The 57,671-nt window shown below is 60.7% G+C and carries 51 protein-coding genes and 1 pseudogene (1 of these 52 running past the window's edge); 40 read left to right on the top strand and 12 right to left on the bottom strand.

Annotated elements, in window-relative coordinates; genetic code table 11:
• Nucleotides 1-721, bottom strand: partial view of an acetate--CoA ligase gene (acs, locus tag GX444_21105; GenBank protein NLH51083.1) — the 5' portion only. 1,319 nt of this gene lie to the left of the window's left edge; only the first 721 of its 2,040 coding nucleotides appear in the window; the start codon lies at nucleotides 719-721; its stop codon lies beyond the left edge, outside the window.
• Between the two features lie 20 nt (nucleotides 722-741).
• On the opposite strand from acs, the gene GX444_21100 reads away from it, so the two are divergent.
• The 24 genes from GX444_21100 to GX444_20985 all read left to right on the top strand — a co-directional run bounded on the left by GX444_21100 (nucleotide 742) and on the right by GX444_20985 (nucleotide 21,417).
• Entirely contained in the window at nucleotides 742-1,311 is a 570-nt protein-coding gene (locus GX444_21100) for a hypothetical protein (GenBank protein ID NLH51082.1), read from the top strand.
• Nucleotides 1,308-1,823 (top strand): hypothetical protein, encoded by a 516-nt coding sequence (locus GX444_21095; GenBank protein ID NLH51081.1) that lies wholly within the window; start codon nucleotides 1,308-1,310, stop codon nucleotides 1,821-1,823. The genes GX444_21100 and GX444_21095 overlap by 4 nt, the downstream gene beginning before the upstream one ends.
• Before the next feature lie 29 nt (nucleotides 1,824-1,852).
• Complete coding sequence (locus GX444_21090) at nucleotides 1,853-2,725, top strand: carbohydrate kinase (GenBank protein ID NLH51080.1); 873 nt, start codon at nucleotides 1,853-1,855, stop codon at nucleotides 2,723-2,725.
• Nucleotides 2,722-3,654 carry an alpha/beta hydrolase gene (locus tag GX444_21085; GenBank protein NLH51079.1) on the top strand — a complete coding sequence of 311 codons (933 nt, stop codon included), beginning with the start codon at nucleotides 2,722-2,724 and terminating at the stop codon, nucleotides 3,652-3,654. The genes GX444_21090 and GX444_21085 overlap by 4 nt, the downstream gene beginning before the upstream one ends.
• 111 nt (nucleotides 3,655-3,765) lie before the next feature.
• Nucleotides 3,766-5,388, top strand: coding sequence for an alpha-glucosidase (locus tag GX444_21080; GenBank protein NLH51078.1), 1,623 nt, complete (start codon nucleotides 3,766-3,768; stop codon nucleotides 5,386-5,388).
• A gap of 13 nt (nucleotides 5,389-5,401) precedes the next feature.
• Entirely contained in the window at nucleotides 5,402-6,142 is a 741-nt protein-coding gene (locus GX444_21075) for an amino acid ABC transporter ATP-binding protein (GenBank protein NLH51077.1), read from the top strand.
• Between the two features lie 7 nt (nucleotides 6,143-6,149).
• Nucleotides 6,150-6,926 (top strand): iron export ABC transporter permease subunit FetB, encoded by a 777-nt coding sequence (gene fetB, locus GX444_21070; GenBank protein NLH51076.1) that lies wholly within the window; start codon nucleotides 6,150-6,152, stop codon nucleotides 6,924-6,926.
• Between the two features lie 88 nt (nucleotides 6,927-7,014).
• Nucleotides 7,015-7,758 (top strand): 5'/3'-nucleotidase SurE, encoded by a 744-nt coding sequence (gene surE / locus GX444_21065; protein NLH51075.1) that lies wholly within the window; start codon nucleotides 7,015-7,017, stop codon nucleotides 7,756-7,758.
• A 23-nt stretch (nucleotides 7,759-7,781) separates the two neighbouring features.
• Entirely contained in the window at nucleotides 7,782-8,417 is a 636-nt protein-coding gene (locus tag GX444_21060) for a protein-L-isoaspartate(D-aspartate) O-methyltransferase (protein NLH51074.1), read from the top strand.
• Nucleotides 8,418-8,424: 7 nt separating this feature from the next.
• Nucleotides 8,425-8,928 carry a TIGR00725 family protein gene (locus GX444_21055; GenBank protein ID NLH51073.1) on the top strand — a complete coding sequence of 168 codons (504 nt, stop codon included), beginning with the start codon at nucleotides 8,425-8,427 and terminating at the stop codon, nucleotides 8,926-8,928.
• Nucleotides 8,925-9,710 (top strand): M23 family metallopeptidase, encoded by a 786-nt coding sequence (locus tag GX444_21050; protein ID NLH51072.1) that lies wholly within the window; start codon nucleotides 8,925-8,927, stop codon nucleotides 9,708-9,710. Before GX444_21055 ends, GX444_21050 begins: the two co-directional genes overlap by 4 nt.
• Nucleotides 9,711-9,737: 27 nt before the next feature.
• Complete coding sequence (locus GX444_21045; protein ID NLH51071.1) at nucleotides 9,738-10,259, top strand: adenine phosphoribosyltransferase; 522 nt, start codon at nucleotides 9,738-9,740, stop codon at nucleotides 10,257-10,259.
• A complete protein-coding gene (locus GX444_21040) occupies nucleotides 10,246-11,217 on the top strand; it encodes a radical SAM protein (GenBank protein NLH51070.1) in 972 nt (323 codons plus the stop codon). The genes GX444_21045 and GX444_21040 overlap by 14 nt, the downstream gene beginning before the upstream one ends.
• Nucleotides 11,135-11,572, top strand: coding sequence for a ribose 5-phosphate isomerase B (rpiB, locus tag GX444_21035; GenBank protein ID NLH51069.1), 438 nt, complete (start codon nucleotides 11,135-11,137; stop codon nucleotides 11,570-11,572). The genes GX444_21040 and rpiB overlap by 83 nt, the downstream gene beginning before the upstream one ends.
• 57 nt (nucleotides 11,573-11,629) lie before the next feature.
• Nucleotides 11,630-12,100 carry a transcriptional repressor NrdR gene (gene nrdR, locus GX444_21030; protein ID NLH51068.1) on the top strand — a complete coding sequence of 157 codons (471 nt, stop codon included), beginning with the start codon at nucleotides 11,630-11,632 and terminating at the stop codon, nucleotides 12,098-12,100.
• A 22-nt stretch (nucleotides 12,101-12,122) separates the two neighbouring features.
• Entirely contained in the window at nucleotides 12,123-13,238 is a 1,116-nt protein-coding gene (gene ribD / locus GX444_21025) for a bifunctional diaminohydroxyphosphoribosylaminopyrimidine deaminase/5-amino-6-(5-phosphoribosylamino)uracil reductase RibD (GenBank protein ID NLH51067.1), read from the top strand.
• Nucleotides 13,223-13,894 carry a riboflavin synthase gene (locus tag GX444_21020; GenBank protein ID NLH51066.1) on the top strand — a complete coding sequence of 224 codons (672 nt, stop codon included), beginning with the start codon at nucleotides 13,223-13,225 and terminating at the stop codon, nucleotides 13,892-13,894. The genes ribD and GX444_21020 overlap by 16 nt, the downstream gene beginning before the upstream one ends.
• A gap of 6 nt (nucleotides 13,895-13,900) precedes the next feature.
• A complete protein-coding gene (locus GX444_21015) occupies nucleotides 13,901-15,148 on the top strand; it encodes a bifunctional 3,4-dihydroxy-2-butanone-4-phosphate synthase/GTP cyclohydrolase II (GenBank protein ID NLH51065.1) in 1,248 nt (415 codons plus the stop codon).
• The gene (locus GX444_21010) at nucleotides 15,135-15,599 is read left to right on the top strand and encodes a 6,7-dimethyl-8-ribityllumazine synthase (protein ID NLH51064.1); all 465 of its coding nucleotides are present in this window, start codon (nucleotides 15,135-15,137) and stop codon (nucleotides 15,597-15,599) included. The genes GX444_21015 and GX444_21010 overlap by 14 nt, the downstream gene beginning before the upstream one ends.
• A 6-nt stretch (nucleotides 15,600-15,605) precedes the next feature.
• Entirely contained in the window at nucleotides 15,606-16,034 is a 429-nt protein-coding gene (gene nusB / locus GX444_21005; GenBank protein NLH51063.1) for a transcription antitermination factor NusB, read from the top strand.
• Nucleotides 16,031-16,555, top strand: coding sequence for a hypothetical protein (locus GX444_21000; GenBank protein ID NLH51062.1), 525 nt, complete (start codon nucleotides 16,031-16,033; stop codon nucleotides 16,553-16,555). The genes nusB and GX444_21000 overlap by 4 nt, the downstream gene beginning before the upstream one ends.
• Before the next feature lie 9 nt (nucleotides 16,556-16,564).
• Nucleotides 16,565-17,305, top strand: coding sequence for an HAD hydrolase-like protein (locus GX444_20995; GenBank protein NLH51061.1), 741 nt, complete (start codon nucleotides 16,565-16,567; stop codon nucleotides 17,303-17,305).
• Complete coding sequence (locus GX444_20990; protein NLH51060.1) at nucleotides 17,256-19,070, top strand: phospho-sugar mutase; 1,815 nt, start codon at nucleotides 17,256-17,258, stop codon at nucleotides 19,068-19,070. Before GX444_20995 ends, GX444_20990 begins: the two co-directional genes overlap by 50 nt.
• Before the next feature lie 166 nt (nucleotides 19,071-19,236).
• Complete coding sequence (locus GX444_20985; protein ID NLH51059.1) at nucleotides 19,237-21,417, top strand: hypothetical protein; 2,181 nt, start codon at nucleotides 19,237-19,239, stop codon at nucleotides 21,415-21,417.
• A 9-nt stretch (nucleotides 21,418-21,426) separates the two neighbouring features.
• Here the strand turns inward: GX444_20985 and GX444_20980 are convergent, their stop codons facing one another.
• Complete coding sequence (locus GX444_20980; protein NLH51058.1) at nucleotides 21,427-23,238, bottom strand: short-chain dehydrogenase; 1,812 nt, start codon at nucleotides 23,236-23,238, stop codon at nucleotides 21,427-21,429.
• Nucleotides 23,239-23,424: 186 nt separating this feature from the next.
• On the opposite strand from GX444_20980, the gene iorA reads away from it, so the two are divergent.
• The 8 genes and pseudogenes from iorA (at nucleotide 23,425) to holA (ending at nucleotide 32,027) form a co-directional block, all read left to right on the top strand.
• Nucleotides 23,425-26,853, top strand: coding sequence for an indolepyruvate ferredoxin oxidoreductase subunit alpha (gene iorA, locus GX444_20975; protein NLH51057.1), 3,429 nt, complete (start codon nucleotides 23,425-23,427; stop codon nucleotides 26,851-26,853).
• A complete protein-coding gene (gene iorB, locus GX444_20970) occupies nucleotides 26,850-27,449 on the top strand; it encodes an indolepyruvate ferredoxin oxidoreductase subunit beta (protein ID NLH51056.1) in 600 nt (199 codons plus the stop codon). The genes iorA and iorB overlap by 4 nt, the downstream gene beginning before the upstream one ends.
• 141 nt (nucleotides 27,450-27,590) lie before the next feature.
• A pseudogene (locus tag GX444_20965) lies at nucleotides 27,591-27,785 on the top strand (hypothetical protein).
• A gap of 424 nt (nucleotides 27,786-28,209) precedes the next feature.
• The gene (locus GX444_20960; protein NLH51055.1) at nucleotides 28,210-28,881 is read left to right on the top strand and encodes a hypothetical protein; all 672 of its coding nucleotides are present in this window, start codon (nucleotides 28,210-28,212) and stop codon (nucleotides 28,879-28,881) included.
• Complete coding sequence (locus GX444_20955; protein NLH51054.1) at nucleotides 28,878-29,885, top strand: hypothetical protein; 1,008 nt, start codon at nucleotides 28,878-28,880, stop codon at nucleotides 29,883-29,885. The genes GX444_20960 and GX444_20955 overlap by 4 nt, the downstream gene beginning before the upstream one ends.
• Nucleotides 29,886-29,962: 77 nt before the next feature.
• Nucleotides 29,963-30,466, top strand: a complete 504-nt coding sequence (locus tag GX444_20950) for a hypothetical protein (protein NLH51053.1) — start codon at nucleotides 29,963-29,965, stop codon at nucleotides 30,464-30,466.
• Nucleotides 30,467-30,606: 140 nt separating this feature from the next.
• A complete protein-coding gene (locus tag GX444_20945) occupies nucleotides 30,607-31,035 on the top strand; it encodes an LptE family protein (GenBank protein ID NLH51052.1) in 429 nt (142 codons plus the stop codon).
• Nucleotides 31,032-32,027: a DNA polymerase III subunit delta gene (gene holA, locus GX444_20940; GenBank protein NLH51051.1), complete on the top strand. Its 996-nt coding sequence runs from the start codon at nucleotides 31,032-31,034 to the stop codon at nucleotides 32,025-32,027. The genes GX444_20945 and holA overlap by 4 nt, the downstream gene beginning before the upstream one ends.
• On the opposite strand, the gene rpsT is transcribed toward holA, so the two are convergent.
• Nucleotides 32,010-32,285 (bottom strand): 30S ribosomal protein S20, encoded by a 276-nt coding sequence (gene rpsT / locus GX444_20935; protein NLH51050.1) that lies wholly within the window; start codon nucleotides 32,283-32,285, stop codon nucleotides 32,010-32,012. The two genes, holA and rpsT, sit on opposite strands and share 18 nt — an antisense overlap.
• A gap of 276 nt (nucleotides 32,286-32,561) precedes the next feature.
• Between rpsT and GX444_20930 the strand changes: the two genes are divergently transcribed.
• The 4 genes from GX444_20930 to lpdA all read left to right on the top strand — a co-directional run bounded on the left by GX444_20930 (nucleotide 32,562) and on the right by lpdA (nucleotide 38,282).
• A complete protein-coding gene (locus GX444_20930) occupies nucleotides 32,562-34,421 on the top strand; it encodes an acyl-CoA dehydrogenase (GenBank protein ID NLH51049.1) in 1,860 nt (619 codons plus the stop codon).
• 162 nt (nucleotides 34,422-34,583) lie between these two features.
• Entirely contained in the window at nucleotides 34,584-35,780 is a 1,197-nt protein-coding gene (locus GX444_20925; GenBank protein NLH51048.1) for a zinc ribbon domain-containing protein, read from the top strand.
• Between the two features lie 59 nt (nucleotides 35,781-35,839).
• Nucleotides 35,840-36,886: a hypothetical protein gene (locus GX444_20920; protein ID NLH51047.1), complete on the top strand. Its 1,047-nt coding sequence runs from the start codon at nucleotides 35,840-35,842 to the stop codon at nucleotides 36,884-36,886.
• On the top strand, nucleotides 36,876-38,282 hold the full coding sequence (gene lpdA, locus GX444_20915; protein NLH51046.1) for a dihydrolipoyl dehydrogenase: 1,407 nt from the start codon (nucleotides 36,876-36,878) through the stop codon (nucleotides 38,280-38,282). Before GX444_20920 ends, lpdA begins: the two co-directional genes overlap by 11 nt.
• 47 nt (nucleotides 38,283-38,329) lie before the next feature.
• Here lpdA and GX444_20910 read toward each other — a convergent pair whose 3' ends face one another.
• The 3 genes from GX444_20910 to GX444_20900 all read right to left on the bottom strand — a co-directional run bounded on the left by GX444_20910 (nucleotide 38,330) and on the right by GX444_20900 (nucleotide 44,046).
• Nucleotides 38,330-41,101: an Ig-like domain-containing protein gene (locus tag GX444_20910; GenBank protein NLH51045.1), complete on the bottom strand. Its 2,772-nt coding sequence runs from the start codon at nucleotides 41,099-41,101 to the stop codon at nucleotides 38,330-38,332.
• A gap of 15 nt (nucleotides 41,102-41,116) precedes the next feature.
• The gene (locus GX444_20905) at nucleotides 41,117-42,373 is read right to left on the bottom strand and encodes a hypothetical protein (GenBank protein NLH51044.1); all 1,257 of its coding nucleotides are present in this window, start codon (nucleotides 42,371-42,373) and stop codon (nucleotides 41,117-41,119) included.
• Between the two features lie 245 nt (nucleotides 42,374-42,618).
• The gene (locus tag GX444_20900) at nucleotides 42,619-44,046 is read right to left on the bottom strand and encodes a hypothetical protein (GenBank protein ID NLH51043.1); all 1,428 of its coding nucleotides are present in this window, start codon (nucleotides 44,044-44,046) and stop codon (nucleotides 42,619-42,621) included.
• A 94-nt stretch (nucleotides 44,047-44,140) separates the two neighbouring features.
• Between GX444_20900 and GX444_20895 the strand changes: the two genes are divergently transcribed.
• Together GX444_20895 and GX444_20890 are read left to right on the top strand one after the other, a co-directional pair.
• Complete coding sequence (locus GX444_20895; protein NLH51042.1) at nucleotides 44,141-44,464, top strand: hypothetical protein; 324 nt, start codon at nucleotides 44,141-44,143, stop codon at nucleotides 44,462-44,464.
• A 78-nt stretch (nucleotides 44,465-44,542) separates the two neighbouring features.
• Nucleotides 44,543-46,420, top strand: coding sequence for a hypothetical protein (locus GX444_20890; GenBank protein NLH51041.1), 1,878 nt, complete (start codon nucleotides 44,543-44,545; stop codon nucleotides 46,418-46,420).
• A 79-nt stretch (nucleotides 46,421-46,499) separates the two neighbouring features.
• Here the strand turns inward: GX444_20890 and GX444_20885 are convergent, their stop codons facing one another.
• The 4 genes from GX444_20885 to mutY form a co-directional block, all read right to left on the bottom strand.
• The gene (locus GX444_20885) at nucleotides 46,500-47,666 is read right to left on the bottom strand and encodes a hypothetical protein (protein NLH51040.1); all 1,167 of its coding nucleotides are present in this window, start codon (nucleotides 47,664-47,666) and stop codon (nucleotides 46,500-46,502) included.
• A 139-nt stretch (nucleotides 47,667-47,805) separates the two neighbouring features.
• Complete coding sequence (gene tkt / locus GX444_20880; GenBank protein ID NLH51039.1) at nucleotides 47,806-49,809, bottom strand: transketolase; 2,004 nt, start codon at nucleotides 49,807-49,809, stop codon at nucleotides 47,806-47,808.
• 145 nt (nucleotides 49,810-49,954) lie between these two features.
• Nucleotides 49,955-50,692, bottom strand: a complete 738-nt coding sequence (locus tag GX444_20875) for an NAD-dependent deacylase (GenBank protein NLH51038.1) — start codon at nucleotides 50,690-50,692, stop codon at nucleotides 49,955-49,957.
• A 5-nt stretch (nucleotides 50,693-50,697) separates the two neighbouring features.
• Nucleotides 50,698-51,753 carry an A/G-specific adenine glycosylase gene (mutY, locus tag GX444_20870; protein NLH51037.1) on the bottom strand — a complete coding sequence of 352 codons (1,056 nt, stop codon included), beginning with the start codon at nucleotides 51,751-51,753 and terminating at the stop codon, nucleotides 50,698-50,700.
• A 195-nt stretch (nucleotides 51,754-51,948) separates the two neighbouring features.
• Between mutY and GX444_20865 the strand changes: the two genes are divergently transcribed.
• Nucleotides 51,949-52,740 carry a YhfC family intramembrane metalloprotease gene (locus GX444_20865; protein NLH51036.1) on the top strand — a complete coding sequence of 264 codons (792 nt, stop codon included), beginning with the start codon at nucleotides 51,949-51,951 and terminating at the stop codon, nucleotides 52,738-52,740.
• Nucleotides 52,741-52,826: 86 nt separating this feature from the next.
• Here the strand turns inward: GX444_20865 and GX444_20860 are convergent, their stop codons facing one another.
• Complete coding sequence (locus tag GX444_20860; GenBank protein NLH51035.1) at nucleotides 52,827-55,556, bottom strand: S8 family serine peptidase; 2,730 nt, start codon at nucleotides 55,554-55,556, stop codon at nucleotides 52,827-52,829.
• A 179-nt stretch (nucleotides 55,557-55,735) separates the two neighbouring features.
• Nucleotides 55,736-56,344, bottom strand: coding sequence for a YbhB/YbcL family Raf kinase inhibitor-like protein (locus tag GX444_20855; GenBank protein NLH51034.1), 609 nt, complete (start codon nucleotides 56,342-56,344; stop codon nucleotides 55,736-55,738).
• A gap of 129 nt (nucleotides 56,345-56,473) precedes the next feature.
• Between GX444_20855 and GX444_20850 the strand changes: the two genes are divergently transcribed.
• Nucleotides 56,474-57,205 (top strand): SDR family NAD(P)-dependent oxidoreductase, encoded by a 732-nt coding sequence (locus GX444_20850; protein NLH51033.1) that lies wholly within the window; start codon nucleotides 56,474-56,476, stop codon nucleotides 57,203-57,205.
• Nucleotides 57,206-57,671: the final 466 nt, after the last annotated feature.

The following is a 57,671-nucleotide window of genomic DNA, read 5'->3' as shown; positions in this document are numbered from 1 at the left end:
CCCGCGGCACGTTCACCTGGGCCAGCGACAGCGCCTGGTCGACGATTTTCTTCAGCGGCACCGGTTTGCCCTTGCGGCGGCTCGCCTCGGCGCAGATAACCATTTTCGGCTGGCAGTCGTCGATGCGGTTGGCCAGCGAATCGGCCGAGAAGCCGGCGAAGACCACGCCGTGGATCGCGCCGATGCGCGCGCAGGCCAGCACCGCCACGAGCGCCTCGGGCACCATCGGCATGTAGATGATGACGCGGTCGCCTTTGCCGATGCCCTGGCTTTTCAACACCGCGGCGAAGCGGTTGACCAGCCGGTACAGCTCGAAAAAGCTGATGACGCGGCTTTGCCCGGTTTCCGGGCTTTCCCAGATGATGGCCACCTTGTTGCGGCCGGCGCCCAGCGCGTGGCGGTCCACCGCGTTGTAGCACAGGTTGGTTTCGCCGCCCGCGAACCAGCGATAGAACGGCGGGTTGGAATCGTCCAGCACCTTGTCCCATTTTTTGTACCAGAACAGTTTTTCGGCTTCCCGGCCCCAGAAAACGTCCGGGTGTTCGATCGACTCGCGATGCATGTCCGCATACTTGGCGCTCATCCTGCCGTCCTTTCCCTCATTTTTCGCGATTTGGTTGCAATCCAGGAATATGCTCTTTTGTGCAGTTTTTTTTGCCGAGATGCAAGAGGCGGGGTTCTGGCGGGCCGCATCTTTGGTTACAATCTCTCCCTGATCCATCGACGACAAGGAGTGAAGAAATGGACTTTCTGGAACTGGCGCACCGGCGGCGGAGCGTCCGCAAATTTGCCGACCGGCCGATCGAGCCGGAAAAATTCCAACGCTTGCAGGTGGTGGCGGAGGCGGCGCAGCAAGCCTACGGCGCGACCGCGGGCGCGCTGTACATCGCCGCCGACCCGGTCTTGGCCGACCGGCTGCGTGGGGCGATCGTCTCGGGCTGGCAGGGCAAGATCAACCTCTGGTTGTACGTCACGCCGGTCCCGGCGTTTCTGGTCATGCTGGTGAAGAGCCCCGCCGATTCGGCCGAAGCCGACCGGCCGCTGTCGCTGGGCCCCATCTCGATGGTAATGGAATCCGTGGTCCTGGCGGCGGCGGAAATGGATTTGGGAACCTGTTGGATCGCCGGATTCAATCCCGACGGCGTCGGCAAGCTGCTCCATCTGCCGCCCGACTGGCGACCGTGTATCGTCTCACCGCTCGGCTACCCGACCGAAAAGGGCCGGCTGGAAATGGTCAGCCGCACCTTTGCGCAAGCCGACCGGCGCAAACCGCTGGAGGAAATTTTCGAGTGGAAAGGAGGCCGGTCATGAGCGCCGCATTGCTGGTCGAGCGGTTGCTGCCGGTTGAGCGCGTCACTTCGTTTCAAAGCGCCGCGGTCGGGGACGAGGTCCTTTTAGGTCTGCTCCAAACGGCCCGGCTGGCGCCTTCGGCCAACAACAAGCAGATCTGGTGGTTCTCCCTGATTCGCGAAGCCGCCTTGATCGCCGCGGCGGCCCAACGGGCCGGTCTGACTGAATGCGCGGCGGCTCCGGTGTTGATCGCGGCGCAGGCGGCGCCGGGATGGATCAAGCGTTTGCACAAGGAACAGCCGTTCTTCATGATCGACGTGCCGATCGCGATGAGCCATTTGTCGCTGGCGGCGCGGGAAAAGGATCTGGCGATCGAGTGGGTTTTTCCGCCGGAGGAGCGCGGTTTCCAGGACTTGCTCGGCCTGGAACAAGGCAAGCGGCTGGTGGCGCTCGGTTATTGCGGCCGGCCGGCGGGCACCGCTCCCCGGCCGGATGTGCCCAAACGCGTTTTCACGAATGAGATCGAACTTTGACCAGCCATCGCCCACCGGTTAAACCGGCCATGAAACGACCGTTGGTTTTCGGGGAAGTGCTGTTCGACGTTTTCTCCGACGGGCGGGAAATTCTTGGCGGCGCGCCGTTCAACGTCGCCTGGCATTTGCAGGGCTTCGGTTGCTCGCCGTTGATGATCAGCCGCGTCGGACGCGACGTCCGGGGCGAAAAAATCCTCGCCCGGATGCGGGACTGGGGAATGGACCTGGCCGGCCTGCGGATCGATGCCGATCATCCGACCGGAATCGTGCGGGTCAGTTTGCGGGATGGCCAGCCGACTTACGACATCCTTCCCGAACAGGCCTATGATTACATCGATACCCCCGAGCTCGGCCGTTTGCCGGATGACGCCCTGCTGATTCACGGGACGCTGGCCGCGCGGTCGCCGGTTGCCGCGCGCGCGCTGACGCAAATCGCCGGGCAATACGATTGGCCCGTGTTTCTCGATGTCAATCTGCGCGCGCCATGGTGGCGGCGCGACGCCGTGGAAACGCTGATGAAACGGGCCCGCTGGCTCAAACTCAACGCGGACGAATTGCGGCTGTTGGCGGGCGGTTCGCCCGACGCGGCGCTGGATTTGCTTCAGGCGACCGGCGCCGAATGGGCTCTGGTCACCGCGGGCGAAAAAGGCGCGCAATTGTGGCACCGTTCCGGCAATCGCATTGCGGTCGCCTCCTGCAAAGCGGACTCGTTCATCGACGCGGTCGGCGCCGGCGACGCCTTCTGCTCGGTGGTCGTGTTGGGTCTGTTGGCCGGTTGGCCTTCTGATATCGCCCTGTCCCGCGCCGCGCGGTTCGCCGGCGAAATCTGCGGGATTCCGGGCGCGACGACCGAAAACCGTGGCTTGTACGATCGATTCCGGGATGAATGGGGGCTGGCATGAAAAAGCGGATGTTGTTGGTCGGCTGTCTGGCATTGCTGGTGATCGCGGCCTGCCAGGTCGAGGTCGGGCCGGGCGATCGCGCCTGGAACGATTGGGTCGCGCCGTACCGCCACGACCTGGACGTCGGCGGCTACCGGTTGCACTACATCGACCTCGGGCAGGGCGAGCCGATCCTGCTGATTCACGGCTTCGCCGATTCGACCTACACGTTCCATGAAAACGTCAAACCGCTGCTGGCCGCGGGCTATCGGGTGATTCTGGTGGACCAGCCGGGGTTGGGCCGTTCGGAAGTGCCGCCGCCGTACTTCGTCTATTCCATCGAAAACATCGCGGGCGAGATCGTCAAATTCGCCGACCGCCTTTCCCTGCAAAGCTTCATCGTCGGCGGCAGTTCCATGGGCGGCGGCATTTCGTTCTACCTGGCCCTGAACTATCCCGAGTGCGTCCGCAAGGTCATCGCGCTGGACCCGGTCACCTATCACATCGACCGGCAGGGCTGGATGCCGCTGGCGGCGCGGACCGGCTTGAATCGGGTCGGCGCGAAATTCGCCAACCGCGAAGCGGTGCGCTTTATCTTGCGGGATGTCTGTTTTAATGACCGCCTGGTGAACGACGCCATGGTGGACGAATACGCACGGCCGATCAACAAACCGGGATTCACCGACGCGCTGGCCAAGTTGACCACGCAGTATTTTTCACCGGAATTCGACAACATGACGCGCCGTTATCCGCAACTTCGGCAGCCGGTCCTGGCGATCTGGGGCGAACAGGATCACTGGGTGTCGCCGGCCCAAGGCAAACAACTGGTGCTCGCGGCGCCGCACGTCCGTTTGCGGTACATTCCCGAATGCGGCCATCTGTCGCAACAGGAGCGGCCGGAGCTGGTCAATCCGGAGATCCTGCGTTTTCTGAACGGCGTCCAGCGCTGACCGGCCGATCGCGCGGCGGCGCTCGCCCTGATTCCTTGACGGCCGAAGCGCCGGTCGGTTAACCTCGCACCCGGTCGGACCGATCGCGAGTGCGGTGGAGAGGCGGTTTTCATGAGCGCGACTCCCTGGTGGAAAAGCGGGATCATTTACCAGATTTACGTGCGCAGTTTCGCCGACGGCAACGGCGACGGCATCGGCGATCTGCCGGGCATCATCGAACACCTCGATTACCTGAACGACGGCACGCCGAACTCGTTGGGCGTCGACGCGATCTGGCTGACGCCGTTCTATCAAAGTCCCGACCGCGATTTCGGCTACGACGTCGCCGATTACCGGAGCGTCCACCCGCAGCACGGCACCCTGGCCGATTTTGACCACCTGCTCGCCGAGGCGCACCGCCGCGGCATCAAGATCATCCTCGACTTCGTGCCCAACCACACCTCGGACGAGCATCCGTGGTTTCGCGAATCGCGTTCCAGCCGCGACAACCCGAAACGCGACTGGTACATCTGGGCCGACGGCAAGAACGGCGGCCCGCCCAACAACTGGGCGGCGGCGCCCGGCGGTCCGGCGTGGAAGTACGATCCGCCGACGGGGCAGTGGTTCTACCACGCCTTTTTTGATTTCCAACCGGACCTGAACTGGCGCAATCCGGCGGTGCGGCAGGCCGTGCTGGACGATATCCGCTTCTGGCTCGACCGCGGCGTCGACGGCTTCCGGCTCGACCTGATCAATTACCTGCTGGAAGACGAGCAGTTGCGCGACAATCATTTCAGCCTGGCCGGCTGGTACATGGGCAAGACACAGGACGTCGCGCAGACGCGCGATCTGCCCGAGACCCACGAGGTGTTAAAAGAATTCCGGAAGCTGCTCGACGAGTACCCCGACCGGATGATGGTCGGCGAAATCGTTTCCTTCCCGTGGGAGGATTCGCAGGCCGCGACGTACACGAACGACCGCGAACTCCACCTGGCTTTCAATATGGAATTTCTCGCCGTGGCCCGGTTCCGCGCCGATTCGTTCCGCCGCGTGGTCGAAAAATTCGAGGGCCGCTGTCCGGCCGACGGCTGGCCGGCCTACGTGCTTTCCAACCACGATGTGCCGCGGCACATCGGCCGCCTGGGCGGGTACGCGATTTACGGGCATCGCCCCTACGCGATGGACCGCGGCAAACTGTGCGCCGCGCTGCTGCTCACCTTGCGGGGGACGCCGTTTCTGTATTACGGCGAGGAAATCGGCATGACCAACCGTTGGTTCCCGCGCCGGCTCATTCGGGATCCGATGGGCAAAAAGGTCTGGCCGCTCTATCAGGGCCGCGATTCCAGCCGGACGCCGATGTTGTGGAAAGGCGGGCCGGGCGCCGGGTTCACGACGGGCGAGCCCTGGCTGCCGCTCGACCCGGAGGCCGAATTGCTTTGCGTGCAAAACGCGGCCAAGGTGCCGCGTTCGCTGCTCAATTTCTACAAACGATTGAGCTGGCTGCGTAAACAAAAGCCGGCGTTGCAGCACGGTTCGTTCGAGGCGCTGGGCTTGCCCGATCCGCATGTGTTCGCGTTTCGGCGGCGCGCCGGAAAACAGGCGATCACGGTGCTGCTCAATTTCGCCGACCGCGAAAAGATCTCGCCGGTTGCGGTTAACGGCGCGGTTCTGGTCAGCACGTTCGAGCGGCCGGAGAAGATATCCGGCCACGTCAAATTGATCCCGTACGAAGTGCTGATGATCGAAGAGGAATAACCCGGAGTATCGCTTGGCGCGCGCGGAAGAAATTCAGGTCGACCACGTTTATCGCAGCAAACCGCTGGCCGACGGCGGCCGGCAGGACGTGCTCGCCGATTTTTCGTTGACCGTGCCCGCCGGCCAGACGATCGGCGTCATCGGCCGCAGCGGCGGCGGCAAATCCACCTTTCTGCGCTTGCTCAACCGGCTGGAAGACCCCGATCGCGGCGAAATCCGTTACGGCGGCCGCGACACGCGCCGGCTCGAGGTCACTGAATTTCGCCGTCAGGTGACGCTGGTCAATCAGCGCAGCGTGATTTTCCCCGGCACGGTGCTGGAAAACGTGTTGTTGCCCGATACGCTGACCGGGCGCGGCGCCGGCTCCCGCGAACGCGCCATGGAGATGCTGCGGCTCGTGCGCCTGCCGGCCGAAACCTTCAACCGGGACGCGGCGGCGTTGTCGGTCGGCCAGCAGATCCGCGTCCAACTGGCGCGGGTGCTGTACCTCGACCCGGCGGTGCTGCTGCTGGACGAGAGCACAGCCAATCTGGACCCGAAGGTGGCGGGGGAAATCCTCGACGAGTTGCACCGTCTCGCGGGGGACGGCGGCCTGACGATCCTGCACGTTTCGCACGAGCCCGACAAATTGCGGCGCTGCGCGCGCCTGATTCTGATCGAGAACGGCCGGGTAGCGGCCGACGGCAATCCCGCGGCGATTCTGGACGATCCGCGCGGGCCCGCGTCCGGCATCCTGGCAAACCACGAGGATTAACGGCGGCATGAACAGCACAATCCTGAACATCACTTACCTGGATCTGCTGTTCTGCGCCCTGATGATGCTGATTCCCTATCTCGTCAGCCGCTTCCTGTCGCTGGCGTTGGAAACCGACCTGCTGGTCGGGACTGTCCGCGTTTTTCTGCAACTGTGGCTGGTCGGCTACATCCTGCATTGGGTGTTTTCCCTGCAATCGGCGTTGCCCGTTTTCGCGGTCCTGGTGGTCATGACCGTCATTGCCGGGTACAACGCCGCCAAGCGCGCCGACATGCCGCGTGTCCGGGTGATCGTGATGGCGACGGGCGTCATCGGCCTGGCGGCGGTCGTCCTTTCGGCCTACGTGTTCTACCTGATTCTCGGTATTTCGCCGTATTACAACCCGGCCTACGTCATTCCGATCATGGGCATGGCGCTCAACGGCGCGATGAACGCGGTTTCGGTGGGGGCGCGCGCGGTGCACACGGGCATGCGCGACGGGCGGGAACGGATCGAGGCCGCGCTGTCGATCGGCGCCACGAGCTGGCAGGCCAGCGGCGCCATCGTGCGCCAGGCGCTGAAGCAGGCCATGGTGCCGACCATCAACGGCCTGATGACCGCCGGGATCGTGCAGCTACCCGGCATGATGACCGGCCAAATCATCAGCGGCGTTTCGCCGTTGCTGGCGATTCGCTACCAAGTGGTCATTTTTTACCTGCTGACCAGCGTCACCGCCATCGCCGCCATCGGCGGCACGCTGATCCTTTCGCGCGGGTATTTTTCGCGCGATCACCAGCTTCTGTAAGCCGAAACGATTCCGCTTTCCCGCCGGTTTTGCCTTGTCGGTTCGGCGCCGATCGGGTAGGATCGCCAAAACGCGAACGGACGGACGAGTGCGCATTCTGCTCACCAACGACGACGGCATCGACGCCAAGGGATTGGCGGCGCTGGCGGAGGCGATGCGAGCCTTCGGCGAGATCATCGTGGTCGCGCCGGACGGCAACCGCAGCACCTGCGCGCACAGTCTGACGCTGGAACGGCCGCTCCGGGTGGCGCCGACGAAGGCCGATTGGTTCGCCTGCGACGGCACCCCGGCGGATTGCGTGCACCTGGCGCTCAACGGCCTGCTGCGCGAACGCCGGCCGGAACTGGTCATCAGCGGCATCAACCAGGGCGGCAACCTCGGCCAGGACCTGACTTACAGCGGCACCGTCATGGCCGCGCTCGAAGCAGTGCTGATCGGCGTGCCCGCGTTTGCCATCAGCGTGGATGCGCGCGACAATTTCGACTTCGGCGGCGCGACGGCGATCGCCGCGCGCGTCGCGGCCGGCATCATCCGCCACGGCTTGCCGGCGGGGACGCTGTTGAACGTCAACGTGCCCAACGGGCCGGCGGCAGCGCTCAAGGGACTGCGCGTCACCCGGCAGGGCAAGCGGGTTTACGGCGACGAAATCCAGGAGCGCGTTGACCCGCGCGGGAAAACATATTACTGGATCGCCGGACAGGAACTCGGGTTCGAGGAAATCGAGGGCAGCGACATGGTGGCGGTGCGCGAAGGCTACGCCTCGCTGACGCCGATCAGTTGCGACATGACCAATCACTCGTTTTTGCAGGAGTTGGCCGACCGCCCATGGTAAAGGAAGAGTGGAGCAACGAACGAATGGCCATGGCGCGCGCCGACATGGTCGATCGGCAATTGCGCAAGCGCGGCATCACGGACGAACGCGTGCTGAAGGTCATGGGCGAACTGCCCCGCGAACGGTTCATCCCCGAAAAATCCTGGCCGGAGGCCTACGCCGACCGCGCCTTGCCCATCGCCGCCGGCCAGACCATCAGCCAGCCGCTGATTGTCGCCATGATGACCGAGGCGCTGGAACTGAAAAGCACCGACAAAGTCCTGGAAATCGGCACCGGCTCGGGTTACCAGGCGGCGATCCTGGCCCGGCTGGCCGACAAGGTGCTCACCGTCGAGCGGCTGCGCGAACTGGGCCGCGCCGCGGAAAAACTCTTCGAGGAACTGAAACTTTTCAATATCCTGGTGCGGATCAGCGACGGCACGCACGGCTGGAAGGAAGAGGCGCCGTACGACGCCATCATCGTCACCGCCGGCGCGCCCGACGCCCCGAAACAATACCTCGACCAGCTCGCGGTCGGCGGCCGGCTGGTGATCCCGATCGGCGACCGCCACACGCAGACGCTGTTCCGCTTTCTCAAAGAGCACAAGCGGATCGTGAAGGAAAATTACGGCCCCTGCCGATTCGTGCCTCTGGTGGGCCACTTCGGCTGGGAGGAGTGAGCCGGATATGAACGCGCCGCGCCCGGTAGTCAAAGCCCATTCCCGGCGAAACCAGATCGCGGTGATCGGTCTGGCGGCCTGCGATCCGGTCAACCGGGAACTGGCCGTCCGCGTCGGGCGGGAGATCGCCCGCGGGGGCGCGACGCTGCTGTCGGGCGGCATGGGCGGCGTCATGGAGGCCGCCAGCCTGGGCGCCCGGGAAGCGGGTGGCTTGGTGATCGGCATTCTGCCGCTGGGCGAACGCCATACCGGCAACGCTTACCTGGACGTGGAAATCGTCACCAACCTGGGCCACGCGCGCAACGTCGTGCTGGCCCACAGCGCCGACGCCTTGATCGCGGTTTGCGGCGGTTACGGCACGCTTTCGGAAATCGCCGTTGCCTTGAAACTCGGCAAGCCCGTCGTCGGTCTCAATTCCTGGACCATCGACGGCATGTTGCAGGCCGAGAATCCGGAGCAAGCCGTGCAACTGGCGATGGCGCGCATTCACCCGACGGGGAGGCAACCATGAACCGAACCTTGTCCCTCGGGATCGCGGTTCTCCTTTGGCTGGCGCTGTCCGGCTGCGCCTATTACCACGTGATTCAGCCGGGCGACACGCTGTACGGCCTGAGCAAGGAATACGGGGTGTCGGTGCAGGAAATCCAGCGCAACAATCCGGGCGTCGATCCCTACAACCTCGAAATCGGCCAGCAGGTCAAAATCCCGCGCTTGCCCAACCAGAAAGTCGCCGACTACGCGGGACGGACCGATACCAAGCCGGCCGCCAAGAAACCCGAGAAAAAGGCCGCCGAACCGAAGAAGAACCCGCCGCCCGAGGCGACGCCGCAACCCAAGGTCGACAAGCCGAAAAAGGAAGAGATCCAACCCAAGGAACCGCCGCGCAGCACCGCGACCGTCAATACCGAGAAGCTCCAGTTCATCTGGCCGGTACAGGGCGGGCAGGTGCTCGAGCGATTCGGCGAAACGACCGACGACGTGGCCTCGCACGGCGTGGAAATCGGCGCGCCGGAGGGGACGGCGATCGTCGCGGTGGCCGACGGCAAGGTCATTTTGTCGTCCGATGAATTCAAGGGATACGGCAACATGGTGGTCGTCCGCCACGAGAACAACTTCTTTTCCATTTACGCGTGCAACAAAAAGAACCTGGTGAAAAAAGGCGACACCGTGCGGCAGGGCCAGAAGATCGCCGAGGTCGGCCAGACCGGCCGGGCCGCGCAGCCGCTGGTGCAATTCCAGGTGCGCATCGGCTCCAAAGCCGTGGATCCACTGAAATACCTGCCGAAGCGTTGAGCGCGACGGACCGAGGGGAGAAATGCGATGAATCCGCAACAACTGGCGGCCTTGATCCGCGACGTGCCGGATTTTCCCAAGCCCGGCATCCTGTTCAAAGACATCACGACGCTCATCGCCGACCCGGCCGGGTTCAAGACGACGGTCGACGTGTTCGTCGAGCGCTACCGGAAGCAAAAAATCGACAAGATCCTGGGCATCGAATCGCGCGGGTTCATTTTCGGCGGCGCGGTCGCCTACGCGCTGGGTTGCGGTTTTCAGGTAGTGCGCAAGCCCGGCAAGCTGCCTTATAAAACCAAAAGTGCGACCTACCAGCTCGAATACGGCTCCGACCAGCTGGAAATCCACGAGGACGCGGTGCGCCCCGGGGAGCGGGTCGTGCTGTTGGACGACCTGCTGGCCACCGGCGGCACGATGAACGCGGTGGCCGGCCTGGTGCGCGATTTGGGAGCTGTGGTCGTCGAATGCGCGTTCGTGATCGAACTCGAATTCCTCAAGGGGCGCGAAAAACTTGGCGACTGGCCGGTCTTCAGCCTTGTCCGCTTCTGACGCTCTCCGGGTTTGCGAAACCTTTCGCAGCCTCGCCGGCGAGACGACCCGCCAGGGTCTGCCCGCCTGGTTCATCCGGCTCACCGGCTGCAATTTGCGTTGTCTCTGGTGCGACAGCGGATACGCCTGGGAAGAGGGCGAATCCCGCTTGATCGCCTCGCTGCTGTCCGAGGCCGACGCGCAGGACACGGACCTGATCGTGGTCACGGGCGGCGAACCGCTGAACCAGCCCCTGGCCGGCGAATTGATTGCGGCGTTGGCCGAACGCGGCAAAACGGTGTTGGTGGAAACCAACGGCACCCGACCGATCGATTCGCTGGATCCGCGTGCCGTGCGCATCGTGGACGTCAAACCGCCCTCCGCCCGGGCGGCCGAGCCTTTTCTGCTCGCCAACCTGAATCACCTCCGGCCGGTCGACGAACTGAAGTTTCTCGTCGCCGACCACCCGGATTTCGATTTTGCCGTCGATTTCATCCGTGCCAACCGGCTGGCCGGGCGTTGTCCGCTGCTCTTGTCGCCGGTTTTCGGCCGGCTCGACCCCGCCGAATTGGCGGAGTGGGTGCTGGCGTCGCGGTTGTCGTTGCGGTTGCAGCTCCAGTTGCACAAAATCCTCTGGAATCCGCAAGATCGGCGGCGAGAGGAGGGCGGCGCGTTGCTTTTCGCCGGGCGGCGTGATAGCTTTTCGATCCAACAGGCTGTTGAAAAAGGTCGTCCTGGCCTTTTTCAACCACGCTCAACAAAAAGCGTGGTTTTTGTTTCGCTTCATTTTCGGCAACTTCGGAAGTTAGCGAAAATGGCGATCCATCCATGGATCGCACGCCGGGTGTTTTTCAACACCCTGCTAGTAAAATCCCACCGCAAGGGAGCGAATGACGATGAGGCTGGTGATCGCTTGCGACCATGGCGGATTGGCCCTGAAAAATACCCTCAAGGAAATGCTGGCCGGCTCCGGTCATGAACTGCTCGATATCGGTACGCACACCGAGGAAAGCGTGGATTATCCCGATTTCGGCAAGCTGGCGGCCGAGATGGTTGCCGGCGGCGAGGTCGAACGCGGCATCCTGATTTGCGGCACCGGCATTGGCATGAGCATCACCGCCAACAAGGTCAGGGGCATTCGCGCGGCGCTGTGCACCAACGAATTCATGGCCAAAATGGCGCGCCGGCACAACGACGCCAATATGCTGGTGCTGGGCGGACGCGTGCTCGGCGACGAACTGGCGAAAGAGATCGTCGCGGCGTTTCTGGCCACCGGCTTCGACGGCGGCCGGCACGAAAAACGATTGCAAAAGATCGCCGCGCTGGAAAAGTAGGATGTCCCGCCCGATCGACGCGGCGGCGCGGTCTAACCGAGCGTAAGGAGACAGGCGATGCGTTGTCCCTATTGCGGTTCCGATCAGAGCAAGGTGATGGACTCCCGTTTTCGCAAGGAGGGCAACGTCATTCGGCGGCGGCGCGAGTGCCTGAAGTGCGAACGCCGCTTCACGACCTACGAGCGCATCGAGGAAATCCTGCCCCACGTGGTGAAGAAGGACGGCCGGCGCGAGCCGTTCGACCGCCAGAAAATCTACGCCGGCATCAGCCGGGCCTGCGAAAAACTTTCAGTTTCGATCGACCAGATGGAAGACCTGGTCAGCGAGGTCGAACGTCATTTTTCCGAACAGGGCGATCGGGAAATTTCCAGCCGCGACATCGGCGAATACGTCGTTTCGCGGTTGAAGTACCTGCACCCGGTCGCGTACGTCCGGTTCGCCTCGGTCTATCGTTCTTTTAAAGATGTCGATGCCTTCATGGCGGAGTTGAAAGAGATACTGGATGAACGGAAATCAAGCGGCGCTTGACCCCGAACCAGGCCGACAAATCATGCGCCGGGCCTTGCGCCTGGCCGTTCGCGGGCATGGCTGGACCAACCCGAATCCAATGGTCGGCGCCGTCCTCGTGCGCGACGGCCGAATCATCGGCGAAGGCTATCACACCGCCGTCGGCAACCCGCACGCCGAACGGGAAGCCCTGGCCGATTGCCGCCGGCGCGGCGAAAATCCGGCCGGCGCCACTCTGTACGTCAATCTCGAGCCCTGCAATCACCAGGGCCGCACGCCCCCTTGCACCGAAGCGATCATCGAAAGCCGACTCGCCCGGGTGATCATCGCCCATCAAGACCCCAATCCGCTCGTCAACGGCAGCGGCATCCGCCGCCTTGAATCAGCGGGAATCCCGGTTGAAAGCGGAGTTCTGGCGAAGGAAGCCATCGCGCTCAACGAGGGTTATTGCCGGTACATTTGCGCCGGGCGGCCCTTCGTCACGCTCAAGGCCGCGACCACCCTGGACGGCCGCATCGCCACCGCCAGCGGACATAGCCAATGGGTCAGCGGGCCGGCCGCGCTCCGGTTCGCCCACTGGCTGCGCCACGTCAACGACGCCATTCTGGTCGGGGTCGACACCGTGATCGCCGACGATCCGCAACTGACCTGCCGGTTGCCGGATTTCTTCCCCCACCGGCAGCCTTTGCGGGTGATTCTCGATTCCCGCCTGCGGATTCCGCCCGCCGCCAAGGTCGTCAGCGGAAAGCTGCCCGGACAGACGCTGGTGGCCGTCACCGACCGGGCGCCGCGGGAAAAAATCGACCGCCTTGCCAAGCCGGGCGTAATAGTGGATATATTCCCCGCCGACGCCGACGGCCGGGTGGACATCGCGGCGGTGCTCCAAGCACTGCATCGCCGCCAGATCGCCGCCTTGCTGGTGGAGGGCGGAGGGCACGTCCACGCCTCTTTTCTCCAGCTCCGGCTGGCGGATAAATTGAATCTGGTGCTCGCGCCCAAGCTGGTCGGCGGCCGCGACGCCAAATCGTGGATCGCCGGCGAACTGGCGGCGACCATGGATCAAGCCCTGCGCCTGAAGGATTTTCATACGCGGCGGCTGGGCGTTGATCTGCTGGTGGAAAGCCACCTCGAGGAAGTAGGCGAGTGTTTACTGGTTTGATCGAATCCATCGGCCTGTTGGAAGGCACCGAGCGCCGGGGCGCGAACCTGGCGTTTCGCCTGCGGGCGACGCCGGCCTTGCCGGACCTGCAGATCGGCGAATCGATCGCGGTCGACGGCTATTGTCTGACCGTGACCGGCGGTGACGGCGCCCGCTTGCTGGCCGATGTCAGCCCGGAGACCCTGGCGCGGACGACGGCCGGGCAGCGGCGTCCCGGCGATCGGCTGAACCTGGAACGTGCCCTGCGCCTGGGCGACCGCCTGGGCGGCCATCTGGTGGCCGGGCACGTCGACGGCATCGGCACGGTCCGGCAGGTCGCCGAACAGGGCGGCTTCGTCGTGCTGCGGATCGAAGCGCCGGCCGAGATCCTGCGCTATTGCGTGTCCAAAGGCTCGATCGCGGTGGACGGAGTCAGTCTGACGATCAACCAGGTGGACGCGCAAGGTTTTGAATTGGGAATTATTCCGCATACTTGGGAATCGACCGCCCTGTCGGGGCGGCGTTCGGGCGATGCGGTGAATCTGGAAACGGATCTGCTCGGAAAATACGTGGAACGTTTTCTCCTGCAACGGTTTCCAACGGGGAAACAGCCGCCGGAATCCAAGTTGACCGAGGAATTTCTGGCCGAACACGGTTTTCTGAACAGCGGGAAGTAGAACATCATGCCATTTGCCAAAATACCGGAAGTCATTGAAGCGATCCGCCAGGGGAAAATGATCATTCTCGTCGACGACGAGGACCGCGAAAACGAAGGCGATTTGTGCCTGGCGGCCGAGAAAGTGTCGCCGGAAGCCGTCAACTTCATGGTCAAAAACGCCCGCGGCCTGGTCTGCCTGACGATGACCGAGGAACGGGCCGACGAACTGCAACTGTTTCCGATGGTCAGCGACAACACCAGCCGCTTCGGTACCGCGTTCACCGTCAGCATCGAAGCGCGGCACGGCGTCACCACCGGCATCTCGGCGCACGACCGCGCCACGACGATCCGCACGGCCGTCGATCCCAAAACCCAACCGGCCGACCTGGCCCGTCCCGGCCACGTGTTTCCGCTGCGCGCCCGAAGGGGCGGCGTGTTGCGCCGCACCGGCCAGACCGAGGGCAGCGTCGATCTGATGCGGATGGCCGGCCTGACGCCGATGGCGGTGATTTGCGAGGTTATGAAGGACGACGGCACCATGGCGCGGTTGCCCGACCTGCGCAAATTCGCCGCCGAGCACGAGCTGCTGATCTGTTCCATCGCCGACATCATCGAATACCGGATGAAGAACGAAATCCACGTGCGCTGCATCGCCGAGGCCCACCTGCCGACCAAGTGGGGCGGCGAGTTCATCGCCAAGGTTTTCGTCTCGGACGTCGAGGAAGGCCAGCACGAGCACGTGGCGCTGATCAAGGGAGACGTGGCGGGCGACGATCCCGTTCTGGTCCGGGTGCACTCGAGCTGCCTGACGGGCGACGTGTTCGGCTCGTTCCGCTGCGATTGCGGCGATCAGTTGCACAAAGCCATGCACATGATCGAAAAATCGGGCAAAGGCGTGCTATTGTACATGAACCAGGAAGGCCGCGGCATCGGGTTGGGCAACAAGATCAAGGCCTATGCCCTGCAGGAAAAAGGCATGGACACCGTCGAGGCCAATATCAGCCTGGGCTTCAAGCCCGATTTGCGCGATTATGGCGTCGGCGCCCAGATCCTTGTGTCCCTGGGCATTAAGAAGATAAACTTGTTGACCAACAACCCGAAGAAGATGATCGGCCTGTCGGGTTTCGGACTCAATATCCTGGAACGAATCCCGATCGAAGTGCCGTATCGGCGGGAAAACATCGCGTACATGCGCACCAAGAAGGAAAAACTGGGTCACCAGTTGGAAAACCTGGACCCCTGCTGCGAGGATTCCGACCATGAAGCAAATTGAGGGAAAGATCGTCGCCAAAGGCTTTCGCTTCGCCATCGTGGTGTCGCGTTGGAACAGCTTCGTGACCAGCAAGCTGCTCGACGGCGCGGTGGACGCGATCGTCCGGCACGACGGCGACAAGGAAGCCATCACCGTCGTCTGGGTTCCGGGTTCGTTCGAGATCCCGGCGGTAGCCCGGCAACTGGCGCTTTCCGGCAAATACGACGCGGTGATCGCGCTGGGCGCGGTGATCCGCGGCGGCACGCCGCACTTCGAGTACATCGCCGCCGAGGTCAGCAAGGGCATCGCGCAGGCGGCGCTGGAGGCCAAGGTGCCGATCAGTTTCGGCGTGCTGACCACCGACACGCTCGAGCAAGCCATCGAGCGGGCGGGCAGCAAGGCGGGCAACAAAGGGGCGGAAGCGGCATTGTCCGCGTTGGAAATGATCAGCGTTTACGAGCAGATTAAATAGAACATCATGGGCAATCGGCATAAAGCGCGCGAATTTACGCTTCAGATTCTTTATCAGCATGACGCGGTGGAAACGCCGATCGAACTGGTGCTCGACCTGTTCTGGCGCGACATCCAGGTGCCGCCGGAGGTGCGGGAGTTTTCCGATCGCCTCGTGTACGGCGTGCTGGCGAACCAGAAGCAGATCGACGACCTGCTGGCGCAGTACAGCGAGAACTGGACGCTGGATCGCATGACCGGCGTGGACCGCAATATTTTGCGCGTGGCGACGTTCGAGATCCTGCACTGCCCGGAAATACCGAAGAACGTCACGATCAACGAGGCAGTGGAGATCGGCAAACGGTTCGGCACGGAGGATTCCGGCGCGTTCATCAACGGGATCATCGATAAAATCGCGCGGGACTTCAAAGGACAAGAGGAACCCGAGGGGCAATGAAACTTCGCGGCACGAGCCAGGATATCGATCAGGTCCCCGCCGAGGCGATGGTGCTGTCCTTTTTTCAGGACGAGCGGCCGCTCAAGGGGCCGACCGGGCTGACCGATTGGCGGATGTGCGGCCGGTTTTCCAAGCTGATCATGCGCCGGTTCATCGATGGCCGCCTGGGCGAACCGCTGCTGATGCCGGCCAGTCACCAACTGCCGGTGAAGATGATCCTGCTTTTCGGATTGGGAGCACGCGAGAAGTTCAATCTCGAGCAATACCGGAATATCGTGCAGGAAATCTGCGACGTGCTGCGGCGCCTGCAAGTGACCCAGTTCAGCCTGGCGCTGCCCGGAATCGCCTTATCCAATCTGGAACCGGCCGAAGCCGCCGAAATCCTCGGCAAGACGGTGCCGAGCCGTTTCGGCCCGGACCATCGCCTGTTGGAAAAACTGGAAGTGACGGTGGTGGCCGACCGCAACCAGTTGAAGAGCATCAATCCGGTTCTGGCTCGCCTCGAACGCAGTTTTCGCTGAGGACGGATCGTGAAAATTTTTCTTTTTGATATCGACGGCACTATCATGCTTTCAGGCGGCGCCGGCCTGCGCGCCATGGAGCGGGCGTTCGAGGAACGCTACCGGATTCCCAATTCGTTCGCCGAGTTCCACTTTCAGGGCAAGGTCGATCCGGCGATTTTCCGTGAGGCGCTGGTCAAGCACAACCTGCCGGTCGCCGATCCGGACCAGGAAATCCGCGCGCTGATCACCAAGTACGAGCAGTACATCGCCGAGGAAATGCCGCGCAGCACCAAGGCGATTCTCTATCCCGGCGTGAAGGAACTGATCCTGGCGCTGACGGGATGCCCCGGCGTTTCCATCGGCCTTTTGACCGGCAACGTGATCGGCGGCGCGCGGGCGAAGCTGTCGCACTTCGACCTGTGGCGCTATTTCCCCTACGGCGCTTTCGGCAGCGACGAGGAAATCCGCTCGCGCCTCGTGCCGATCGCCCTTGAACGCGCCTCCCGCCACCTCGGCACGGTGGTTCGGCCCGGCCGGGATGTATATATTATCGGCGATACCGACCGCGATATCGCCACGGCCAAGGACAACGGGTGCACCGCGGTGGGCGTCGGTACCTTGAATTTCAGCGCCGCGCGCCTGGCCGAACTGGGCGCCGATATCGTGTTCGAAAATTTCGCCGATACCAAACGGGTATTGCAAACCTTGGGAGTCGCCGATGAACGAACGGATCGCGCACTATCTGAAAATCCTCGATTTCCTGCGTGAAGTCGGGGAAATCACCCCGGACACCTACCACAACGCCAGCACCTGGCTCACCGATCCGGAATACGAGGAATTTCAAGCCGGCGTCCTCGACCTCATCCGCCCGACGCCGCTGATCGATGCGTTCTACCAGATCATTCCCTTCGGCACCGGCGGCCGGCGCGGCACCGTGGGCGTCGGCGCGAATCGCATGAACGCGCGCACGGTCGGCGAATCGGCGGCGGGCGTTGCCGCCTACATCAAAAGCCTCGACCGCGACGGCTCGCTCGCCCGGCGCGGCGTCGTGGTGGCGCACGACGTGCGCCTGTCGTCCCCCGAATTCACCCGCATCACCGCCGAGGTCATCGCCGCGGCGGGCATCAAGGTCTACCTCTTCGACGGGCCGCGCACCACGCCGCTGCTGTCGTTCGCCGTGCGCTTGTTGAAAACCATCGCCGGCGTCGTGGTCACCGCCAGCCACAACCCGCCGCAGGACAACGGCTTCAAAGCCTACTGGGAAGACGGCGGGCAGGTGGTGGCGCCGCACGACAAGGCGATTCTCGAGATGGTCCGCCAGGTGAAAAAACTCGATCGCCTCGATCTGGATCAGGCCAAGGCCGCCGGGCTGGTCGAGGTGCTCGACGACCGCGTCGACCGCGCCTATCTCGAGATGATCCGGCGCGACGCGATTTTCTGCGACGAACGCGCCGCGACCCTTGTCTATTCGCCGCTGCACGGGGCCGGGTTCACCAACGTGCCGCCGGCCCTGAAAGCCGCCGGGTTCGACGCCGTGCAAATGCCCGAGGCGCAGACCGTCCCCGACGGCCGCTTTCCGACGGTGGTCAACAACTATCCGAACCCCGAGGTGCCGGCGGCGATGGACGCGGCGGTACAACTGGGCCGCCGGATCGAGGCGGACCTGGTGATGGCGAGCGACCCGGACGCCGACCGCCTCGGCATCTTCGTGCCGAAGCCCGACGGCACATTTGCCTATTTGACCGGCAACCAGTTCCAGGCGGTGATGCTGGAATTCATTCTGGCCCGGCGGCAGGAACAAGGCCGTTTGCCGGCCGACGCTTACGTACTGACCACGCTGGTCACCACGAAGCTGCTGCGCGCTATCGCCGAAAAGTTCGGCGTGGAAATCGTCGATCACCTGCTGGTGGGCTTCAAGAACATCGCGGCCGTCATCCACGAGCGCGAGGAAAAAGGGCAGCCGCCCCATTCGCTGGTTTTCGCCTGCGAGGAATCCATCGGTTACATGGTGAGCCCCGAGGTGCGCGACAAGGACAGCGGCGCGGCGGCGGTCACGGCGGCGCAGATGGCCGCCTACTACAAGGCGCGCGGCGAATCGCTGTGGGAGCGCCTGCAGCGGGTCTACGCCACGTACGGCTACTTTTCGGACACGTCGTTTTCGGTGTTTCTCGAGGGCGAGGCGGGCGCCGAAAAGATGCGCAAATTGATGGACGCGTTGCGCGACCGGCCGCCGGCGGCGATCGCCGGCTTGTCCGTCACGGCGGTGATCGACCGGCAGCGGGACACCGAGTGGCGGGCGGCGACCGGCGAGAAAAAATCCCTCGGCCTCGACCGGAGCAACGTCCTGGTTTTCGTGCTCGGCGACAGCGGCCTGGACGCCGTCACCGTCCGCCCCTCAGGCACCGAACCGAAGATCAAGCACTACATCGCCTACCACGGCGATTACGCCCAGCGTGACGCCGTCGACGAAAAAGCCGCCGCCATCGCCGCCGACATCAAGCGGATCGAGAACGAGATCTTGGCGAAAATATAGAATGTAATTCACTTTTTTGATAACTTGCCAACCGTCGAAATAGCAAATGAGTTAATCGAATAAATTTCATTGACATCATGGGTGTTATGAAATAAAAATACCGCAACCACGCCATTGATTTTACATTTCATTTAAAAAAGCCAACAAGTGATATGGAGAATATTTAATGAATGACGACAATGATTTAGTGAAAATGTATAAATTATTAGCACATATAGTTGTTGTCAATGTTTATTTAAACAAAGGGATTGCTTCAATTGATTGCAATGATACGAACTTGAAAGACTCTCTTGCTGAATTTTTAAAAAAATTGGAAGAAAAGGATAAAAACAATGTAAAAAAGAATTTTTACGAGCAATTGAATAAATTAAAAGTGGACACTTCGAAAGATAAAGAAATAGTGAAAAAGATAATTAATGAGTTTATTAGACATTCTAACAATATAGATTTTATAGAATCTCATGCGATACGTGATGAATATCGGGCTTTATTGATCAAACTCACTGAGCTACATATTCTTCCTTCCTGCTTGTCTCAACCTAGGGCATATTTCACTCAGATGGCATATTGGCGAAAATCCGATAAAGGAGATCAAAAAAAATTCATTTATAAGGCATTGGAATATCTATGTAAGGATGAATATAATAAAAAATATGATGATGAAAAATTGGAAAAGTTCAAGGAAGATATCGAAAAATTTTTCAGGGATTTTTCGTTACTTCGATTGAATTCGGGATGGAAAATAAAAACAAAAGGTTTGAACAAGAAAGAGAATGAACCCGAAAAAGAAGATCCCAGCGAAAGCGCTTTGGAATTAGCAAGAATATTAACTCGTTTGTTCTTTGCCGAAAGTCTTACCTTCGAATTGCTCGATATTTATCAAAAACAAGAAAAAATCCTTTTCTCATTCTCATCCAAATATCGAGACCATTTCATTCATGTGATTTATGTTTTTTTAATGGGTTGTCGGATTCTTGAAGGGTTGATGCCTGAAATCCGGCGAAACTGGATCAAATATTCCGGCGAAAATATTTCGAACAGCGATCTTTATATTCGGACCATGCGGACATGGTTGATTGCCTCACTCTTTCACGATGTCGGTTATGTGGCGGAATCGCTCAAATATTTGCAAAAGACCTTGCAAGAGGAATTTTTCAACCATGTTCCCGGTTTTACTCTTTCGCATATCCATTTGAAAAGAGATAAATACATTGAGGACGAAGTGAAAAACCTTTTAATGCGTATCAGCCGTGTCATTCGAGAAAATGAATTTTCCTTTACAAAAGAATCTTCAAATGAATCGGACGAATCGGTATTCAAGGATCAGACGGTCGTGCTGACTTCGTTGACAGCATTGTTCCAAGACCAATTGCAGATTGAAGATCTTGATCATGGGGTCGCAAGCGCATTATTTCTTCTTTTAACGTTACATTTGGATTTGCATGAAATCGGATTGAAATTCGAGAAAAAAGAAATGTGCGATGCATACTATTTGTACACATATAACAGTAGGCACGAGGAATATTTAAAAAAGCGAAAAGAAATTCAAGAAGATATTGCGGTAGCCTGCGCGGCAATGGCGTTGCACAACATCAGGCAGACTACCTATAAATCTCTTTCCGTGAAGTTCACCGAGCATCCGATTGCTTTTTTACTATCGCTTTGTGATCAACTCCAGGAATGGGACAGAACAAGTGAGAGCGTTAAACCGAAGGATGCTTTCAAAGCTATTTATGGATTTAATGTTTTCCAAAAGACAAATGATAAAAAGGCGCTCCTAACTGAGTATTATGAAAAGCATGTTGATACTGTGAAAATAAAAAAAGATGAGACATACAGTCAATACTTGCAAAAGAGGATATACATTGAAATTGAAAAAAAAGAAAAAGTTATAAAAATAATCAATGATGAAATTGTAAGAGAATTTTCATTATATTGCGAAAGCTATAGCGAATTTCGAGAAAGATATAAAAAAAATGCCAAAAAATTGCTTTATTGCGATCTGCTTCATATGCAGATAAACAACGATGTCATCACCTTAACGTATATTGGAGGCGATAAGGATCGTGGTGATGCGACGCGCGAACGTTTGAATAAAATTCGAAAGGAGATCGCTGAAATGTTCAGTCGCAATCTGACGGAAGGGCCGGCGATTCTTTTACTCCACGGTTTTGATCATGACGATGTGACTGTTTTTTATGCGGCTGAATATAATTATGAAAAGCGAGAATACGAAGAAATTGAAGGAGTAAAAGAAAATTATGAAAAATACTTAAACAAAAAAAATAAACGGGAAGCGAAAGAAAAATCGGCCGACCGGCATCACCGGTCGGCCGCTATCACTTAAAACGTAATCCTACTGCTTCAGCGGCTTCAGCGGGCGAGCCTTGATGGGCACGAAGTTCATCCGGCTGCCGCCTTCCTCGGTGTTGAAGATCCAGCCGACGATCTCGCCGATGTTGAGCTTACCGCTTTCGTCGAGGTAGTTCTTGCGATTAAATCGGCTGGAGGTGTTGGCGCCTTCTTTCGACCAATCCACGGCGTCGAGCAGGCCGGTCAACTTTTCGATCCGCTGGCGCCAGACGGCGAGGTTGGCGACGCGCAAGTCAACCCAGCCTTCCTCGCAATATTGATCGACCAGGCGCGGGGTCAGCGGAATCTGGTTGTCGCCGCGGAACGGCGGGCTGACGATTTTCGGGCCGCGCAACAGGCGCTCGCCGTCGCTCAGCAGAATCGGCACCCCGATGGAAATGATCGCCTGGCGCAGGTCGGCGTTTTTCGTGACCAGGCCTTCGAGCTTGGCGGCCATGTCGGCAGGAGTCTGCGCCGCGATTTTTTCGGGCGTGCCGTAGGCCTGCTTCAACAGATAAGCCTCGTACAGCAACTTCGACAACCGGGGCGGGCCGAGGATTTCGAAGGCCACGCTCTCGCCGTGCTCCTTTTCGAGCTTGTTCAGGCGTTGGATCGCCATGTCGCGCATGAACCCGGCGCGGTAGGTGCTGCTCATGATCGAGTTTTTCAGCGCCGTGATGATGTCGTGGCCGGTGTTGCCGCCCAGCAATTCGGCGCGGACGTTGCGCGCGATTTCCTCCGGCGTGACGTATTCCATCTGGCCGGTCGTGGTGATCGCGGTGAACTCGCCCTGCGAGAACAAACCGTTTTCGCCGGTGTTGATGTATACCGCCTCGAGCGCCTTGCCGGTGTCGACAATGCGGTCGCCGGCCTGGGCGCAGGGCAGGTCGAGCGAAAGGTACTGCCCCAGCGCGAAGGCCTTCTTCGGCGGGTTGTCGTACAGCGCGATCGGCGTCTTGCCGCGCTTCACCGTGCCGTGATCGATCGACTTCCAGGCAATCGCCGCCGCCGGCTTGATCTCGATGGTGAACGCCGTGTCCGGGGTGTTGGCCATCAAAAACAGCAGCAGGCTGTGGGCGCCGGCCACCGCGCTTTTCGACAGCAGCTTCTGGCTCGGCTTTTCCTCGGAATGCGTATACGGAATGTTGAGGCCCATGCCGCCGGTGCCGGTGGTGCCGATTTTCACGAAGAACTTGGTCCGCACTTTCTTCAGCGCGAGGTACATGATCTGGATGTGGCGGATCAGCCGCGGCAGATAGATGCTCGACAGGTGTTCGCGGATGCTGTGGCCGATGTCCCTGACCGCCTGATCGAGATCGCCGGAGCCGGCCTGGGCTTTTTCCAAGGCCTCGAGCTTCAGCCGCAGGTCGAGCGTGGCCGCGTAAATGTCCTTGTAGGCCACGATGGTCGCGGTGTTGATCGCGTCGATGACCACCGCCGGCTTGTACTTGTTGATCATGTGGTACAGGAACATCCGGTCGAGATTGATTTTTTTCAGATCGTTGAACGTATCGTCGATGATCTTTTCCAGATCCTTGTTGTCCTTGATTTCGCGGGCGTTGCGATCCTTGAATTCCAGGCGGGCGAAAATATCGCCCCATTCGGCGACGAACCTGGTTTTGATCTTTTCGCCGTCCGCCTCGTTCATCTGGTCGCGCTCGCGTTCGAGATCGCGGACGGCTTCTTCCGCCTCCTCCTTGGTGAGGCTGCAGACAACCATTCGTTTCGGATGGTCTTGCATGAGTTCATGACAGACGGCGCGGCCGACCAGCCCCCAGCCGCCCAGGACGAGTACTGTTTCACCACGAACGGTCATTGGCTTCTCTCCTGAAGGTGTGTCGACGTTCACTAGCCAAAAAACACGGAGCAACGGCATCTTAGGAAGGCGAACCGGAGGTGTCAACCAACGCTGGTTTTCAAAGGTTTTTTCGCGGCCGGCCGCTTCTGGTTGACCCGCTTGCCGGCTCTCTTTAGACTGACGCCAAGTCGAAGGAGCCAAGGCATGCACCCATTGGTCACCGCACAAAACACCCGCCTGCTGCTGCTCGGAAACGAAGCGATCGTGCGCGGCGCGCTGGAAGCCGGCGTCGGCTTCATGTCCACGTATCCCGGCACCCCCAGTTCGGAAATCGGCGACACCTTCGCCAAGCTGCACGGAGACGCCGGCGTCGTCTTCGAATACTCCGTCAATGAAAAAGTCGCGCTGGAAGTGGCCGGCGCGGCGGCTGCCGCGGGCGTCCGCACGCTGGTCGCCATGAAACACGTCGGGGTCAACGTGGCCGCCGATCCCCTGATGACGCTGTCCTACATCGGCGTGCGCGGCGGCCTGGTGTTGGTCACGGCGGACGATCCCGGTTGTCACAGCAGCCAGAACGAACAGGACAACCGCCATTACGCCCGGCTCGGCAAATTGCCGATGCTCGAACCGGCCACGCCCGAAGAGGCCTATCGGCTGGTCCAGGAGGCTTTCGTTTTGTCGGAACGGCATCAGACGCCGGTGTTGCTGCGCACCACGACCCGCGTCAGCCACACACGGGCGGCGGTGGCAATCGGCGAACTGCCGCCGGAAAAAACCCGCCTGGGTTTCGTGCCCGATAAGCGCCGGTTCACCCCGGTGCCGGCGGTGGCTAAACTGCGCCATCCGGTGGTCGAGGAAAACCTGCGGAAAATCGAGGCGGAATTCGAAACCTCGCCGCTCAACCGGCAGTGGGGCGAAGGCCGCCTGGGCATTCTGACCGGCGGCGTTTCGGCCTGTTACGTCGAGGATGTCATCAAGCGCCTGGGCGTCGAAACCCAGGTCCGGGTGTTCGCACTGGCCACGTCCTATCCGGTTCCCCGTCGGCGGTTGGCGGATTGGGTGAAGGAGATCGAGCGGGCGCTGGTGGTCGAGGAACTGGACCCGATTCTCGAGGATGAACTGCGCTCGGCCTGCGTCCGCGCCGGCAAGCTGGTGCCGATTTTCGGCAAGGAAAGCGGCCATTTTTCACTGCTCGGCGAGGTGGGTCCCGACGTAGTGACGGCGGCGCTGACGCAGATCCTCGGGCTGGATTGGGACCGTGAAACGACGGCCGATCCGACCAGCCTGCCGGGACGGCCGCCGATTCTCTGCCCCGGCTGCCCGCACCGCGCCACGTATTACGCGGTCAAGCTGGCGGTCGGCGACGAGGCGTTGTACCTGTCGGACATCGGCTGCTACACCCTCGGCTTCGCGCCGCCGATCGGCATGGGCGACTACTTCATCTGCATGGGATCATCGGCCAGCAGTTCCGGCGGATTCGCCGCGACGCAGGACAAGCCGGTCGTGTCCTTCCTCGGCGATTCGACCTTTTATCATTCCGGCCTGACGGGCCTGATCAATTCGGTGCACCAACACCGCGATTTACTGCTGATCATCATGGACAACGGCACCACGGGCATGACCGGTCACCAGCCGCATCCGGGAACGTCCAGCCAGGGCGAACTGGCGGTGGACCTCGCGGCGCTGGCGCGCGCGGCGGGCGTCGAACGGGTCGAGGTGATCGATCCGACGCACTTCAAGGAAAGCCTGGAAACGATCCGCGCGTTGCGCCGCCAACCGGGAACCAATGTATTGATCTCGCGGAGCGCCTGTCCGCTGTTCGCGAAGAAATCGTCGGGCAAAAAGAAAGAGGCGGAAAAATTCGCGATCGATCACGACCGCTGCATGGTCTGCGGCCGCAAGGCGCAAGGCCTGCAATGCGACCTGCTGCCGCAACGGCATTACGCGTTGGCCCGCGGGTTGGCGCGGGTCGCCGCCGGGCCGGACGCGCCGGAACTATACCCCGAGTCCGCGCCGGCGAAGATGGAGCATCCGCCGTGCGAGGCGGCCTGTCCGCTCGGCCTGTGCGTGCAGGGATACGTCGAGCAGATCGCCGCCGGGCGCTACGCCGAGGCGCGCGCGCTGATCCGCCAGCGCCTGATCCTGCCGCACGTCGTCTGCCGCGTTTGCAACCATCCGTGCGAGGCAGTCTGTGTGCGCGGCGACATCGACGAGCCGATCGCCGTCAACGCGCTCAAGCGATTCGCGATGGAGCGGGAAACGCCGGCCGACCGCGCCGCCTACGTCGCCAAGCTCAAGGAAACGATTCGCGGGAAAGGCAAGAAAGTCGCGGTCGTCGGCGCCGGCCCGGCGGGCCTGTCGTGCGCCTTCGATCTGCGTTGGCGCGGTTATGAGGTCGAGATTTTCGAGGCGGAAAGCGAAGCGGGCGGCCTTTGCCGCTGGGGCATCCCGGAATACCGCCTGCCGCGCGAGGAACTGAACAAGGATCTGGTCATGCTCGCCGATCTGGGCGTACGTTTTCGCTACGGCGCGCGCTTCGGCGTCGATTTCAATCTGGACGGATTGAAGCGCGATGGCTATGCCGCGGTTTTTCTGGCGCTCGGTCAACCACGCGGCGCGGCACTGGGCATACCGGGCGAGGATTCGCCGGGCGTGCGCGACGCGCTGCAATTTTTACGGGAAGTGAATGGCGGCGGGAAGCCGCAACTGGCCGGTGAGGTTGTGGTCGTCGGCGGCGGCAACAGCGCGATCGACGCGGCGCGCACGGCGCTTCGCCTGAGGGCGTCGCGTGTGACCGTGCTTTATCGTCGGACGCGGGCGGAAATGCCGGCGATCGGCGCCGAGATCGCGGCCGCGATCGCGGAAGGCGTCGGCTTGATCGAATTGGGCGCGCCCGAAAAAATCACGCGCGACGGCGCGCGTCTGACCGTCACTTGCCGCCGGATGAGATTGAGCGCTCCGGACAAATCAGGTCGGCCGCGTCCCGAGCCGACGGACCAGACGTTCGTTCTGACGGCCGATACGTTGATTTCCGCGATCGGGCAGATGGCGGACGAGAGCCTGACCGGCCTTGGCGAAAAACTGGTCGATCGCTGGGGACGGATACAGGCCGATCCGCAAACCGGCGCGACCGCCGATCCGTTCGTCTTCGGCGGCGGCGACGCCGTCACCGGTCCGGCGAGCGTCGTGGCGGCCCTGCAATGGGGCAAATACGCCGCGTACGGCATCGACCGCGCGCTGGCCGAGCAGCCGGAAAAGGTCGTTCGCGAAGCCTGGCGCGATCGCGAGTCCATGCTGGCCGAATCGCGTTATCGACCGGTCGGTTTGACACCGGAACCGCGCCGCCATGCGCCGTCGCTGCCGGTAGCGGAAGCCGTCGGCGGCTTCGCGGAGGTGGAGGGCTCGCTCAGCGAGGCCGACGCCAAGCGCGAGGCGGACCGCTGCCTGGCCTGCGGGCTTTGCGCGGCTTGCCACAATTGCCTCGACAATTTCGGTTGTCCGGCGTTTTACCAGGACAACGGCCGGATTCAGATCAATCCGATTCTTTGCGACGGCTGCGGCGCCTGCGTCCAGGTCTGCCCCAATGGCGCCATCGTCCCGGTGTCCTTGTTGACGAAAGAGGCAAGCTCATGAAACCCGATGGCAACACGCGAGTCTACATCTGCGGCGTGGGCGGGCAGGGCAGCCTGACGGCCAGCCGGCTGCTCGGCGAAGCGGCCCTGGCGGCCGGTCTGCCCGTCACGGTCTCCGAGGTGCACGGCATGAGCCAACGCGGCGGTGTGGTCGAAAGCACTGTTTTGATCGGCGGGGCCAAGAGCCCGCTGATCGGCCGGGGCGACGCCGACATTCTGCTGGCCTTCGAGCCGCTCGAGGCCTTGCGGGCCTTGCCGTACTGTTCGCGCAAGACGGTGGCGGTGATCAACACCCGGCCCATCGTGCCGTTCACGGTGACGATCGGCCAAGGCAAGTACCCGCCGCTGGAAAAAATACTGGATCAGGTGCGCGCAGCGGTCGGCCGGGTGATCGCCCTGGACGCGACCGCGCTGGCGGAACAGGCCGGCAACGCCATGGCGGTTAACGCCGTACTCATGGGCGCGATGACGCACGCCCGCTCTTTGCCGGTGGAAAAGGAGGCCGTGCGCCGGGTCGTCATCGAAGCCGTGCCGGAAAAATTCCGGGCGACCAACGCCAAGGCCTTTGAGCTGGGCGACCTGGCCGCGGCCGAATAAGCGGCCGGTCGATTGTCGCGCTCCCCGCGAAATGCGAAAATGACCGTCGCCGGCGCGCTATTGACGAGCGGACGAACCGGTGATTGATTTCAACGCATCGCAATACAACGTGCCGGAACGGGCTGACGCAAAGGAAATTCCATGAAACGGCTCTGGATCGTCTTGTTTCTCGTGGTCGTCGTCGCCGCCTGCGGTGGTGAGAAAAAAACGGCGGAGCAACTGGCGGCCGGCGCGTCGCCGGCGCCCGCGGACGCCGCGGCTCCCAACGCCGCCCCTGGCGCGGCCCAACCCGCCGCCACCGCGCCGGATATTCCCGCCGATCAAAGCGCGCCGGAAAGCGCCCTGTTCGCCTTCTTCGCCGCGTTGAATGTGGCGCTCGACCAGGATTTCCAGGCCGCCAACCGCGCGCCGGAAAAAGATCCGGCTAAAGCGCGCCGTTACCAGGAAGCGCGCGCCCGGCTGCGCCAACTGTTTCTGACCGGTAACGCCAACACCGAAATCTGCGCCTACCTCGACTTGATCCGGATGAAAAAGGCCGAGATCGTCGGCCAGCCGGAAATCGATGGCGACAAGGCGACGATCAAGGTTCACCTCATTAAAGGCGATAACCTCACGCTCGATCCGATGTCGTTCGGCGAGGACAGCAAGACCGAGGCGACGGTCAAGGTCAAATTGATCCGAATCGACGGCAATTGGCGCATCGAGGACTTCGGCGGCCTGGTCGCCAAGGCCAGGGCGCAACTCCAGGGATAAAAACCGCATGCCGCAGGTCGATCTGCACATTCACAGCAATCGCTCGACGACCTCGAAAGTCGCGGTGAGCGATGTCGCGGCCTTCCTGCAAAACGAACCGCGCACCTTGGCCACGATCACCGATTTCGGCACGATCGAAAGCTGCCTTGAATTGCGGCGGCTGTTGCCGGCGACCACGGTGGTCTGCGGCTTGGAAATCCGCACCGCCGAGGGCGATTTTCTGGTCTTTTCGGCCGACGAGGATTTTCTCCGCTCGATCCCCGAAAAATTGAATTCAATCGGCGACCTGGGCGGCCGCGACCGCTCCGCCGTGATCTGGGCGCATCCGTTCGTCAACCAGCGAGCGAAAGTATACGAAGTGTCGCACCTGCCCGAGGTGGAATCGGTGGCGTCGCACGTCGACGGCCTGGAACTGTTCAACGGCACCATGATCAACCTCAACCGGCAGGGGTTGTTGAAAACCGGCTATTTCCAAAATCTGATGCGGGTCGCCAACGATTTCGGCCTGGCGATGAGCGGCGGCAGCGACGCCCATGAAGTCTCGGTGTTGGGAAAATGTTCGACCAACCTGCCGGCTCAAGTTGTCGATGCGGCGTCTTTGGTCGCGGCGATCAAGGCGAAGGCCATCATTCCGCATTACGATCATAAATTTTTTCAGGTCGAGATCCCGCTCGGTTGAGCGAACCCTGGCGGGAAGAGGGGAACGACGTGCCGCAACGCTTGCCGGATAAAGCCAATCGGTTGCTCGCCTTGTTGTTGGCGGTGGCGATTTCCCTCCTGTTTTCGGCGGCCTGGGCCCAGGATTCGGGCGATGAAAGCGGCGAGGCGACGCCGCCACCCGAGGAGGAAACGACACCGCTGCCGGTCGATCAGCCGCCGCCTCCCGCCCCCGTGGAAACGCCGCCGGCCGACCAGCCGCCGGCACTTCCCGGCGAAGAAACACCGCCGGTGTCGGATGATTCGTCGGAGGTCATCACGGTGACCGAGCCCGCTCCGACCGAAGCCGAGCCACCCGCTCCTCCCGCCGAGACGGCAACGCCGCAGGCGGAAGAGGGCGGGGAAGTCGTCGTCGCCACACCCGAATCGGCTCCTAAGCCGTTCGTCCGGCGGGCCAGTTTTCAATTGGCGCCGACCCTCTACTATCCATTGGCCGAGGAAACGTTCGACGCCTTCGGATACCTTTACGGCGGGACGCTCGGGTTCAAATACCACCCCATTCCCTGGCTCGCGGTTTCCCTGCAGTCGGGGTACCTGATGGGCTATTACAAACAGGATGCCGCGCTCGGTTACGCAAGCTATCGCCGGATCAACACGGCCACTGCTACGCCGCTGCTGGCCGGCGTTTATGCCGAAATTCTACCGCGTTACCGGGTAAATCCGTTCATCGGCGCGATCGGCGGCACGATTTACCTGAGTTATCGGATGGAACCCGAGGACATCGACAGCCCCATTCCGCTCAAGCACGACGAGTTGACCGTCAACGGACATGACTGGTTGGCCGTCTATGGCGGCGAGGTCGGCCTGGACGTGCGAATCACCGATTGGGTCGGTGTTTTTCTCGTCGGCCGGTATCAATTTGCTTCTGCTACCGAGTACCGGTTGGAAATACCCCGGGCGTCGAAAGAGACCCGTCTGGAGATGTCGCACGGCGGCGCGGCGGCGGGGCTGATCGTCTATTATTGAGTTGACAGCGGCGGCTAATTCCATTAGAAAGTTCGGGCACGAGAAATCAAAAGTTAAACGCCCGCGGGAGAATGGAAATGCGTAAAGTTTTTGTATGCTTGACCATCGTGGCACTGGCGATTTCCTTGGCTGGCCTGGCTTCGGCCGAGGTCCGCGATTTCAGCCTGAAAAAAATTCCCTTCGGCACCTACCACAAATGTCCGGCCGGAATGAATCTGAACTATGTGTCCGCCAAATGGGACGCGAACGGCCTGAACAATCTGCAATATCAAGTGTCGGTCTGGCAGGGTAAATTCACGTTGATGGATGTCTATGTCGTTACCGACGAAAAAGTGGTCTACAAGCGTTCCCAGGATAAAAAGCTCGGTATGGATTTTTCCAAAATCATGAACACCGCGGCGAAGGAATTCAACGATACCGCCTACTTTACCAAGCCGATCGCTCCCTTCAACATCGAAAAGAGCGAGATTTGGTGGCTCGTCAATTACGTCGAAAACAACGAAACCAAAGAAGCGGTCGTGATCTGGAAAATGAAGGACAACACCGTCGATTGGAAGCCCTTCAAACCGCAACAACAGTGAGCCGTTCGGCAGTCACGTTGCATAAACCCCACGGGAACCGGCGTTTTGCCGGTTCCCGTTTCTTTATTGTCCTCTTGTCTTTCACGGCCGGCCTCCTGCTGGCCGGGTGCGGTTACCATCTGGCCCGCCCGGGCAATAACTTGCCTCCGCAAATCAAGCGCTTGGCGATCCCCGTTCTGAAAAACGACACCATGGAACCAGGGCTGGAAGCCAAGCTGACCGACGAACTGCGCCGCCGTTTCGCGGAAAGCGGGTGGGTCAGCCTGGCCGACGCCGACCAGGCCGACGCCGTTTTGCTGGGCACGGTCACCAAGTTTAAAACCGCGCCGATCTCCTTCTCGACCAGCGATTACGCCGTCGAGTACCGGGCGCAACTGCGGGTGTCGATCCGGTTGATCGATCGCGATCAAGTCGTGCTATGGTCGGACGACAACCTCGTCAAGGTCCGCGAGTATCGCGCCGTGGCCGATATTTTCGAAAGCGAGGCCAACAAAACGGCGGCGATCGACTGGTTGGCGCGCGAAGTTTCGGCCGATGTTCACGACCGCATTTTCGACGGGTTTGAATGAGCATGTCGATCGAGGCGCTGGAAAAAAGTCTGGCCGAAGGGCTGAAGCCGGTCTACCTGGTGGCCGGGCCGCAATCCTATCAGTTGGATCTTGCCCGCCGGCGAATCACCGCGGCGGTGCCGCTGGGCGCGATGGCCGATCTGAACACCGACGTGTTTCAGGTCGGTGACGATAACCTGGCCGACGTGCCGCGGCTGGCCAACAGTCTGCCGATGATGTCCAAACATCGCCTGATTATTCTCAATCAATGGCACAAAGCCAAGGCGAAAGATCAGGAAGCGTTGACCGATTACCTCGAATCGCCCGCCGATTTCACCGTCCTGGTGCTGCTCGCCGAAAAAATCGACGGCCGGGCCAAACTGACCAAGCTGGCGAAAAAATCCGGGTTGGTGCTGGAGTTCGAACGGCTTTACGAAAACCGGATGCGGCCGTGGGTGCAGGCGATCGCCCGCGAAATGAAAGTCGAGTTGGACGCCGAGGCGGGCGCGTATCTGATTCACGCCGTCGGCACCGACCTGGCGGCCGTGGCGCGCGAGCTGGAAAAGGCGGCTCTGCACGCGGGGGGCAAGCCGGTTCGGGTCGACGATTTGACGGCGGTGATGGCGTCGGTAAAGGAACAGACCTTTTACGAGTTGTTCGACCTGATCACCGAACGGCGGACGGCCGAGGCGCTGCGGATCGTCAAGGAGATGATCGACCAGGGACAATCGCCGCTGGCGGTGCTGTCGCTGATGGGCCGCAGCTTGCGGCAATTGATCGCCGCGCGGCTTTTGTTGAAAGAAAAGTTAAATGAAAACGACGCCGCCCGCGCTTTGGGGACGACGCCGTGGTTGGCGAAGAAAACTTTGCTGCAGGCCAAAACGTTCAGCCAGCAGGCGTTGCGCGACGGTCTCTTGGCGTTGGCGCGTTTCGACCTGCTGCTCAAGGACGGCCGCAGCAACGAGCGGGCGATCCTCGAACGTTTGATCCTCGATCTATGTCGTCGGCGCTAACTTCTTGTTGGCGGCTTTTGCCAGGCGGCCGATGCGGCGGCTGACGGTCTTTTTCTTCATCACGCCCTTGCTGCCCGCTTTCGCCAGTTGGGACATCGTCTCTTTCAATTGCGATTTCACGGCGGCGGCTTCGCCGGATTCGATCACGGTCTGCATCTTTTTGGTTTCAGTCTTCACCTGGGAACGGATGGTGCGGTTGCGCAACCGTCTGTCTTCGCTCTGCCGCATCCGTTTCTCGGCGCTTTTGTGGTTAGCCACCTTCTTGCCTCCTGAAAAATCATGTACTTCCACCGCGAATCCGCGGTTCTTCCTACCGAACAGGGATGCCATGTATAACGGGATGCCCCAGTCTTGTCAAGCGCTATTCGCGCCCGGCGGATCGCGGGCGATTTGCCGGGTGATTTGCCTTGACGGCCCCGTCGCTTTTATGCTAGCCTCCGTCTGTTCTGAATGAGTATTCATTCACCAATTGTAGATGCACCTGTAGTCTCACTACTAACGATATTGCATGCATACCGATGAAGGAGGGTACCCATGGGCCATTACTTGGTTGACGAGCGCGACATTCGCTTCGTTTTGCAGGATTACTTGAATGTCGGGGAATTGGGTAAATATCCCAAATTCCAGGAAGCCGGCTTTGACTGGGACACCGCCTGGCAGATGGTCCAGACGGCGTTGAAAATCGCCCAGGACGTCATCGCGCCGCTGAATGAAATCGGCGACAAGAACGGCGTGAAGTTCGAAAACGGCCACGTCTACGTGCCGGCGGGCTTCAAAGAAGCCTACGACACCTTCGTGGAAAACGGCTTCCTGACCCTGTCCGCCAACCCGGAATGGGGCGGCATGGGTTGGCCGGCCACCATCAACATGATCTTCATGGAATTCTTCTGCGGCGCTTGCACCGCGTTCACCATGTATCCCGAGTTGTCGATCGGCGCGGCCCGCATGTTCGATCACTTCGCCAGCGACGAACTCAAGAACAAGTACCTGCCCAAGATGTTCACCGGCGAATGGGCCGGCACCATGTGCCTCACCGAACCGGGCGCCGGTTCCGATGTCGGCGCGGTGAAGACCTCCGCCAAGCGGAACCCCGACGGCACGTTCAACGTGACCGGCACGAAGATCTTCATCTCGTCCGGCGATCACAATATGTGCGAAAACATCATTCACCCCGTGCTCGCCCGCATCGATGGCGCCCCGGGAGGCGTGAAGGGCATCAGCCTGTTGCTGGTCCCGAAATTCCTGGTTAACGACGACGGCAGCATCGGCGAATTCAACGACGTGACCACCGGCGGCATCGAGCACAAGATGGGCATCAAGGGCTCGGCCACCTGCACGTTGAACTTCGGCGAAAACGGCAAGTGCAAGGGCTGGCTGGTCGGCGAGGAAAACTGCGGCATTCAGTACATGTTCATGATGATGAACGAAGCCCGGTTGTACGTCGGTCTGCAGGCGGCCGCGGTGGCCAACACCGCCTGGCTCAACGCCCTGAATTACGCGAAAGAGCGCGTCCAGTTCCGTCACGTGAAAGACATGGCCCAGCACGACGCGCCGGGCGTCCCGATCGTCGAACACCCGGACATCCGCCGGATGCTGATGTTCTGCAAGGCCTTCTCCGAAGGCTTCCGCGCCCTGTTGGCCAAAACGGCTTACTACGATGACCTTTCCAAGGTCTCCGAAGGCTCGGACAAAGACCGTTACCACGGCCTGGTCGAGCTGTTCGTCCCGATCTGCAAAGCTTATTGCTCCGATTGGGCCTACGACGTCACCGAGCAGGCGATCCAGGTGTACGGCGGCTACGGCTACTGCTCCGAGTATCCGGTCGAACAGTACGCCCGCGACACCAAGATCACCTCGATCTACGAAGGCACCAACGGCATTCAGGCGATGGATCTCTTGGGCCGCAAACTGACCATGAAGAGCGGCACCCTGTTCATGACCTACATGCAGGAACTGGCCGGTTTCTGCCAGAAAAACGCCGGCCACGCGCTCGGCGCCTACGTCAAAAAGCTGCAGAAATCCCAGGAAACCCTGGCGATGACCGTGATGAGCCTCGGCGGCTTCATGAAGAAGGAAAGCTTCAAAGAGAAGCTGATCCCGATTCTCCAGGCGCGGCCGTTCCTCGACATGTTCGGTCACATCCTGCTCTCGCACCTGCACCTCGAGATGGCGGTGAAAGCCAGCGAACTGCTCAACAAGCTGTACGAGGAAAAGGGCGCGGCGGGCGACGCGGCGAAGCAAAAGGCCTTGGTGAAGGAAAACGAGGAAGCTCGCTACCTCCACAACAAGATTCAGACGGCCATCTGGTTCGTCAACAACATTTTGCCCGAAGCGCAGGTCATCGCCGACTACTTCAAGACTTGCGACACCAGCCCGTTCGACGTGATCTTCTAACCGATCACCGATTGATCCTCACCGGCCCGGGATCTCGCGATCCCGGGCTTTTTTTTCGGGCGAGGGTTCGCCCGGCCGCATCCCGAAGCCTCGATTTGCCGAAAACGTCTTGATTTTTCGGCAAAATCCTGTTAGCTGGTTTTTGAACCGATCGGGAGCGCAATGAAGGATTACTTAATTGTTTGCCCGCTCTGTCAGAACGAAATTCCGTTCGACAGCACTCAGTGCACCTTTTGCGGCGCTCTTTTATCCCCCGGGCCCACGCGATCGACCCCCATCCTGAAAGGCATCAACTGCCCGAATTGCGGGACGAAAAACTACAGTTACGACCGCTGCGATGCCTGTGGTCAGCTCTTCACGAAAACCTGCGCGAGTTGCGGTAAAACGGTCGCTTTGAAAGAGCAGATCTGCCCCGAGTGCGGCATGTCGACCCGAAAAAACGCCGCGATTCGCCGGGTCATCGCCAAGAAAAAGGAAGCCGGCGAAGCGCCGACCGAGGCGCGCTCGCCGAAGGCCGCTTATATCGCGCCGATCATCGTGGCGTTGCTGATCGCCGTGGTGGCGATTTTCTACGCGGCGATCGGCCGGTTCACCGGCGAAGCCAAAGTCGAAAAAATAAAACCGGGCGAAGCCAAACCCATCGACGCCAACGGCGACGGGAAAACCGATCTCTGGGATATTTACGGCGCCGACGGCAAGGTCGTGGAACGCCGGTTCGATGAAAATCACGACAAGGTGATGGAAAAAATCGTCCTGCTCGACGTGAACGGCCGGCCGCGCCTGGCCCGCTTGGACACGAACGCCGACGGCCGGGTCGATCAAGTGCAGATCTTCGGCCGGAACGACGCGGTGCGCATTGCGTACCATTACGCGAACCCCAATCCCAACCTGGTGTCCAAGATCGAATTCTTCAACGTCAAGGGTCAGTTGTCGGAAAGTTGGAGCGATCGCACGGGCGACGGTTTATTCGACGCCTACGAGCGATACGATGCGACCGGTCGCCTGTTGATGGAAGGATCGGACACCAAGCAAAACGGCTACCTGGATCTGTATCTCGTTTACCGGGGTTCGCGGCAAATCTTTCAACGCCGCTACGACAGCGACGGCGATGGCGTCATCGAGAAAATCGAATCGCTCAACGGCGAAGGGATTCGCGTCTCCTTGGAGGAAGACACCAACGGCGACGGGCTTTTCGACAAGGAAACCTTGTTCAACCTGGACGGCACGACGCGGTGGATTCAACTCGATTCCAACGCCGACGGAATCTACGATTCGTTCCAGTCCTTTACCGCGGAAGGTAAATTCGCCCGCAGCGGCACCGACACCGACGGTGACGGCAAACCCGATGAGTGGCAATGAAATTCACCGGGCAATCGAATCGGATCACGAAGATACGATTTCGCTGGCTCTTTGTTACCTTGGCGGCTTTGCTGCTCATCGGCGGCATCGGGCTAAATTTCTGGGCCTGGTCGGTGTCCGGTCTGCCCGCCGCCGGGCCGATCGTCAAATTGCAGACCAACCCGTCGTTTCCGCCGCCGCAAGTGCTTCATTTTTCGACCCTCTCGCTGCCGGGAGTGACGCTGGCGGTCCCTTTTCAGGCCGGCGGTTACGAAATTTCCCGCGTTTTGCCGGGGGAATTGACCGTTTATTATCAGGCGACCGGATCGCCGTCCGAAGCGCGCGTCGCGTTTTTTCCTCAACCTCTAAAAGAACGGTTGCGCATGTTGGCGCCGTTTCCCGGTTCCTGGTTGCTCAATGAGGATTGGTCGCCGGCGCAAGTGCTGCAGGTGCTGCGCACCACTCGCCAACCGTCCCTGAAAACGCGGATCGCGGCCTGGCGCCTGCTGGATTGGATCGGCCGGCGGCAGATTCAGGCCGAAATGATCGCCGAGAGCGGCGGCGGGCGGATGTCCCATCTGTGGAAATGGTCGCGCGGCCCGTTGACCGCGATCGGTCGCGAATACGTTTCGCCGGCCACCGGCCGGCAATGGGTCGCGACCACGCTGTTTCAGGATCAACGGATTTTCGATGTGTGTTTTTCGTTTTCCCAGCCGTTGAGCGACAACCACGCCCTGATCCGCGCCTGGCTGGAAAGCATCAGGGCGACGGGAAACGCGAAGGCCGATAACGAAAGCGGTCTGGCGGAATGCCAGCAACTGGGCGCCGGCGGGCCCGCCGAGCAGGCGATCCGACTTTGCCGCGAACTGTATCTGGTCGCCATCTGGCAAAACAATGGTTATGATTTTGCGACAGCCATGCGGCTGCTGGATCTTTATACGGCGGCCGACGACGCGGTCGGTTTGCGGGCGTTGAAAGACCAGTTGACCATCGCGGAGAATGCCGGGTCGCCGGTCGGTGATCTGCGCGACCGCATCGACCGGCAACTGGTGGATCTGGCGAATGAGAAGAATTCCACCGGCGGCCCGACCACGCCGGCCGCGGAAAACGAGGGGAATGATGAGTGAAGTCTTCGATGTCGTGGTGATCGGAGCGGGCCCGGGTGGTTATGTCGCCGGGATTCGCGCCGCGCAAAAAGGGTTGAAAACCGCGGTGATCGAAAAGGAATCCCTGGGCGGCGAATGCCTGAATCATGGTTGCATTCCCAGCAAGGCGTTGATCCACGTCGCCGACGCCTACGCCGCGATCGGCGATTTCCGGTCCCTGGGTATCGCGGTGGAAAAACCGGCAATTGAATGGCGCAATTCCATCGCCTGGAAGGATCGGATCGTCAAACGCCTGACCACCGGTGTCGGCTCGTTGTTGAAAGCCGCCGGCGCCACGGTGATCGCCGGCGAGGCTTCATTCATTGATGCCAAGACGATTCGCGTCCGCGAGGCCGGTGGTGAGCGTGAACTGACCACCCGCGCGACGATTCTCGCCACCGGCTCGAAACCGTTCGAGGTGCCCGGGCTTCCTTTCGACGGCCAGGTGGTGATTTCCAGCCGTGAAGCTTTGGCGCTCGGTGAAATTCCGCCGCGGCTCATCGTGGTTGGCGGCGGGTACATCGGGATGGAATTGGGAACGGTTTACGCCATGCTCGGCAGCCAGGTCACGGTGGTGGAGTTGCTCGACGGCTTGCTGACCGGCCAGCCGCGCGACGCCGTCAAACTGGTGGAGCGCAACTTGCGGCGGTTGAAGATCAAGACGCTGCTGCAAACCAAGGCGACCGGCCTGGAAGTTGCCGGCGGCATCGGCAAACTGACGGTCGTCGGCCCGGACGGCGCGACGAGCATCCTGGAGGCCGAGAAAATCCTGGTCACGGTCGGCCGCAAACCGTTCACCGGTTCGATCGGCCTGGAAAACACCGCGGTGACGCGCGATTCACGCGGTTTCATCGAGGTGGACGGGCAGCGGCGAACCAAGGACCCGGCGATTTTCGCCATCGGCGACATCGTCCCCGGGCCGATGCTGGCGCACAAAGCCAGCGCGGAGGCGCTGGTGGCCGTGGCGGCGATCGCCGGCGAGAACGCGATTTTTGCGCCGCGCGCCGTCCCCGGGGTCGTCTTCACCGCGCCGGAAATCGCGACAGTCGGGCTATCCAAAGAAGCCGCCGACGCCAGTGGAGTATCGGTCGAGGAAGCCGTTTTTCCGTATCAGGCGCTCGGCAAGGCGCTGACCATGGGCGCCAGCGAGGGGTACTTCAAGTGGATCTACCGCTTGCCGGATCAGGTGATCGTCGGCGCGGAGATCGTCGGCCGTGACGCCTCGGCGTTGATCGGCGAAGCCGCGCTGGCCCTAGAAAACGAATTGACGTTGCACCAGGTCGCCCGGACGATTCACCCGCATCCGACCTTGAGCGAAGGCTGGCATGAGGCCGCCGAACTCGGCCTGGGTTGGCCGATCCACCTGCCGCGCAAATGAAAAAGGGCGCTGCCGGCAGCGCCCTCAGTCGTTTTAATATCCGTTGCTCAGAAAGTGTTCCACCACGACAGCGGGTTGCGGCTGACCGCCCGGAGATTGACCGTGGTCGGCAGCGGCAATGGAATCGTGATGTTGATCAGCGGGATGACCAGGTTCAGGTGCAGCGTCATCTTGCCGGTGATATCCACGACCATCAGGCCTTCCTGGGAGAAGGTGAGATCCCCGGATGCCTTCAGCGACACTTCGTGCTCCAACAGGTTGTTGATGTAACTGTTATCGACGCCGAAATAGGCGAGCATCGACACATCCAAGGCCGTGGTGTGGTGGACCGATTCGGTCGAGGGCGCCAGTCCCGGCTCGATCAAGTCGATGATGATCCGTCCCATCGGCGAGAACAGCCCGTCTTTCGCATCCAGCAGATCGCCCATTCCCAACAGGCCGAAAATCACGCTCAGGTCGACCTGCGTGCTGGTCGAGATCATGCTGATGCCTTGCCCCAGTTCGATGTCGATGTACGGCTGTCCCGACTCGTTGTAGGCCAGGCCCTTGACGTAGGCGATCATGTATCCGACGGCATAGCTCGGGTCGGGAATGAGCGGATTCTTGATGTGGAAAACGTTGGTGTCCTGGTCGGGAATGGTTTCGGTATTGTCGATGGTGCCCGAACCGTTGACGTCGATCACCGGCGAGAGCATCAGGCGCAGCGGCACCCACCGATTGCGCTCCAGGGCGATGAATTCGATCCAGCGCTCGTGGAAGCCGTCGGGCCCGCCCGGCTGATGATCGCGGTCGAGATCCAGTTTGACGCCGGCGTAGTTGGTGATGTCGTCGGTCATCACGATCCGGTAGGTATGGCCGGCGATCAACGGCTCGTTGGGGTAAAACGCGATGCGGTTGAAGAACACCAGCATGGTGCCGGGAACGGATCTTTCGGCGGAGAGGTCGAGCACGTCGAAGCTGTCGCCCAGCACGATGCTGTCGCGATCCATGATCTGGCTGAACCAGACCTCGATCGGCATCTGACCGGCGAAGTATGCCGGATCGCGTCCCGCGCCCGGGCTGGTCGTGCCGATGACCGGCGGTTCCTCGCCCCATTCGATCGCGCCGGTGGTAAAGGTGCGCGCAAGGGGAGTGATGGTTTCGTTGCCGTTGATGTCCGCCAGCCCCGGATCGACCCAGATGGTATAGGTTGAATCCGGCTCCAGCGGCTCCCAGGGCACCAACAGGATTTTGGCGCCGTTCGCGAAAACGTAACGCATCGGAACGATACCGCCGTTGGCGGCGCGCAGGGAAATGGCTTGCGTCGCGCTGGCCGGGGTGACCGGTTCGTCGAACAGCAGATAGATCGCGTTGCCCAGCCGGACACGGGTTTCGTTCGGCGTCGGGCCGGTCATCCGCAGCACCGGCGGGGCGGTGTCCGGCTCGGCTTGCAAGTCGGTGATGGCGTCGGACATGGTCAAGCTCATCATCGTGCGAATGCGTTCGCCGAAAATGAAGAACTCGGCGAAGCCGGCGATTTCCAGCTCCAGGTGGTCGGTGGTCGGATCGACGTAGGCGATGCCCTGCAACCGGGTGCCGAGGATGATCTGCGACATCAGCATGTTCGCGTCGTCCGCGGTGGTGGTGATCGCCGCGTCCAGGGTCAGGGAGACGGAGGCCGGACCGCCGGTGACCGGGGTGTCGACATCGGACGCCTGCAGGAAACCGATCGAATCGGCCAGGACGTGAATCGTGATCTCGCCGGTTTCCAGACCGGTGGGGATTGCGCCGCCGAGCTTCGAGACGATGTTGGTGGCGTGCAGCACCTGGCCCTTGCGAATGATGAGCGGAATCTGGCTGGGGCTCGAACCGGGATCGCCCAACTCGGTTTTCAGTTGTCCGCTGATGTAGGTGCGGGTCGGACCGAGCAACAAGCTGTCGACCAGCATGGAATTGGCGTACTCGCCGGTCAACATGCTGCGCGGCAGATCTTCCGGCATGGCGACGGCTTCGCAACTGCTTTCGGTGCCGAGGGTCGGGCAATTTTCCATCACCAGGCTTTTGCGCGGCTGGCTGCTTTTCACGTGGAACGTGTAGCTGGTTTCCTCGGCCAGCGGTTCGTCGCCGGCGTCCAGAATGCCGCGGGTCAGGGTCAGGGTGTAGTCGCCGGCCTGCAGATCCTCGAAGGGGTCGAACACCACCTGGGTGGCGCGGGCGAAAATCGTGCCGTCCACCACGCTGCCCGCTTCGTCGGTGAGAATGAACGTCTTGCCGTTCACCACCGACTGGCGATTGACCGGTTCGGTGAAATACACGCGGAACGTGTTGAAATCGAAACACGGGTCGTTGTCCGGATCGGGCATCACGGAGGAAACCCGCATCGGCACGCCGTCGAGCGGCATTTCGCCCAGCGTTTCGAAGGCGAGGAACAAGCCGTCCTTCGAGTAAGCCGGCTTTTCGTTGTCGATGCTGCGCAGGTCGTAGGAAATCGTCAATTCGTAGCGGTACATGGGCAGCAACGACTGCGACGGCGTGATGATGAGGTTGCCGCCGGCGATGGCGACGTTGACCGGAATATCGGTGAGTGAGTCGTTGGCTTCGATCCGCTTGAGGGAAACGATGTCCGGGCCGGTGTCGGGATGCAGATCCTTGTTGAAATGGATGATCATCGACCCGGTGACCGGGAACTCGCGCATGTTGGGCGTGGGATAGGTATAGGTGGCCGTGAACGGCAAATCGTTTTGATAGACCGGCGTGGTCTGGTTGTAATCGCCGTTACAACCCAGCATTGCCAGCCAACACAAGGCCGCGGCAATAATCAGCAATCGTCTGATCGACATGGCCGTTTCCTTTCTCTAGTAACGGAGAGTGAGGGTGGCCACGACGCCGTTCATGTAGCCGGAGCTCTCGTATTTCTTGCTGTCGGACGATTCCATGTCGCGCGGCACCAAATATTGCAGGATGTAAGCGGCATCAAATCCGAGCGGATAACGCAACAGCGGCGGATTCTGCCAGTTGTAACCGACGCCGGCGCTGCCGACGTGTTTGGTGTTGTCCAGCATCATGTTCTGGCTCGTCCCGCCTTTCACGATGGGGCTGTCCTCGTAGTAGTAGCCGGACCGCACGAAGAGGTTTTGGATCGGCACGAATTCCAACCCGAGATGCGGCACGAAAATGTCCTTGAATTCGATCGGAATATCGCGGCGGGGCAGGTCGTCAATGGTGATTTCGTCGTCGAAGTCGCCCCAATTCAGCCAGACCACGTCGGCCGCGATGTTCATCCAGTTGAGGGGCCGCCAATAGGTGCCCAGGCCGACCCGGTGCGGGCTGTAGTTGTCTTTGTAATAAAGCTTCATCGGCAACGAGGCCAGCGGGCTGCTGCCGACGTTCGCTTCGGCTTCGACCGTAATGGGTGCCAATTGGCCCCAGTGGCGGCCGTGGAAAGTCGCGCCGATGTCCACCAGATCGAAGTGCAGCAACGCCGAGGCCAGGGGCGCAAAGACCGTGTCGCTTTCCAGGGTGTTCCCCTCGTGCTGGGTCTTGCCCGACAGATCGGTGCTGACGGTGAATTGCGAGGTGGCGTGCAGCGTCGTCAGCACGCCGCCGCCCAGGTACAGCCAGTCGGTGATGCCGAAGCCGAGGGTGGCGTTGAGGGTGAAGCCGAACGAACCGTAGCGGATGTATTCGCCCTCGGGGTTTTGCACGTCGCGAAAACGGATGAAGGCGGCGGTGTTGTCATCCAGGGCGATATTCAAACCGAAGAAGAAGGGGTGCTCGGTTTTAAACAGCGTGTTCAATTTGGTCGCCAGGTTGGCCTGAATGATCTTGTTGGAATGGTCGAAGGTGTAGGGGTCTCCCTTGGGGCCGCCGGAGAATTCAGGCTGCGCGTACAAGTAAGACAGTCCGATCTGCGAGGTTTCCAGCATGGCCATGGCGGCCGGATTGAAAAAGGCGCTCGAGGAATCTCCCGAAAGAGCCGAATACGCGCCGCCGAGAGCGATGCCCCGGGCGCCGAAGCCGTAATTGAGGCCCGTACCGCCCAGGCCGGCGAACGCGGGAATGGCAACAAGCAAAATCAAACAGGTTAGCGCTAAAAGGATTATACGCTGCATCAGGAGAACCCCTTTCGAGAAAAGGCCGAAACCTCTCATCACGATAGGAAGCGCACGGTTTTGCGAATCGTCATGCCAAAGGCATTACTGAACGGACCGTTGCTAAAACTTGAATATCACAATTAACATAGCCCTTGTCAGGGTGTCAAACGACTTTCGGTCGATACCTGATAAAATGCCTGTAATCACGCTGTTATCTTCCGCCCGACCGAGGATGCGTTCCGTGGCGGAAAGGGGCGTGAGCCTCATTTGGCGCCAGGCGCCGGTTCGCTCGCTTTTTGGCGATTTTGCAGTTCCATCGCCATGTCCGCGGCCCAGGCCCGTTGCGCCGCGACCGGCGATTGTTCCGCCACCTGCCGATAGATCTTCAGCGCCTCATCCGCCATGGCCTGCCGCAGCAATAGGTTGGCGAGGTCAACCCGCAAATCATTGAGTTGCGGCGCAGCTTTTTCCAGTAAAGGCATCGCCTGACGATAAAGCGCGATCATCGCCTCGGGACTCAGCTTTTTGCCGTTTTGTTCGATGATCCGCCGAATCGCCTGCAGAGCCTGTCCGGGGTCGGCGCCCTTGGCAATGGCGACGCCGAGCGCGGCGAATCGTTTTCCCGGTTCCTGACCCTCGAGGTCCAACAACGATACGGCGATTTCCGCATTGGCTTTCATGGTTTCCGAGGCCTTGGCGTCGTTGATGACCGCCAGGTAGGCCGCTCTTTCGGCGGCGCGGTTGCCCGCCGCGCGTTCGACCAGCGCCAGATTCAGATTGATGCCGGCGGCTTCTTCCGGGGCGCTGATGGCCAGCAACGCCTCAAAATGCTGCCGCGCCCCCTTCAGATCGCCGGTTTTCCAGGCCACGGTTCCCCATTCCAGCAGGATCATGCGGCGATTCAACAGCCCGGCCTCGCTGATGTGTTGGGTCAGCATTTGAGCGAACAGGGCGTTGCCTTCCTCGCGCTTGCCGGTCCGTATTTGCAGCGCCGCCGTCAGCGTCTGCATTTGCAACCGTTCGGCCTCGCCGAGCGAGAGCGGTTTCAGGCGTTCGAGAACCGCGGCCGCGACATCGTAGCGTTCGGCGTTTTCAGCGGCGCGGGCGTAGCGCAACAACAGTTGGGCGTTGTTTGGCTCGCGGGTGGTCAATTTTTGCAGCCGGTCGACGGCGCCGGGCCAATCGCCAATTTCCTCGGCCTGTCGCGCGGCGGCTTCCTCGTTTTCCGGTTTGGCCGCTGCGGCGTCGGTCGCCGGCGCCGCCGCGGACGGATTCGTCGGGTTCACCGACGGGGAAGAATTCGGCACGAGCCAATAAACCAAAAGCGCCGTCAATAGAATGACCGCCGCACCCAGGATCGCCGCATAGTTTCCGGTTGGTTTATTCACGACAGCTCCTTGTGACTCCAAGCGGGCGATGGTTCGCGGCGGCAAGCCCCGACACTGCGAAAAACCAAGGCCCCGCAAGTCGGCTTCGGTAAAATCGGCGCCGGCCAATCGGCAACGATCGAAACGCGCCCCGGACAAGACGGCCCGGCGAAAGATCGCTCCGGAAAGCCGGCAAGCGCGAAAGGTGGTCCCGGATAAATCCACGCCGGTAAAATCGACGCCGGTCAAATCCAGGTTCGCCGGCTCCAGCCCCGCCAGGCTTCGTCGCTCGCGTAAGGCGAGGAGAATTTCGTCCTTGGTCATGTGCATTGTTTCCTGAAGCGAGAAAAATTATAACTAGGGCATCCGGTGATGACAAATTGTTTTTTCGGCGGAGGCTGAAAAATGGAGAAAAGCGATGGGTGAATACGACGCCTTGCATATTCTGTTCTTTCTGATCCTCGGGTTTGCCGGAGTGGTGATCGCCCTGATGCTGATCAAGCTGGCGTATCGCAACCTGCCGTTGTGGCTGTTCGAACTCTGGCCCCATCTGACGGGATTGCTCGTGGCCGTGGCGTTGCTGTTCAGCGTCGGTTGGGTCGCCGCCCTGGTCGCCGCCGCCGCCGGTTTGGTTTTGGGGATGGTCTGGTCGGGCTTTCTGGAGCAATGCCGCCGCCGCGGGCGCGAACAAAGCCGTCTCGAACGGATTCATTCCGATTTAATCAAATGGGCGCAGAAATAGTCTAACGATCGACACCTGATTGACGACCGGGAAGGTGGGTTGTTACATTCGCGATTCTCATGGACGCACGGAGGAAGCATGCGGCAACAGCGCACGATGATTTTGGTTTTGTTTCTGCTGGTGACGATCGGTTTTGCCGCCGCCTGTGGGCAGACGCGGTCGAAAAACGCGGATTTTTATAATGTTCGCAAAACGACGCTCACCGAATTGGAAAAAAAGCACGCGCTCGAATTGGCGCATGCCTACCTCAAGGGCGAAACGCTTCCCGAGGATCGGGACCGCTACAAGCGGATCTATGCCGATGAAAAACGCGGCGTTTTCGTCAGCCTGCCGCGCGCCAACCAGGCGGCGTTGACCGGCTACGGTTGGGGCGATTCCATTCAAAAAGCCTTGAAAAATGCCGTCGACAACCTCCGGCGGCTGGCCGCCAACGAGGAATTGGACAAGGCCGTTTTACGCATCGATTTGATCGATGAAAGCACCGATGAGCGCTCGTACGAAACCAAGAAGCACTGGAAAGGCGACATCTCCACGCAAGGCGCCATTTTCCAAACCGATCCGCCGGTCGCCTTGCTCCCGCAGGAACTGCAGGATTGGAGCGTGATCGACAAAAAAGGCCGCTACTCCTACTCGATGATGAAAAAATTGTTGCAACATCGCGGCATCGGTCGCGTGGCCCGCGATCAGATCCGCGCCGACCAGCTCACCTACGCGTTGTTCACCACCATTTCCTTCATGGACGACGGCAACGGCGGCGTCTGGAACCTGAAACGCGGTGGCCGGGCCGACGGTTACGACCCCACGCCCGAGCGGCTGAAAAAATCGATCGTCGATACCGGCGAATATTTGAAGCAGGCGGTGAAGGAAGACGGCGAGTTCAACTACCTGTATTACCCGCAAACGCACCGTTATTCCAAGTCGTACAACGAGCTGCGCCATGCCGGCACGACCTTCGCCATGATGCAGATCTATGAAATCACGCAGGATCCCGAAATGCTCGCGGCGGCGAAGCGGGCGCTGGGCTGGTTGCAGAAGCATTCGCGCGGCCCGAACGACGATGACGCGAAAAAAATGGATTGGCAGGCGCTGTTCGATCCGAAAATGGAATATGCCAAACTCGGCGGCGCCGGTTTGTCGCTGCTGGCCTTCAGTTGGTACACCAAAGCGACCGGCGATCGGCAGTACCTGCCGTTGATGGAAGGCTATGCCAAGTTCATCGACTACCTGATGCAGCCCAACGGCGATGTGCGGATGCGGTATTACCTCGCGGCGGCGGATCAGGACAAGAAGGACAAGCCGGTGCTTTATTACCCGGGCGAGGCCTTTTTCGGCCTGGCGACGCTGCACGCCATCGACAACAATCCGCATTGGATCGACGTGGCGTCCAAAGGCATCGACTACATCGCCGACGTGCGCGACGCCAAAATCGACGATGCCCAGATCCCGCACGATCATTGGCTGGGCTATGCCATCAACGAGGTGCACAAATTCAAGCCGAAGGCCAACCAGGTGGCGCATGCCCTACGCATTTTCAAGGCCATGGACGCCAAGTTCAACGATTCGGGTAAGGACGAAACCCTGATCGGCGGTTATTATCGTAACCCGAGTTCGGTGGCGACCGCTTGCCGGTTGGAGGCGACCGGCGCGCTGTATCGTCTGGCGCAACAACTGAACGACGCCAAACAACGGGAACGCTATTTCGAGGTGTTGCAAAAAGGCGCCGCGTTCCTGATGCGCAACCAGTACGATGACGTCAACACCATGTTTTTCACGCATCCGAAGGCGGCGTTCGGCGGCTATATGTTCAGCTACTGGAGCCCGGAAATTCAAATCGATTACGTGCAGCACTCGGTCAGCGCGCTGATCCAAATCTATTACATCACAATGGAAAGGGCGGGACAGGTGCCGCAAGCGTCGGCGACGGAACAACCGGAGGCGTTGAAGCCGGCGGCGTAAGCGCGATTACTCGTTGCCGCATAAAATCAAAAGGCCGGCCCGCGAGGGTCGGCCTCTTGTTTCGGACGCAAACGAGGGGCTAGAAATCCAGGCGCGCCTGGATCTGCAATTCCTTGTCGGCATTGCCTTCGTCATCCGCGCCGGCGAGGTATTCCAAACCGAGGGAAAGCTCTTCCATCAGGTTGGTGCGCAGGAAACCGCCGTAACGGTGATAGCTGACGGCTTCGTATTTCGGATCGTAATACGGGCTGGTCGGGCTGGTGACGCCGAAATAGTCGAGGCCGTTGACCGACTCGTACTTGCCGCCCAACTGCAGCACGCTTTCCCAGAACAACAAGGCCACTTCGGCGTTCATGAAGCTGATCGCGGTATCGTCGCCTTTGGCGTCGAGATAATCTTCCTTGTCGAACTTGCCCGTCGTGGCGTATTCGCCGCGCACGCCCAGGCCGACCAGATCGGAGAAGTAGAACCGGCCGACCAGGTAGCCGCCGTAAAGGGGAACGTTTTCATCGTAGTTGATGGCAGGGCCGTTGAAGAGCGCGTCGAACTGGCCCCAGGTTTCGGTGGCGTCGGTCAGGTAGAAGCCGCCGATGGTCAGGTTGTAACGTTCGAACATCGCCAGCGGATTGACATTGAGGGCCGCCGAGTAGGTGTCGATGATGTCGTTGTCCGGGTTGCCCGACGAACTGACCGTGTCGTGCCGGCCGTTGAACAGGTGGGCGCTGACGCCGAAGTACTTGTGGTTGTAGCCCGCGCCGAGCGCTACCGGGTTGGCATACAGGTTCCGTTGCAGCAGGTTGAAATGCATGCCGAAGGTGTCTTTCGAGACCGTCGGGATGTAATATTTGCCGAAGCGGGCATACAGGCCGTTGCCGTCGCCCAGTTGGAGGTAGCCCTCGTCAAAATACAGCGAACCGGCGGCATTGTTGCCCAGATCCGTATTCGCCCAGTTGACCGGCCCTTCGCCGTAGTAAGCGGTCGCCACGCCGCGTACGGCGGAGAACGGAACCGCGGTGACCGTCAGGCCGGCTTGGTAAAAAACGATGTCGCTTTGATGCGTTTCCTTCAGGTCGCCGTTTTCGGGAGTGAACCAATAAAAACTGGGACGGACGTCGATGTATCCGCCGACTTGGATGTTGCTGGTCCAGTCGGTTTTCACCGCAGTGCCTTCTTCGCCTTCCGCGAAAGCCATTACCGCCAAACCAAATACCAGCGAGAATGCCAACGCAAATACCAAACGTTTCATTTCTCACTCCTGTAGCAAGTCGAATGGAGACGTTTTCGCCACGAGCGACCAACGCCAAATGTTTTCGGATAACACTCTATGGGTAGCCAGATCCGCCTGTTTTGTCAAAGGGTTTTTCTGGCGCCGCTCGTTCCCGCGATCATTTTAAGCACTTTTTCGCCGTGGCGACCAGATTCTCGACCGTAAAACCGAATTTTTCGTACAAGACCCCAAAGGGCGCGCTGAGTCCGAAACGATCCAGGCCGATCACCGCGCCGTCGAGCCCCACGTACTTTTGCCATCCCTGGGTACTGCCGGCTTCGACCGCGACGCGGGCCCGGACCGCCGCGGGCAACACCGTTTCGCGATACGCCGCGTCCTGCCGGTCGAACAACTCCCAGGAAGGCAACGAGACGACGCGGACGGCGAGGCCTTCGGCCGCCAGCTTTTCGCCGGCCGCCAGCGCCAGCGACAGTTCCGATCCCGTGCCGATGAAAATGATCTGTGGGGTTTTTCCGGTCGAATCCCACAACACGTAACCGCCGCGATGCAGGCCGGCCGCCGCGCCGTACTTTGCGCGGTCGAAAATCGGCACGTTCTGCCGGGTCAACAGCAAAGTGGTGGGGCCGTTGTCGCGGGTCAGCGCCGCTTTCCAGGCTTCCACGGTTTCGGCCGCGTCGGCGGGCCGGATCAGCACCAGATTCGGGATCTGCCGCAGCAGCATGGCGTGTTCGATCGGCTGGTGCGTCGGGCCGTCCTCGCCCAAACCGATGCTGTCGTGGCTGAAGAGATAGATCGCCCGGATACCCATCAATGCCGCCAGGCGCATCGGCGTGCGCATGTAATCGGAAAAAGTCAGGAAGGTTCCGGTGTAAGGGATGATGCCGCCGTGCAGGGCGAGGCCGCCGGCGATGGCGCCCATGGCGTGTTCGCGGACACCGAAATGGATGTTGCGGCCGCCGGGATTTTCGGGCGACAACTCGGGTTCGCCTTTGATCCAGGTTTGGTTGCTGGGGGCTAGGTCGGCACTGCCGCCCAGCAGCCAGTCGATTTTCTTCGCGAGCTGATTCAGCACCTTGCCCGAGGCGGCGCGCGTCGCGACCGGCTTGGTTTCACCGGCGAAAAGTTCCGCCAGGCCTTCGTCCCAACCGGCCGGCAGCGCGTTTTCCATCTGGCCGCGCAATTTTTCGGCCAATTCCGGATAAGCCGCGGCATAGGCGGCGAACTTTTGTTGCCATTCGGCTTCGTAACCGGCGCCGCGCTCCACGGCCCGGCCCAGGTATTCGGCCACCTCGGCCGGCACGTGAAACGCCGGCGACAACGGCCAGCCGAGCGTTTCCTTGGTTTTCGCGACTTTTTCCGGGCCCAGGGGAGAGCCGTGGCAATCGGCCTGGCCGGCGAACGGGCTGCCGAAGCCGATGACCGTTTTGACGTGGATCAGGGACGGTTTCTCCGTTTCCTGGCGGGCGAGCGCGATCGCTTTTTCGAGCGCCGCGACATCGTTGCCGTCCACCGGGCCGATCACCTGCCATTCCTGCGCCGCGAAGCGGCGATGGATGTCTTCTGTGAAATTGGTGCCGGTCGATCCCTCGATCTGAATGCCGTTGTCATCGTAAAGATAGATCAGCTTGCCGAGCCGCAGATGACCGGCGAGGCTCGCCGCTTCGTAGCTGATGCCTTCCTGCAAATCGCCGTCGGAAACGATGGCGTAGGTGAAGTGGTCGATGATCGCGTGGCCGGGCCGGTTGTAGCGGGCGGCCAGCCATTTTTCGGCGAGCGCCATGCCGACGCCGTGGGCGAATCCCTGGCCGAGCGGGCCGGTCGTAACCTCGACGCCGGGCACTTCGCCGTATTCCGGGTGCCCCGGAGTCTTGCTGCCCCATTGCCGGAAATTCTTGATGTCGTCGAGCGATAGATCGTATCCCGTCAGGTGCAGCAAAGCGTAGAGCATCGCCGAGGCGTGGCCGGCGGAAAGCACGAACCGATCGCGGTTGAACCAGCGGGGTTGGCGCGGATGATGACGGAGCACCCGGTCCCATAAAACGTAGGCCATCGGCGCCGCGCCGAGCGGCGCGCCCGGGTGGCCGGAATTGGCGGCTTGCACCGCGTCCACCGCCAGAAAACGAATGGTGTTGATCGCCAGTTGATCCAGTTTATGCGGCATGATGATTTACTCCCTCGCGGCTCGCGGCAAATCGTGAACGAACGTGGTTTTTTCCCAATCGGCAACGCTTCGATTTCTTTCCGTGAACGGCGATCAGTATAGCCGCCCGAAAAATAAACGCCAACCAGGGCCGGGCGAGGTTAGGTCAGCGGGCGTGTTGTTTCAGCCGATCGATCAGCCTCGGCAGGGTTTCGCCGGCCGGACCGAGAACCAACAGATCCAGGGTGTCGGACAAGTCCGTTTCCTCGACATTAAATTCGGCCACGTAGGCATTTTGCTGCTTGGCCAGCAACGCCAGCGAGGCCGCCGGTTGCACTTGAGCGCTGGTGCCGATCACCAGGAATACTTGGCAAGCGCGCAAGGCGTGCGCCGCCTCGCCGATTTTATTGACCGATTCGCCGAACCAGACCACTCCCGGCCGCACCAGGGCGCCGCAGCGTTGGCAATGAGTGGGAAAAGGCACGATCCCATCCAGATGCGGATGAGGGCTGTCGCACTGCGAACAACGGGTGGCGAACAGGTTGCCATGCAACTCCAGGATATTTTTCATGCCGACCCGCTGCGCAAGGTTGTCCACGTTCTGGGTGATGTGCAGGAAGTCCGGGACCAGTTCTTCCAGTTCGCGCAAGGCGTAGTGCGCCGGATTGGGTTCGCAAGCCAGCGCGTCGGTCCGCCGCTGGTTGTAAAACCCCCACACCATTTCCGGATCGCGTTCGAAGGCTTCGGGGGTGGCGATTTCGAAGATGTTGTATTTCTGCCAAAGTCCGTCGGCGCCGCGAAACGTGGGGATGCCGCTCTCGGCCGACAAGCCGGCGCCGGACAAGACCACGATTTTTTTCGCCTGCCCGATCCGCCGCGCCAGTTCCGTGATTTTTTCTTCCATCGGGTTCATTCCTTGCCCAACCGCAGCAATTTGCGGGTAAACGCCGCCAGGGCGAGATCGGCCGGCGGTTTCAGCGGGTCGATCCAACGATGCGGCCGCGCGAGTGTCGGTTCCATCCGGTCGAGCCGGCCGCGATAAACCGTGGCGATCAACCGGCGGTGGCTCAGTTGATGTTCCGCTTTCCCGACGCGATCCCATTTTGCCGGGGATGCGCCGAGCAACTCGCGGCAAAAGCCGCTCAATTCTTGTTTATCGACACGAATCGAATCCCGGCGGTTAGCCGCGATCTGCGGCAATGCCCACAAACCGCCGAACAAGCCTATCGATTCATTGCGCAACAGCAGAACCCGTCCGTGGCGGTTGAAAATCGCCGCGACTAGCAAGTCGACCGCGCGAGCCGGCGCCGCTTTTCCGCGCCTCGGCAGAATTTCGGTTTTCTCCTGCGCCAGGGCCAGACATTGCCGCCGTAGCGGACAGGAACCGCAGGCCGGACGGGTGGGCGTGCAAATCAGCGCGCCCAGTTCCATCAGGCCCTCATTGAAAAGATGAGGATTACGCTCCGGCACCAATTCGGCCGCCAGCCGCCAAAGAACATGCCGCGTTTCCGTCGAACGGATATCCGTTTCGAGGGCGAACAACCGCGCCAGCACGCGACTGACGTTGCCGTCCAGAATCGGGGCCGATTGCCGGAAAGCAAGGGAAAGGATGGCGCCGGCGGTGTAGCGGCCGATGCCGGGCAACGACTGCAAGGCCGCCGAATCGTGCGGCAGTTCGCCGGCGAAATCGTCGACGAGCATTCGCGCCGCGCGCCAAAGATGACGCGCCCGGCTGTAATAGCCCAGCCCCGACCAGAGCGCCAGGACGTCATCCTCGGAAGCGGCGGCGAGGGCAGCGATATCCGGAAACCGCGTCGTGAATCGCTCGAAATACGGCAATACGGTCTCCAAGCGCGTCTGTTGGGCCATGATCTCGCAGACCCAGACGCGGTATGGCGTCGGTTCGCTTCGCCAGGGAAATTCGCGGGCATTGGCGCGGAACCAAGCCGTTAATTGTCGCCGCAACGCGTTTTTTCGGATGGGGGTGAGACTCGGGGCCGTGGTTCTCATTTCGCCTTTAATATAACCCGATCGGCCCCGGCCTTCATCCGGAATATCGCTCAAAGCTCACGCGGGTTGGAGATATAGCTCGGGTATTCCAAATTGCCGGGGGAGGTCAATCGTGCTAAAGCGGACGAAACCAAGGGGATTTTTCGGCCCATGAATATTCCGCTGATCGTCACGCTGGTCCTGGTCGGTTTATTCAATCTGCTTTTCCCGATCGTCGCTGGGATTATCTGGCGTAAGAAAACCGACGGGAAGTGGCTTTATTTCATCCTCGGGTACGTGACTTTTTTCGTCTTTCAGATCATGACCCGCGTCCCGGCGGTTCAGCTCGCTTCGCATTTTTTGGCGGATTGGATCAAAAGCAGCCCCGTGATCGAATGGTCGTGGCTGGTCATGCTGTGCTTCACCGCCGGTCTGTTTGAAGAAAGCGGCCGTTATCTGGTGCTGCGGTATATCTTGAAACCGCCGCATCGCTGGCACAACGGCGTGTTTTTCGGCCTCGGGCACAGCGGTATGGAAATGCTGTTCCTCGGCTTCGGCTCGATGATCGGCAACCTGTACCTGTTGTTCGCGCCCGTGGCGAAATTGCCGGCGGCCGTCCAGGAGGTCCGGGCGCAACTGGAAGTGCTGCCGCTCTACATGCCGCTGGTCGGCAGCGTGGAAAGAATCCTGGCCACCTTCGCCCACATTGCGTTCACCTTGCTCGTTCTGCGGGCGGTTCGGGCCGGCCGGCGCGCCGTTCGCTGGTGGCTGGCGGCGATCGCCGCCCACGGCTTGTTGAATCTGGTCGCGGTCACCGCGATGAAACTCGCCAATATCTGGGTTGCGGAAGGATTGCTGGTTCTACTGACCGGAGTCGCCATTTGGTGGATTCGGCATGAAAAACTGGCCGAGCCCGAAATTTCATCCCCGGAACCGACTTTGATCGCCGACCAACCGCAATAACCCGCCGGCGACGGATCTTGACCGCCTAAGAAAAAGGCCGCCCCCCGAAGGGGACGGCCTTTTGTTTCAACGGTAGCGCGGTTTTATCAGCAACCGCAGCCGGAATCGTCGTTGTCGTCGTCGTCGCCGCTGTCGTTGTCATCATCGGCGGCATCATCGTCGGCCGCGTCGTCGTCGGCGACATCGTCATCGCCGGCATCGTCGTCGCCGGTGGTGTCGTCGTCATCCGGGCTGGCGTCGTCGTTGTCGTCGTCATCGTCATCCGGAGCCGTATCGTCGTCGTCATCGTCATCGCCGGTGCCGTCGGGCCAACCGGTCACTTCGATGTTGTCGATGCCCCAGAAGTAGCCCATCAGGGCGCTGGCGCCGTAGTGATAGCGGAACTTGAAGTGAGCCCGGCCCTCGACGGTGGCGGGCAGCGTCAGCGCTTCCTCGCCTTCCGCGTCGTCGTTGTATTTTTTCAGTTGGGTCCAGGTGGTGCCGTTGTCGGCGGAGATGTCGACGATCACCGTTTCAAACAGGCCGCCCTTCCAATACTCGTGCGAATAGCGCAGTTCGAGATCGGTGTAGTGGCGCGTATCGATGCTCGGAGAGGTCAGGTAATCGTCGAAGTTGCCGAAGATGCAGGTCGAGCAGTCGGCGATCACGAAGTTGTCCTGCCAATAGGGCGAGGAGCGCTCGCCGGGGTTGTCGACCGTCCAGGTGCCGCTGCAACCGCCGTTGACGATTTCCCAGTCGCCGATGGCCTTGGAATCCCAATCCTCGGTGAAGAGGCGGTCCGGGCCGACGGGCAGGGCGTCGAGTTCGATGGTGTTGTCGTCTTCGTTGCCCACGGTGTCGGCCGCGCGCACCACATAGTAGTAGGTGGTGCCGTTTTCGGCGGTTTCATCGGTGTAGGTCAGCGCGCTGGTTGAAGCCAACGGGGTGTCAAAAGCGTAGACGCCGGAAGTCAGCGAACGATAGATGTAATAAACGACCGGGTTGAGGTCGGACGCGGCGTTCCAGCCCAGGACGACCTGGTAGTCGCCCGGGGTGGCGGATTGCAGGCCCGCGAAGGTCGGCGCGAGGCAATCGGCGGTGGCCGTGTCGGTCTTGGTCACGTTGGTGTGCCCGTTGCCGTCATTCGCGTCGATGTAGGTGGCGGTGATCGTGTCGCCGTCGGCCAGATCGAGATCGGCCGCCGCGACGGTCGTCACGGTGCCGCGGTAGATGTGCGCGTTGGAGGTTTCGGCCAAAGCGACGGTGATGCCCGCCGGCACGCTGGTGCTGGCGACGTTCACGTTGATGCTTGCGCCGGTCAGATCCTCGTCGGTCACGGTGATGGTGATGATGTCGTCGCAGCTGTAGTAGCCGTCGCGATCCAGCACGATGCGGCCGTCCGGGGTGATCATGTGGACGGTCAGCCAGTTGTAGGCCTCGATCATGTCGATGCGACCGCGGCCGAAGGTGTTATCCTCGCCCGCGGTGCCCAGGTCGACGGCCGACATGTACAGCGCGGTCTTGATGTCTTCCGGAGTGGCTTCCGGGTAGGCCTGCTTGAGCAGAACCACCGCGCCGGCGACGTGCGGGGTCGCCATCGAGGTGCCGCTCATCAGTTGGTAGCCGCCACCCGGCATGGCGCTGCGCACGTCGACGCCGACCGCGGAGACTTCGGGTTTGATCGTCGTGCCGTCGCAATCCGACGGACCACGGCTGGAGAAGCTCGCGGCGGTCGTGCCGTCCTGGTTCAGGGCGGCGATCGAGAAGACCTGCACGTCGCTCATGATCTGGTTGCCCGGCGAACGCAGGGTTCGCGAACTCGATCCTTCGTTGCCGGCCGCGAACACCACGGTCACGCCGGCCGCCTCGCAGCCGACGATCGAGGCGTTGAAGTCGTTGCGGCAGGAACCGTAATAGCTCTGGGACAAGCCCCACGAATTATTGACCACGTCGGGAACGTCGTCCATGGTGCTCGGATTTTCGTCCGGATCCGCCGCCCATTCGAACGCGGCGACCGCGTCGGTGAAGATGTTGCCGCCCGGGGTGTCGATCGTCTTGGCGCCGATCCATTTCGCGCCCGGCGCCATGCCGATCTGGTTGCTGCCGCCGTCGTCGCCCAGGATGGTGCCCAGGGTGTGGGTGCCGTGCTGGCCGGAGTCGGACGGGGTGGTTTCGTTGTAGACCGGATCGAACCAGGCTTCCGCCGGGGTGACGCCCGCGTCATTGCCGCGCCAACGGCTACCGAACGCCGGGTGCGTGCTATCGGCGCCGGTGTCCTGGTCGCAGGCCAGGCGGCCGGTGCCGTCGATGCCGATGTTCCACAGTTCCGGCGCGCGCGAAACGGTGATGCCGTTTTCAACGCCCTTGCCGGCCGCCGCGGAGCTTTTCACCGCCACCGGCGTGATCAATTCGATCTGGTAATCCAGGAAAATCGAGCTGATGTCCGGGTGATCTTTCAATTCGTTCAGGAACGTCGGCTTGATGGTCAGCGCCACCGCGTTGGCGATCCAGAAGGGGTGAATGCTCTTCACCAGATTCGCGGCCTTGGCCGAGCGCATCTCGCTCAGAAATTCCGGCTGGGTTTCCGCCGCTTTTTCCTGCAACGCCGTAATCACTTCGTAGTGCCGGCGGGCGAGGCTGGCGTTTTCTTCTTTCAGTTCGGCCAACAGGCCGCGCAGATCGACCTGGTCTTGGAGTACGACGTAAACGCCTACCCAATCGTCCTGGCCGTTTTCGGATATTTCCTTCGTCAGATTGGGATCGACCCAAGCCGCCTGTGCTCCGGTCGCTCCCACGAAGAAAAGAAGCAACATGAAGGGGATGATTCTTCTAAGCATGTAGTAGCCCTCTGCTAGTGTGGATCCTGCGGATAAACCGACCCGTTGGTTTACCGTTTCCCTAACCGTAAAGCCGAAACGACACCTCGTGTGCCGTTCGCTTTGACTGACGGATTATAAGACGTAAAAAAAGAATTTCAATTCCTTTACTTGTGGCGCGGAAAAAACCGGATCGGCCGTCACGGCTTGGTCGGGTAGTAACCCATCAAGGTGGCTTTGGCGATGGTCGCTTGATCCAACTCACTCTGAATCTCCCCTACCGACTGATGGCTCGCCGGTTTGGCGAATTCCTTGCTCAGGGCATGGAGAGTGAAAATGTAGCGGTGCGATTGGCCGGCCGGCGGGCAGGGGCCGCCATAGCCGATTTCCTCTCGATAATTGAGCGTTTCCCAGGATCCACTCGGCAAGTTCTGGCCGCCGATCCCCTCGTTGAGTTGCCCCGAGTCGTTCGGGATGTTGATCAATCCCCAATGAACGACCGTCCCGTTCGGCGCGTCCGGATCTTTCAGCGTCAGGGCAAAGGCGAGGGTTTCCGCCGGCGCGTTGCTCCAGGCCAGGGGAATCGAAAGGTTTTGTCCGCCTTTTTCCGCGCAGGCGTACTTGAGGGGAATCGTTCCCGCGCTCACGTAGGCCGGGGAGGTCAGAGCGAACGAACCGGCGGCCGCGGGCGTCGAATCGTTGCCGGTCGAGTCGCTGTCGTCGCTTGCCCCGCCACAGTCGCAATTGACCAGGAACAAACCGCCCGTCAATACCAAAAAAATCGCGAAAAGCACCGACACGTTTTTCATGGCCTTCTCCTTGAATCATGCTTATAGTGGCGCTTCACCGGCAGTCGAACAATTGGTCTGCGAGGAAAATAATGACCCGTTTTTGTCCAAGCAAGCGAACCCATATTTTATCGGTGTCAGGAGTGGACAATGGCGATTTTTCTAATCACCGGAGCATCGTCGGGAATGGGCGCCGCCATGGCGCGTTTGTTGTGCGACCGCGGCCAGACGGTTTACGGATTGGCGCGTCGAGTGGAAGTGCTTAACGAGACCGCGAAGCGATATCCCGACCGTTTCTTCGCCTTCGCCTGCGACGTTACCCGATACGAGGACGTCAAGGCCGTTTGCGCCCAATTGCCGCAAGTGCCGGATGTGGCGATCTTAAATGCCGGGATCGGCGATCTTGATCCGCCCGAGGCGATCAACCTTGCCGTGCACCAGCGAACCTTCGCCACCAACTATTTCGGTGTTCTTCACGTCATGAATGAATTGTATCCCCGCATGGCGCAACGGGGCTCGGGAAAGTTCGTCGCGATGTCCAGTCTGGCCGCATACCGCGGATTGCCCGGCGCGGCCGCCTATTGCGCCAGCAAAGCGGCGGTTTCGGTCTTGATGGAATCATTCCGCGTGACCTACGGTCGAAAGAGCGGGATCGAGTTTCTGGTCGTGCATCCGGGATTCGTCGCCACGCCCATGACGGCGAAAAACAAAGAGAAAATGCTTTTCCTCTGGTCGGCGGAGAAGGCGGCGGACTATATTCTGGCCGGGATCGAACGCAATCGGTTGACGATCAATTTCCCGCTGCCGATGCGAATCGGCATGGGCTTTTTGCGCTTCGTGCCCGCCGGCCTCTTTCGCCGGGTCGCCGGCCTGAAAAAATAAAGATGACGGGCTCCGTTTGGAACCCGCCAGAAGAGAGGATGGATAGAAGCCCTTTAAGTGAGGGAATGATTCCCTCGCTGACGAGTGGAAGGCTTTGTTTCAGGTCCAGAGTCGCGGTATCCTGCCTTCCAATCAAATAGTCGGGATCGTTTGCGCCTGCCTTACATTAATTATTAAGAACCATTCCTGATAAGCGCGACAATTATCGCCACTTCTTTCTACGCGCCGAAAAGCAAAAGCGGCCGAGAGGCACTGGCCCCCGACCGCTCGATTCGGTTCAGCCGTGACGAATTATTCCTCGGAACAACCGGGGTTTGTCGAGCCTCCGAACGGCTCGGTGTAGAGGATATTGACCGCGTTGGCGTGGACGGTCATTCCTCTCGATGGATAAGAAACGCCGTCCGTCAAGGTGACAGTAGCGCTGGTCGGAGAACTTGACACGGGATACCCGAGAATCCAGAAACTG

It is taken from the genome of Myxococcales bacterium, assembly GCA_012517325.1.
Lineage (GTDB): Bacteria > Lernaellota > Lernaellaia > Lernaellales > Lernaellaceae > JAAYVF01.
Note: the sequence above shows the minus strand (reverse complement) of the source record. Positions and strands in the feature narration are given on the sequence as shown.

Excerpts from the sequence above, each read along its gene's own strand:
- GX444_21100 (NLH51082.1), top strand. The coding sequence starts at position 742 with ATGGACTTTCTGGAACTGGCGCACCGGCGGCGGAGCGTCCGCAAATTT.
- GX444_21095 (NLH51081.1), top strand. The coding sequence starts at position 1,308 with ATGAGCGCCGCATTGCTGGTCGAGCGGTTGCTGCCGGTTGAGCGCGTC.
- GX444_21090 (NLH51080.1), top strand. The coding sequence starts at position 1,853 with ATGAAACGACCGTTGGTTTTCGGGGAAGTGCTGTTCGACGTTTTCTCC.
- GX444_21085 (NLH51079.1), top strand. The coding sequence starts at position 2,722 with ATGAAAAAGCGGATGTTGTTGGTCGGCTGTCTGGCATTGCTGGTGATC.
- GX444_21080 (NLH51078.1), top strand. The coding sequence starts at position 3,766 with ATGAGCGCGACTCCCTGGTGGAAAAGCGGGATCATTTACCAGATTTAC.
- fetB (NLH51076.1), top strand. The coding sequence starts at position 6,150 with ATGAACAGCACAATCCTGAACATCACTTACCTGGATCTGCTGTTCTGC.
- GX444_21060 (NLH51074.1), top strand. The coding sequence starts at position 7,782 with ATGGCCATGGCGCGCGCCGACATGGTCGATCGGCAATTGCGCAAGCGC.
- GX444_21055 (NLH51073.1), top strand. The coding sequence starts at position 8,425 with ATGAACGCGCCGCGCCCGGTAGTCAAAGCCCATTCCCGGCGAAACCAG.
- GX444_21050 (NLH51072.1), top strand. The coding sequence starts at position 8,925 with ATGAACCGAACCTTGTCCCTCGGGATCGCGGTTCTCCTTTGGCTGGCG.
- GX444_21045 (NLH51071.1), top strand. The coding sequence starts at position 9,738 with ATGAATCCGCAACAACTGGCGGCCTTGATCCGCGACGTGCCGGATTTT.
- rpiB (NLH51069.1), top strand. The coding sequence starts at position 11,135 with ATGAGGCTGGTGATCGCTTGCGACCATGGCGGATTGGCCCTGAAAAAT.
- nrdR (NLH51068.1), top strand. The coding sequence starts at position 11,630 with ATGCGTTGTCCCTATTGCGGTTCCGATCAGAGCAAGGTGATGGACTCC.
- ribD (NLH51067.1), top strand. The coding sequence starts at position 12,123 with ATGCGCCGGGCCTTGCGCCTGGCCGTTCGCGGGCATGGCTGGACCAAC.
- GX444_21015 (NLH51065.1), top strand. The coding sequence starts at position 13,901 with ATGCCATTTGCCAAAATACCGGAAGTCATTGAAGCGATCCGCCAGGGG.
- GX444_21010 (NLH51064.1), top strand. The coding sequence starts at position 15,135 with ATGAAGCAAATTGAGGGAAAGATCGTCGCCAAAGGCTTTCGCTTCGCC.
- nusB (NLH51063.1), top strand. The coding sequence starts at position 15,606 with ATGGGCAATCGGCATAAAGCGCGCGAATTTACGCTTCAGATTCTTTAT.
- GX444_21000 (NLH51062.1), top strand. The coding sequence starts at position 16,031 with ATGAAACTTCGCGGCACGAGCCAGGATATCGATCAGGTCCCCGCCGAG.
- GX444_20990 (NLH51060.1), top strand. The coding sequence starts at position 17,256 with ATGAACGAACGGATCGCGCACTATCTGAAAATCCTCGATTTCCTGCGT.
- GX444_20985 (NLH51059.1), top strand. The coding sequence starts at position 19,237 with ATGAATGACGACAATGATTTAGTGAAAATGTATAAATTATTAGCACAT.
- GX444_20980 (NLH51058.1), bottom strand. The coding sequence starts at position 23,238 with ATGACCGTTCGTGGTGAAACAGTACTCGTCCTGGGCGGCTGGGGGCTG.
- iorA (NLH51057.1), top strand. The coding sequence starts at position 23,425 with ATGCACCCATTGGTCACCGCACAAAACACCCGCCTGCTGCTGCTCGGA.
- iorB (NLH51056.1), top strand. The coding sequence starts at position 26,850 with ATGAAACCCGATGGCAACACGCGAGTCTACATCTGCGGCGTGGGCGGG.
- GX444_20960 (NLH51055.1), top strand. The coding sequence starts at position 28,210 with ATGCCGCAGGTCGATCTGCACATTCACAGCAATCGCTCGACGACCTCG.
- GX444_20950 (NLH51053.1), top strand. The coding sequence starts at position 29,963 with ATGCGTAAAGTTTTTGTATGCTTGACCATCGTGGCACTGGCGATTTCC.
- holA (NLH51051.1), top strand. The coding sequence starts at position 31,032 with ATGAGCATGTCGATCGAGGCGCTGGAAAAAAGTCTGGCCGAAGGGCTG.
- GX444_20930 (NLH51049.1), top strand. The coding sequence starts at position 32,562 with ATGGGCCATTACTTGGTTGACGAGCGCGACATTCGCTTCGTTTTGCAG.
- GX444_20925 (NLH51048.1), top strand. The coding sequence starts at position 34,584 with ATGAAGGATTACTTAATTGTTTGCCCGCTCTGTCAGAACGAAATTCCG.
- lpdA (NLH51046.1), top strand. The coding sequence starts at position 36,876 with ATGATGAGTGAAGTCTTCGATGTCGTGGTGATCGGAGCGGGCCCGGGT.
- GX444_20910 (NLH51045.1), bottom strand. The coding sequence starts at position 41,101 with ATGTCGATCAGACGATTGCTGATTATTGCCGCGGCCTTGTGTTGGCTG.
- GX444_20905 (NLH51044.1), bottom strand. The coding sequence starts at position 42,373 with ATGCAGCGTATAATCCTTTTAGCGCTAACCTGTTTGATTTTGCTTGTT.
- GX444_20900 (NLH51043.1), bottom strand. The coding sequence starts at position 44,046 with ATGACCAAGGACGAAATTCTCCTCGCCTTACGCGAGCGACGAAGCCTG.
- GX444_20895 (NLH51042.1), top strand. The coding sequence starts at position 44,141 with ATGGGTGAATACGACGCCTTGCATATTCTGTTCTTTCTGATCCTCGGG.
- GX444_20890 (NLH51041.1), top strand. The coding sequence starts at position 44,543 with ATGCGGCAACAGCGCACGATGATTTTGGTTTTGTTTCTGCTGGTGACG.
- GX444_20885 (NLH51040.1), bottom strand. The coding sequence starts at position 47,666 with ATGAAACGTTTGGTATTTGCGTTGGCATTCTCGCTGGTATTTGGTTTG.
- tkt (NLH51039.1), bottom strand. The coding sequence starts at position 49,809 with ATGCCGCATAAACTGGATCAACTGGCGATCAACACCATTCGTTTTCTG.
- GX444_20875 (NLH51038.1), bottom strand. The coding sequence starts at position 50,692 with ATGGAAGAAAAAATCACGGAACTGGCGCGGCGGATCGGGCAGGCGAAA.
- GX444_20865 (NLH51036.1), top strand. The coding sequence starts at position 51,949 with ATGAATATTCCGCTGATCGTCACGCTGGTCCTGGTCGGTTTATTCAAT.
- GX444_20860 (NLH51035.1), bottom strand. The coding sequence starts at position 55,556 with ATGCTTAGAAGAATCATCCCCTTCATGTTGCTTCTTTTCTTCGTGGGA.
- GX444_20855 (NLH51034.1), bottom strand. The coding sequence starts at position 56,344 with ATGAAAAACGTGTCGGTGCTTTTCGCGATTTTTTTGGTATTGACGGGC.
- GX444_20850 (NLH51033.1), top strand. The coding sequence starts at position 56,474 with ATGGCGATTTTTCTAATCACCGGAGCATCGTCGGGAATGGGCGCCGCC.